Raw genomic sequence first — 55,094 nt, 5'->3', positions numbered from 1 at the left:
GGTCCTGCTCGTCAATCCGTCGAAGACCCGCTTCGACAGCCTCGCGGAGCTGATCTCCGCGGCCCGGGCGCAGCCCGGCACCCTCACCTTTGGCTCGGCGGGCAACGGCAACGTCACCCACCTGTTCGGCGAGATCTTCAAGCGCAGCGCAAAGATCGACTTGCGCCATGTCCCCTACCGCGGGGCGGCGCCGGCCATGACCGACCTGATGGGCGGCCAGATCACGATGATGTTCGGCGGCACGGCCAGCGCACGCGAGATGGTGGCGGCAGGCCAGCTCAAGGCCCTGGCCGTCACCGGTGCCGAGCCCCCGGCGGGACTGGCCGGCGTGCCGACCTTCGCCCAGGCCGGTCTGCCCATGCCCGAAACCGAGCTGGGCGCATGGACCGGGCTGTTTGGCCCCGCCGGCATGCCCGAGGGCGTCGTGACGCGACTCAACCAGGCCGTGAACACGGTCCTGCAGATGCCCGAGCTGCGCAGGCAGCTGGCGCAGAACGGCTTGGTCGCGGACCCGGGCTCGGCCGCGATGCTGCAGGCGCGCCTCGCATCGCAGACGCGGACCTGGGCCCAGGTCATCCGTTCCGCCGGCATCACGCTCGAGTGACGGACATGGAACACACGATGGGCCACATCCGCTTCGAGGCCATCGGCCCGGTCGCCGTGGTCGGCCTCGACAGTCCACCCTTCCATCCGCTGAGCCGCGCAATGGTGCTGCGCCTCGGCGAACTGCTGGTGCACTGTGCGCAGGACGATGCGCTGCGCGTGCTGGTGATTCACGGCACCGGTGACAAGGCCTTCAGCGCCGGCTCCGATCTGGCCGAGCTGCACACCCTGATCGCGCACGGTCCGGAGGCACTCGCTGCGAAGTTCGCGCAGGACGAAAGCGTCTTCGGCGCTCTCGCCCGCTTTCCGAAGCCGACCATCTCCGCGGTCGAAGGTGCCGTGATGGGCGGCGGCCTCGAACTCGCCGTGTGCTGTGACTGGATCGTCGCATCGCGCGCGGCGCGCTTCGGCCTGCCGGAGGTCAAGCTCGGCGTCTTTCCCGGCAGCGGTGGCACGGTGCGCGTGACGCGGCGCATCGGCGACGGACGCGCTCGGCAGATGATGCTGCTCGGCGATCCGATCGACGCCGACACGGCAGAGCGCTGGGGCCTCGTCAACCAGCTGTCCGAGCCCGGCCAGGCGCTGGACGATGCGCGCCGCCTGGCCGTGCGGCTCGCGCGCGGACCGGCCCTCGCCATGCAGCTGTGCAAGCAGGCGCTCGATGCGGCGTCGGAACACGGTGAACAGGAAGCACTCGCCCTGGCCCGCAGGCACGCCGTGGACCTGGGTGCTTCGGCCGACCTTGCCGAAGGCTTGCGTGCCTTCGACGAGAAGCGGCATCCCCGCTTCGGCGCCAGCAAGATCCGCTGGCCGCCGGACGCGTAATGCGCTCAGGCGGCGTGCGCTTCCTCCTCGATCAATGCCTGCATGATCCGCCTGAAGCGCGACACTGCCGCATCGGCCGAGGTCAGCACCATCGGCGATGGCACCGATGCATCGATGACCCTCTGCTGCGCTTCGATCATCGTGCGGTCTTCCTGGAAGGCGTTGACGACGGCCGCGACCTGCAGGGGCACGCGTCCGTCGTAGGTGTCCTGCGCGCGATGGCCCGCCGTGAAGTAGTAAATGCTTCGCCGCGCCGTCACCGGAACCACCGCCTGCTGGGTCATGTTGACGTGGCGCGGCCGGGCCGATGGCTTGGCCATTCCCGACGCCTTCGCCGTTCCGAGAGCGTGGTACTCCGAAGTGAGCAGAAAGATGCCCGGCGCCAGATAGTCATACGCCGTCCAGCGGTCGAAACGCGCGTCGTCGGGCGCACCGATGTGCCTCGGCGGCCGGTCGTCGACCAGCCATCGTTCGACGCGCAACCCGCGCTCGATCGGGGTGACGGCAGGACGCGTCTCGCCCCACTGAAGGCTTTGCCTTCCAAGCGTTTTCTCGTGCACGTAGCTGAGGTGCGAGAGATCGAGCAGGTTGTCGTTGATCAGCTCGTAGAACGCTTCGTACGCCATCGCATCCTGGCCGTAGATCCAGTCGGTCTGAGCGGGACCGATGAGGCCGCGAGGGATCAGGTCTTCGCTCGCCCTGGCCGGGTCGCCCATCCACACCCAGATCCATGCCCCGGCCTGCGCCACCGGGTAGCTGCGCACGCAGGCCTTCGGCGGGATCCGGTCCTGCCCGGGCACCTCGATGCACTGGCCCGACGGGTTGAACTTCAACCCGTGGTACATGCAGCGCAGATCGTCGCCTTCCCTGCGACCCAGGGACAGCGGCGCGTGCCGGTGGCAGCAGCGATCCTGCAGCGCCACCAGCGCGCCGTCGGACTTGCGATAGAGCACGATGTTGTCGCCGATGATGGTGCGGGCGACGACGGCATCCGATGCGACGTCTTCCAGCCATCCGGCGACATACCAGCAATTGCGCAGGAACATGGTCGAGACTCCGTGGTCAGGGAACGAGTCGGAATGTTAGGGGCCGGCTTCAGCGCAGACGGTCCTACCGAACAACGACAGCGACTGTCATCGTTCGAGAGGACAAGGCCGGCGGCCCGATGGACCTAGCATCGGCGCATGAGCATTTCGAAGCAATTGGCTGCGCATGCCTCGGGCACGCACTTCGACGATCTGCCCGCGCAGGCGGTGGCGGCCGTGAAGCGCAGCCTGCTCGACGCACTCGGCGTCACGCTCGCCGCCGGCACGCTGGGGCAGGCCTCTCGCGCCTTCGTCGAGACGGCGCGAAGTTCCGGGCAGGGTCCGAGCCGGGTCATCGGCTTCGGCTTCGGCGCGGCGCCTTCGCTGGCCGCGCTGGCCAACGGCGCGATGTCGCATGCGCTGGACTACGAGGACACCCATGACGCCGCGCTGGTCCATCCCCACGGCATCGCCCTGCCGGCCGCGCTTGCCGTCGCGCAGGCGGTCGGCGGCATCACGGGCGCGCAGTTCATCGCAGCGCTCGCGGTGGGGGCCGACATCAGCTGCCGCCTCGGCCTCGCCATGGCCGATGACGACACCCGGCGGGGCTGGACGATGCGCCCGCTGCTGGGCACCTACGGCGCCGCGGCGGCCGTCGGCAAGCTGCTGGGCCTCGACGAAGCACGGATGGTGCAGGCCTTCGCCCTCGCCTTCAACCAGGCCACCTGCAGCAGTGGCTTCCTCTCGTCGCCGAACTCGCACATGCGCGAGATCCGCGACGCGTTCGGCGCGCAGGCGGCGGTGATCGCCGCGCAGCTCGCAGCACGCGGTGTCAACGCCTACGACCAGCCGATCGAGGGCGCCCATGGGCTCTACGCGATGTATGCCGGCGGGCGCTACGACGCTGCGCAATTGACCAGCGGCCTGGGCCGCGTCTTCGAAGGTGCGAACGTGAGCTTCAAGGCGTGGCCTTCGTGCCGCGGAACACACTCGTTCATCGAGGCGGCACTCAGCCTGCGGGAAGAAGCGCCGGTGGCACCGGCCTCGATTGCGCGGATCGACGCCGTCGTGAGCCCGACCTTTCGCATCCTCTGCGAACCGCTGGCGCAGAAACGATCGCCGCAAACAGCCAACGATGCGAAGTTCAGCGTCCCGTTCTCCACCGCCATCGCGCTGGTGCACGGGCGGTTGAGCCTGGCGGACTACCTGCCGCCCGCCCTGGGCGACCCCGAGGTGCTGGCGATGGCGCAACGCGTGCACTGCGAAGTCTGCAACGACTGGAACTTCGACGATTCGCTGCGCGGCATTCTGAAGCTCACGCTGCATGACGGCCGGGTGTGGGTGCGTGAGATTTCGAGACCCCTGGGCGATGTGCGTCATCCGATGTCCGAGGCCGCGCTGCTCTCCAAGTTCATGGATTGCGTACGCTATGCGGCCACGCCGATCGCACCGGAGCGCGCCCGTCGGATCGCCGCGGGCATCGCGACCCTGGAGCGCGCGCCCGACCTCTCGGCACTGGACGTCTGACCCTTCGACGGCCGGTCAGGCCAGCGCGGCGATGATGAAGTCGCCGACTTCGCGCGCGAAATCCTCGGGCAGCTCGACGGGCGACAGATGCCCGCAATCCAGGGCAAGAAAGCGCGCCCCGGGAACCGCATCGGCAATGGCGCGCACGCCCTCCATCGGCAGCATCGGGTCACGCTGGCCGGCCACCACCAGGGCCGGCACGGCGATGGACGGCAACAGCGGGCGCAGGTCGGCATCACGCAGCACGGCCGAGGCCGACACGTAGCCGCGCGGGTCCATCAAGGCGCAGGCCGCGTGCACCGTAGCGATGAAGGGGTCGCGTGTCGCGCGAAACGCCGGCGCGAACTGGCGCTCCACCATGCGCGCGGCAACGGGCGCCATGCCGTCGCGCAGCACCACGGCTGTCCGGGCGTCCCAGCCATCGGGCGGCGCCGGCAGCCTGGCCAGCGCATGCGAGACCACCAGGGCCTGCAGCCGCGCGCCATGCGTGGCTGCGGCATGCATCGCCACCATCGCGCCGATCGAAATGCCCGCCACCGAGAAACATCGCGCACCGACGGCATCGGCCATGGCGAACAGGTCGCGCGACAGCATCTCGATGCCACAGTCGCCGGCCGTCGTGTCGGTGCCGCCATGGCCGCGCAGGTCGTAGCGCAGGATGCGCAAGCGCTTCGTCAGCAAAGGGGTGACGCGATCCCAGATGCCCTGATCGGCGCCCAGCGGATGAACCAGCACGAGCCATGGAAGATCCGCCGGACCTTCGAGCCGGAAGTAGTGCCGCACACCCCTCACCAGCGCGATCGGCATGGCCTTCTCATTCGCCCTTCAGGCCGGTGCTCTCGACGACCTTGCGCAGCACGCTCCCGTCATGTTCCACGGTCTGACGAAACTCGGCCACGGACTTCGACGGTGCGGGTTCGTACCCGAGCTTGGCCAGGTTGGCGCGCACGGCGGGATCGGCCAGCGCCGCGCTGCTGGCGTCGAAGAGCTTCTGGACGATGTCCGCGCTCATGCCCGCGGGGCCCGCCAGGCCGAACCAGTAGCCGACGTTGAAGCCCGGCAAGCCCTGCTCGGCCAGGGTCGGGATGTCGGGCGCCAGGCCGGAGCGCTTGTCTGCGGTGATGCCGATCGCGCGCAGCTTGCCCTCCTGCACCATCGGCATCACCGAGCTGGGTACCGCGAAAGTCACCGGCACCTCGCCGCCGAGGACCGCCATCACCGCCGGCGCGCCACCCTTGTAGGGCACTTGATTGAGACGGACGCCGGTCAACCGGTTGAAGTCGGCCATGATCAGCGCGGGATAGATGCCCTGTGTCGAAGCGACGAACAGTTCGTTGTTGTTCTGCTTCACCTTGGCGATCAGTTCCGGAAGGCTGGTCACGCCGAAGTCCTTGTTGACGGCCATCACGAAGAACGTGCTGGCCCAGCGGCTGACCGGCGTGAAGTTCGTCTCGTCGTACTTGACGTTGGGACGGTAGAGCGCCTTGTCGCCGCCGAACACCGAGTCGGGCGCCAGCACCAGGGTGTAGCCATCCGGCGCCGCGGCGGCGACATAGGCAGGCGCGATCGTCGTTCCGGCGCCCGGACGGTTCTCGACCAGTACCGGCTGCTTCAGCGTCCTGGACATGTGTTCCGCCATCAGGCGCGCGACGCCATCGCCGCCGCCGCCCGGCGCGAAACCGACCACGATCTTGATCGGACGGGTCGGGTAGGCAGACTGGGCGAGCGCGAGCGAAGCCGCAGCGGCGAGAAGCAGGCTCAATGCGGCCTTCATCGTCAGTTTCATTCGTGTCTCCATCAGTTGGCGATTGGCAGGGTTGTCCAGGCCATGCCGTCGATGTTGCGCGGCGCTGCGCGCCGCGTCTGTCGTGCGTAAGCAGGACAGCGCTGCGGCGCCGCGAGCGCGGCGCTGTCCTAGTTCGAGACGACAGCCGCGCCGCCCGACGGCGCCTATCGTGGACGCATGCAAAGAGACTTCCCATCCCGACCGAGGTCGCAAGCCGATGCCTGACGCATTCATCTTCGACGCCGTGCGCACGCCGCGCGGCTCCGGGCGCGCGAGCGGCTCGCTTCATACGCTGTCGCCGATCGACCTCGGGGCCAGCGTGCTGCGCGCCTTGCGAGAGCGCACCGGGTTCGACCGCGTCGCGGTCGAGGACGTGATCTTCGGCGTCGGCGACGCGGTGGAGGACCAGGGAGCGAACCTCGCGCGCTCGGCAGCGCTGCACGCGGGACTCGGCAACGACATCACCGGCAGCGTGATCAGCCGCTTCTGCGCTTCGGGTCTGGACGCGGTCAACCTCGCGGCAGCGAAAGTCGCAGCCGGCCAGGGAGAGGTCGTCATCGCGGGCGGCGTCGAGATGATGTCGCTCATTCCGATCGGCGGCACCGGCGGCCCCTGGGGCAGCGACGCCGACTTCAACACGCTGACCAACTTCACGCCGCTGGGCGTCGCGGCCGACCTGCTGGGCACGCTCGAGGGCCATACCCGCGAGCAGGTCGACGCCTTCGCGGTCGAGTCGCAGCTGCGCGCCGCCCGGGCCTGGCGCGAAGGGCGTTTCGCGCGCTCCATCGTTCCGGTGCGCGATTTCAACGGCGTGAGCTGCCTGGAACACGACGAACACATGCGGCCGACGAGCACGCTCGAAACCCTCGGCAAGCTCAAGCCGGCCTTCGCCGACATGGCCGTGAAGGGCGGCTTCGGTGAAACGGTCAAGCGGCGCTATCCCCAGGTCGATCGGCTCAACCACCTCCACACGGGCGGCAACTCCTCCGGCGTCGTCGACGGCGCCAGCGCCCTGTTGATCGGCTCCGCGAAGGCCGGCGAGATGCTGGGCCTGAAGCCGCGCGCGCGGATCACGGCCGCCGCCAACGCCGGCTGCGATCCCTGCCTGATGCTGGTCGCGCCGGCCGAAGCCGCGCGCCGTGCGGCGTCGCGGCGCGGCATGACACTCGGCGACATCGACCTGTTCGAAGTCAACGAAGCCTTCTCATCCGTCGTGCTGCGCTTCCTGAGCGACACCGGTGTGTCGCACGACAAGGTCAACGTCAACGGCGGCGCGATCGCGATGGGCCATCCGATCGGCGCGACGGGCGGCATGCTGGTCGGCACGCTGCTGGACGAGATGGAACGCGTCGGCGCGGCCACCGGGCTCGTGACGCTCTGCGTCGGACTCGGCATGGGCGTCGCCACACTGATCGAACGCGTCTGACGCCCCTGCGACACCCCTCATCATGATCCGACAACAAGACCTGGGCGATGGCGTCGCCGCCCTCCTTTATGCCTGCGACGGCGCGCTCAACACGCTCGGCGCGAGCCTCAACCGCGAACTCGGCGAGCGCATCGACGCGCTGCTGGCCGATGACGGCGTCAAGGGCATCGTGATCGGCTCCGACAAGCCCGACTTCATCGCCGGCGGCGACCTGAAGGAGCTGCGGGCCGCGCCCGACCCCGCGAGTGTCGTGGCCATCGTCGCGCCCTTCCTGGATGCCTTGCGCAAGATCGAGAAAGGCGGCAAGCCGGTGGTCGCGGCCCTTCCGGGCACGGCGCTCGGCGGCGGCCTCGAGCTCGCGCTGGCCTGCCACCAGCGGATCGCCGCGGACAACGCGTCCGCCCGCTTCGGCTTCCCGGAAGCCACGCTCGGGCTGATGCCCGGTGCCGGCGGCACGCAGCGGCTGCCGCGGTTGATCGGCATCGCGGCCGCCGCACCGATGCTGCTCGACGGCACGCGCCTGTCGCTCGCCGATGCGGTGGCGAGGAAGCTGATCGACCAGGTCGTGGCGCCGGCCGATCTGCTCGAGAGCGCCAAGCAATGGGCACTCGCCAATCCGGGCGCGACGCAGCCCTGGGACCGCAAGGGATTCGCCGCGCCGGGCTTCGCTGTCCAGTCGGCGACGGGCCGACAGTTCTTCGCCGGCGCCTGGGCGCGGGCGAGCCGCGGCGCGGGCGCCAGCAACCTGGCCGCGCGTGCCATTCTCGAATGCCTGCAGCAGGGCATGGGGCGCTCGCTGGACGCGGGTATCGTCATCGAGACGCGGCAGTTCGCGCGCCTTGCCGCGAGCAACGATGCCAAGAACAAGATCCGCACGCTGTTCAACGGCGTCAACCACGCGAAGTCGATGAAGATGCGCCCTTCCGGGCTGCCGCCTTCCACGCTGCGCCACCTCGCGGTGATCGGCGGCGGCGTGATGGGTCGCGGCATCGCGCACGTGGCCGCGCTCGCCGGCCTGCAGGTGACGCTGCTCGACATGAGCGACGAGGCGGCACGCAAGAGCCACGACGAGATCGCGCGCAATGCCACGCGGGAACACGAGAAGGGCCGGCTGCGCATGACCCCGCAGGCGCTGCTGTCGCGCATCGAGCCGACGGCCGACTACGCGCGCATCGCCCAGGCCGATTTTGTGGTCGAGGCGGTGTTCGAACGCGCGGAGGTGAAACAGGCCGTGCTCGAAAGGACGGCTGCCGTGGTCGGGCAGGACGTCCCGATCGCCAGCAACACCTCGACGATGCCGATCACCGGCCTCGCCGCTTACGCGACGATGCCCGCGCGTGTCATCGGCCTGCATTTCTTTTCTCCCGTGGATCGCATGCCGCTGGTCGAGGTGATTCGCGCGCGGCAGACCAGCGACGCGACGCTGGCGCGCGCACTGGATTTCATGAAGCAGCTCGGCAAGACGCCGGTCGTCGTCAACGACGGACTGGGCTTCTTCACCAGCCGCATCGTCACGACCTATTCCAGCGAGACGCTGAACCTGATCGGCGAAGGCGTGCCGCCGCAACTGATCGACAACGCCGCCGTCAACGCGGGCTTCGCCATCGGCGGCGCCGCGCTGGCGGAGCTGACGACGATGCCGCTGCTCGCGGACATCCTCAAATCGATGCGTGGCGACGGCCAGCGCATCGCCAACGCCGGCAACCGCGCCGAGCCCACGGTGGCGGCGCTGCTCACGCTGGGCCGCATCGGCAAGGCGGCTGGCAAGGGCCTCTACGACTACGGCCCCGAGGGCCGCGCCGTGTGGCCCGGGCTGGCGCTCGCGTTCCCGCCGGCGGGCGATCCGCTCGACGAGGAAACCGTGCGCCAGCGCCTGTTCGCGGTCCAGTCGCTGGAGGCCGTGCGCGCGCTCGACGACGGCATCCTGGACCAGGCGCTCGACGGCGACGTGGCGGCGGTCCTCGGCTGGGGCTATCCCGCGCATCTCGGTGGGGTCTTCGGCTACATCGACCGCGTCGGCCTGCCCGCGTTCATCGCGCAATGCGAGTCGCTGGCCGCGCGCTTCGGTGCGCGCTTCGATCCGCCCCGGCGCCTGCGCGACATGGCCGCGGCCGGACAGACTTTTTATCCAGACGAGGCAACACGATGAAGGCAATGGTGATGGAGTCGCTTGGGAGCGCGAACCTCCGGCTGAAGGAAGTTCCAGATCCCAAACCCGGGCCCGGCCAGGTGCTGGTGCGCCTGCGCGCGGCATCGCTGAATTTCCGCGATCTGCTGGCGCTCGAGGGCGGCTACGGCTCGCGCCAGAAAAGCGCCCATCTCATTCCCCTGTCGGATGGCGCGGGCGAGGTCGTCGAGGTCGGCGCCGGCGTCAGGGCATGGAAGGCCGGCGACCGCGTCGTCGGCTGCTTCTTTCCGGACTGGCTCAGCGGCCCGCCCAACGAAGCCATGATGGCGCGCGATCTGGGCGGGATGGAGGACGGGGTCGCGTGCGAGCTGCGCGTTTTCAGGGCCGAGGGCCTGGTGGCGATGCCGAAGTCGCTCAGCTTCGTCGAGGCGGCGGCCTTCCCCTGCGCCGGCGTCACCGCCTGGAATGCGGTGCGCGCCGATGCCGGCATCGGGCCTGGGCAGGTGGTGCTGACCCAGGGCTGCGGCGGCGTGGCCTTGTTCGCGCTGCAGATCGCCAGGGCGGCCGGCGCTCACGTCATCGCGCTGTCCTCCAGCGAGCAGAAGATGGCGCGCCTGCGCCAGCTGGGCGCGCAGGACACGCTCAACTACAAGGAAGATCCCGACTGGGGCAAGACGGCGCGCAAGCTCGCCGGTCAGCGCGGCGTCGATCTGGTGGTCGAGACCGGCGGCGCGCAGACGCTGAAACAGTCGATCCGCGCCACCCGCATGGGCGGCACGATCGCCATGATCGGCATGGTGAGCGGCCCCACGGCCGAGCTGAACCTGCCGCTGGTCGCCATGAGCAGCCTGAGGATTCACGGCGTGGCGGTCGGCCATCGCGACCATCTCGCGCAATCGCTCGCCGCCTTCGAAACCAACGGCATCAAGCCCGTCATCGATTCGACCTATCCGCTCGAAGCGCTGGCCGAGGCCGTCGCACAAGTGAAGAGCGGCAAGCAGTTCGGCAAGGTCTGTATCGAGATCGCCTGATGGAAGCTTCCCCGGTCTCCAACGGCCAGCCGTATGGCCTCGCGCTGCAGGTGGTGGATGCGATGGCGACCCTCACGCTCGATCGTCCGGCGGTGCTGAATGCGCTGGACGGCGCGCTCATCGATTCGCTGATGGTCGCGCTCGACACCGTCCGCCGCGACGACGACATCCGCGTGCTGATCCTCACCGGCAAGGGCCGTGCCTTCTGCGCCGGCGCCGACCTGCGCGACCCGATGATGGGACTCGATCTGCCCGCCGCGGAGCGCGGCCGCCGCTTCATGGCTTCGAGCGACCGCGGCATCAATGCGCTGGCGCGTGCACTCGATACGCTGGGCAAGCCCAGGGTGGCGGCGGTCAATGGCGCGGCCGTGGGTGGCGGCATGGCGCTGGCCCTGTGCGCCGACATCGTGCTGATGGCGCGCTCGGCCTATTTCCAGATGCCCTTCACCTCCCAGCTCGGGCTGGTGCCGGACATGGGCGCCAGCTGGCACTTGATGCGCCGGGCCGGGCCGACACGCGCGATCGCGGCGGCGATGCTGGGCGAACGCATCGCCGGCCCGCAGGCTGCCGAATGGGGCCTGGTCTGGCAGTGCGTCGAGGACGGTGAATTGCTTGCAGCCGCGGAGGCGGTGGCGCGCAAACTCGGCGCGGGTGCGCCACGCGCCTTGAAGGCCCTTCCCGCGATGATGTGGCGTGCCTTCGACCATGGGCTGGACGCTCAGCTCGAGGTCGAGCGCGAGCTGCAGGCCAGGCAGGTGCAGACCGACGACTTCATGGAAGGGGTCAAGGCCTTCCAGGAAAAGCGCAAGCCTCGCTTCACGGGGCAGTGAATCCGGAGCAGACAGAATGAACGAGAGACTGACGCAAACACTGCGCCGCGCCGCGCAGGTGAACCCCCGCTCGGCGGCCACGGTCTGTGCCGGGCGCACACGGACCTGGGACGAGGTCGAGGAGCGCGTCGCCCGCGCCGCCGCCGGGCTGCGCGCGCTGGGGATCGCGCAGGGCGACCGCGTGGCCTTGCTGGCGCTCAACAGCGACCGGTATCTCGAAAGCTACTACGCCGTGCCATGGATGGGTGGCGTGCTCGTTCCGCTCAACACCCGGCTCGCCGCCTCGGACCTGCACTACATGGTCAACGATGCGGACGCCAAGGTCATCTGCCTCGACGAGAGCTTCCTTCACCTGCTGCCGCAGTTGCGCGAGGCCTGTCCGGGATTGCAGCACGTGGTCTACCTGGGCGACGACGCCGCGGCCGGCCAGGGCCTGTGGCACTGGGACGAGATGGTGGCTGCGCATCCACGCCTGCCCGACGCCGGAAGCAACGGCACCGACCTCGCCGGCATCTTCTACACGGGAGGCAGCACGGGCAAGCCCAAAGGCGTGATGCTCAGCCACGGCAACCTGGTGAGCAACGCGGTGAACGGCTGCTACATGATCGGCTACGACGCCGCGAGCGTGTTCCTGCATGCAGCGCCGATGTGCCACCTCACGGACGGCATGTCGACGGTGGCCGTCACGATGGCGGCGGGCACGCACGTCTTCATCCCCAAGTTCGACGCCGCGCAGGTGCTGGACATGGTGTCGCGGCACAAGGTGACGAACGTCACGCTCGTCCCGACGATGATCGCGATGATCCTCGAGGTGCCGGGCATCGAGCGCATGGCGCTCTCGAGCCTGCGCCAGTTCATGTTCGGTTCGGCACCGATGCCGGAGGCGACCCTGAAGCGGGCCGTCGAGGTGTGGCCCGACATGCTCTTCCTTCACGGGTGGGGCATGACGGAGCTCTCGCCGATCGGCACGATGCTGCCGATGTCCATGCGCAAGCCCGCCGTCGCGGGCGACCGCCTGAAGTCCTGCGGGCAGCCGATGCCCAACATCGATCTGCGCGTGGTCGACCCGGACGGCAACACGGTGGCTGCGGGCGTCACCGGCGAAATCGTCGTGCGCGGTCCCACCGTCATGCAGGGTTACTGGAACAAGCCCCAGGAGACCGCAGCGGCCGTCGTGGACGGCTGGTTCCACACCGGCGATGCGGCGCTCATGGACCAGGACGGGTACGTCTACATCGTCGATCGCCTGAAGGACATGATCATCAGCGGCGGCGAGAACATCTATTCCACCGAAGTCGAGAACGCCATCTCGCTGATGCCCGGCGTGGCGGAGGCGGCGGTGATCGGCATCCCGGACGCCAAGTGGGGCGAGCGGGTCCATGCCGTCGTGGTGCCGCGCGAGGGCGCGCAGCTCACGCAGGAGGCGGTCACCGCCTGGACGCGCGAGCGCATCGCCGGCTACAAGTGCCCGCGCTCGGTGACGATCCGCACCGAACGCCTGCCGCTGTCCGGCGCCGGCAAGGTGCTGAAGAAGGAGTTGCGCGACCCGTACTGGGCCGGACACGGCAAGAAGCTGTGAACGCGCCGCGCTTCAACCCCGATCAGCGCTTGGTCCAGCGCTTCCTGCGCGATCCCGGCGCGCCGCTGGCCATCGACTCCAATCCGCTCGCCGCCGACCTCGGTGCCGTGCTGCGCGGTGCCGATGTGCAGCAGCGCACGCTCGTGCTCGAGTTCGCGCCGCCGGCGCGCTACCTGCAGGGCGACGGCGTGATCCAGGGCGGCATCGTGGCGACGATGCTCGACTTCGCGCTGGCCTTCGTGGTGCTCGCCGCCCTGGCGCCCGGCGACTCGGCCGCCACCGTCTCGCTCAACCTGCAGTTCGAGCGCGCGGTGCTGCAGGGCGCGGTGCGCGTGAGCGCGAAGCTCGACCGGCTCGGCGGGCGCGTTGCCTTCGCTTCCGCGACCCTGGCATCGCCCGACGGCAAGGACACGCTGGCCCGCGCGAGCGCGGTGATGGCCGTGAGCCGAACCGCGGCCGCCGCTGCGCCACGCCCGGCGTGAGCGCGCGCAACGAGCGGCTCGGCCCGGTGCAAGGCGGCGGGGCGCCTAAGCCAGGACGCGCTGCAGGAATCCCATCAGCTGCGCGCGTTCCTCCTGCGACAGCGGCTCGAGCACGCGCGCTTCATGCTCGCGCACCTTCTGGGCATAGACGGCGAGCTTGCGCTGCCCCAGTTCGGTCAGGGCGATGGCGCCGATGCGCTTGTCGCTCGGGATCGGATGGCACTCGATCAAGCCCAGCTGCACCAGCAGGTTGACCACCTTGAGCGCCGCCGGCCGCGCGATGTTCAGCGCCCGCGCGATGTCGACCTGCCGCACACCCGGGTTGGCGCCGATGATCGAGAGCGCCGTGAAGCGCGCCGGCGTGATCTCTTCATGCACCAGGGTGTCGAGGAAGCTGCGGTAGATCCGGTTGTCCAGTCGCCGCACCATGTAGCCGACGTACTCTTCCATCTGCGTCATGCACAGTTTGGAAGGGGCGATGTAGTCATCAAGGCTGATCACGCCGCCATGGCCGATCCGGGACGCGGCGGGCGCGGCGCCCTCCTTCGGATCCTGCTCTTCGGCTCGGGCGGCTTTGGACTTGGCCATCGGGTTGAAGCTCTTTCCTTGACTCAGGCCGCATGAAGGAGGGCCGTTCCTGCGCGCCCGGATTCCTGCGTCGCGGGCGCTTGCGACTGCGCGAGCGCGTGGCGGCGCAGGACCGCGGCGAACAGTTCGCGCCGCGAGGCCACGCCCAGTTTCTCATAGGCCCGCATGCGGTAGGTGGCCACCGTCGTCGGCCGCAGCTTGAGGTCTTCGGCAATGCGGTTGACCGTGACGCCGTCGAGGATGCGCATCAGGACTTCGCGTTCGCGTTCGGTGAGGCTGGGACACAGCTCGCCGATGTCGCCGGTGACGGTATCGCGAAAGCCCGTTTCGCCGTCGATGTCGCTGGCGTAGTGCCGCGCGACGCAGCCCGCGATCACCGGCGCGAGTCCGACCAGCGAGTCGACCTCCTGCGCGGAGAAGCTGGGCTGCCCGGCAATGCGGTAGATGTGGACCGACAGCCAGCTGTCGGTGGCGCAGCGCATCAACACGGTGAGCCGCTCCCGGATGCCGAGCGCAGTGAAGCATGCCTCGCGGTATTCGGGCGCTTCGATGTCCTCGCAGCGTTCCCGGCACACCACGACCTCGCCCTTTGCGATGCCGGCCGGCCGGCGCGAAGCCATCTGGTGCATCGCGTCCGCGCGATAGTGGTCGCGAAGGTAGGCCGTCGCGCTCTTGATCGCGACCCAGGGGCCGCCCTCTCCGGCACCCGACAGCAAGCGGGGGTTGCGTGACGCTTCGTGCGCAAAGATGGCGCAGTGCTGGCTCGGGAGGGCCGACTGCACCGTGTGCAGGATGGCGGACGCGAGCGCCGTGCGGTCCTGGCTGGCGATGGCGCCCACCAGCTGCGCCACGCTCGAAGCCTGCACGCAAGCGCTGCTGGCTGCTGGGTTGACGGGCCAAGTCTGCATGGAAAGGTCTCCTGAAGCGACGAAGGAATGAGCCTGGGTCAGGTTGTTAACCTGATTAACATTCTACGTATTTCGCTCGCGCGACCGCTAGGGTTTGTGCGTATGAATCGCCCCGGGCGCGTGGGTGGGCGATCCGCCGAGCGGCGGGGATCGCGTGGTTCAGGAAGGGAGGAGCGGTTTGCGGCTCAGTGCGCGCCACCGGCCCACCGCCGGGGTGGACGCAATGCCGATTTGGCCTTGGCGCTGGCGCGTGCGCTGCAGCGCCAGCGGGGGATCTACGCGAAAGTCAGGAGGCGCCCGACTACGCAACTTTCCAGAACCGGAAGATGGAGTGATCCGCCTGGCGGTTTCCGGTGCCAATGAACACGGTCCTGTTCATCCAGTCGTGCTTGCCTTCGGGCGCCTCGAAGGTCGGGCAAAGGCGCATGTAGTACTCGTGGGGCTCGACAGGATCCAGCCGCTCCATGCGGGCAGTCACCTCCGGCGATGCATAGCGAAAGCCTCGGTTCTTCACCAGGATCTGCGTTCCATCGTCGGCCTGCAGCATGTAGAACGCCGTGAATTCGACGGCCCCGTTGGGCCAGTAGGCCGGCCAGTCGCCGCCGCTGTGCGGCACCACGATCCCATTCAGTTTCGGACCGGCGACGTCGCCGCCGACGACGCCCGTGTACCCACGGGTGAAGCCGCTCGAAACGGTTCCGATCTTCACCCGGTTCGAGAACTTCACGCGGAAGGCAAAGGCAAATTCAAGACCTGGAGGGTCCTGCGGCTCAGGATCAAACTTCATCGACGCACCTTTCTAGAAGAGGATGGTGAGCATAGGGCGGCACCACCGCGCGGCGCTGTCGTTGTCTAGTACGACGTACTCGCATTCATCACGATTCCAGAATGGCGGCTGTCCATGCAAAGCAACTCTTGGAGACCCGGATGAAACGAATTCCTGCAGCCTTGCTCGCGGCGATCGCGATCGCCAGTGCGTCGATGGCGCATGCAGCGAGCGCCTTCCCAGACCGCCCCGTGCGCATCATCGTGGGCTTTCCTCCCGGCGGTGGCTCCGACGGCATCGCGCGCATCCTGGCCGAACACATGGGGCGTACGCTCAAGCAGGCCGTCATCGTCGAGAACAAGCCTGGCGCGAATTCCACGCTCGGCGCCGCCTACGTGGCCTCGGCCCGACCGGATGGCTACACACTGCTGTTCGGGGCCGAATCCGTCCTCGGCGCCGACAAGGTGGCCTATGCGCCGACGGTCTCCTACGGTGAGACCAGCTTTACGCCCATCAACCGGATCGCAAGCAGCTTCTTCGTCCTTGCAACCAAGAAGGACTCCGAGCTTCGCACCTTTGCGGACGTCGCTGCAAAAGCCAGGCAGTCGACGACGCCGATGTTCATTGCTTCCCCTGGCGGGACGTATCCCGAGATCGTCACCGCGGATCTGAAAAGACTCTCAGGCCTCAACCTGGACGAGGTCCTGTACAAGGGCGGCAGCCCGGCGGTGATGGCTGTCCTCGGCGGTGATGCACCGCTGACCTTCATGGGGCCCGGGGCTGTCCTGCCGATGGCGCGCGAAGGGAAGCTCAATGCGGTGGCGATCACGCTCGACCACCGGTCCCAACTCATGCCGGAAGTGCCCACCTTGGCCGAGTCCGGCGTGAAAGGCTTCGCGATGAGTTACTGGTATGGCCTGATGGGGCCCAAAGGCCTGCCAGATGACGTGGTACGCACTCTGTTCAACGCCACGTCGCAAGCGCTTGGGGACCCCGCAGTGCAAGGCAGGATCGCGGAGCTGGGCTACGAAACCATGCCGATGCGATCGCCCCAGGAGTTCCAGGCCCTGGCCCTGAAGGATGGCGCCGCGCTGCGCGCCCGCGTCGAAGCGCTCCCGGTTCGTGAGGCCGCCCGCTGAGCGGACAGGGCGGCGATGAATTTATTTCGATGGAATGATAGAAAGACGCCGGACTGCATCGGACTCGACGACCCGCCGGAGACAAGACCACCATGCCTGCCGAGACGCCCTCTCTCGCCGCGCCGCCCGTGCCCGTGCGCGGCCTTCATCATTTCGCCTGGCGCTGCCGCGACAGCGAGGAGACCCGCCGCTTCTACGAGGACCTGCTGGGCCTGCCGCTGACCCACGTGATCCAGGCCGATCACGTTCCGAGCACCGGTGAATACTGCCCCTACGTCCACATCTTCTTCCAGCTGGGCGATGGTTCGTCGATCGCCTTCTTCGATCTCGGCGACGACACCGCGGCACTACCCTCCCCCAACACGCCGGCCTGGGTCAACCACCTGGCACTGCGCGTCGATTCGGTGTCCGCGCTGCTGGCAGCCAAGGCCCGGCTCGAAGCGGCCGGGGTCGAGGTGCTGGGCCCGACCGACCATCACATCATCCAGTCGATCTATTTCTTCGACCCGAACGGCATCCGGCTCGAACTGACCACGCCCACCGTGCCCCAGGCCGAGATGGACGAACACGCACGCCAGGCCCGCGCGCTGCTGGATGCCTGGACCGCACGCAAGGGCGCACGGCGCAACGCGGCCCATGGCTGAGCTGCAACTCGCCGTCATCGACGTCCAGCCGGGCGCCGCCTTGGAAAGCCAGTCGGGTCTGCAGATGCTGCGGCCGCGCATCTATGGCGCCTGGCGCGCGCCGGCCGGGCCGAAGAAGGTCGCGGCCATCGTGATGCATCCGACCAGCAACTTCATGGGCCACTACCTGATCGGGCCGCTGGCCGACCGGGGCATCGCCTGCATGGGGCTCAACTCGCGCTACATGGGCAACGACACCTTGCTGCTGATGGAGCGTGCCATCCAGGACCTCGGCGCGGGCGTGCAGTTCCTGCGCGCCGCGGGCTACGAGCGGGTGCTGCTGATCGGCAACTCCGGCGGTGCCGCGCTCGCGAGCTTCTACCAGGCGCAGGCCGAGCAGCTCACGGCCCACCGCTTTCCCGACGGCGACGAGACCCACCTGCATCCGCACGACCTGCCGCCCGTGGACGGCATCGCGCTCTGCGCTGCCCACCCGGGTCGCTCGAAGCTGCTGCGCGACTGGATCGATCCCTCGGTGACGGACGAGCACGATCCGCTCTCGGTCGACCCGGCGCTCGACATGTACGACGCACGCCATGCACTGCCGTACGACGCCGAATTCCTGGCGCGCTTCAGCGCCGCCCAGGCCGCGCGGCTCGAGCGCATCGAGCGCTGGGTGATCGAGCGGCTGCGGCTGCTGCGCAGCACGACCGGCGCGCCGCGCGACCAGGCCTTCATCGTCTACCGCACCCATGCCGATCCGCGCTGCGTGGATCTCTCGATCGACAGCAACGATCGCCTGCCCGGCAGTGTCTGGGGCGATGCGCGCCAGGTGAACTATGCGGCCAATGCGATGGGCCGCACCACCTCGCTGACCGCCTTCCTCTCGCAGTGGTCCTCGCGCTCGCAGGCCGATGGGCCCTCGAACCTGGCCCGCACCCGCGTGCCGGCGCTGCTGCTGACCTACACCGGCGACGCGTCGACTTTTCCGAGCACCCGCGATGCATGGATGGCCGCCGGCGGCGCGCGCATCCGCAACGTGGACATCGACGGCGGCAATCACTATCTCGCGGGCCAGCCGCAGCTGGTGCAATTCGCTGCCGACGCGATCGCCGGATGGGCAGAGGCGCTGTGAACACCGGCACCACGCAGGCGGAAGGCTTTGTCTTCGCGCCGCCCTACGAACTGCCGAGCTGGCCCTTCGTGGCGCCGCCCGAGCTGGAGGCACGCACGTCCATCGTGCGGCATCCGATCGTCATCGTGGGCGCCGGGCCGGCCGGCCTGACCCTGGCCTGCGATCTGGCGCGACGCGGCGTGCGCGCGCTGCTGCTGGACGAGGACGACACGGTCGGCGTGCGCGGCGCTTCGTCGCGCGGCATCTGCTATGCGCAGAAGACACTGGAGATCTTCGCGCGCCTGGGCATCTGCGAGCGGGTGGCCGGCAAGGGCATCACCTGGTCCTTCGGCCGCACCTTCTCGGGCGAGCAAGAGGTCTACCAATTCAACCTGAAGACCGACAGCGTCTCGGAGCAGCCGCCCTTCATCAATCTGCAGCAGTTCTACGTCGAATGGTTCCTGGTCGACCGCATCCTCGAACTGGGCCTCACCGACCTGCGCTGGAAAAACCGCGTGACCCGAGTGACACCGCTGGCCGACGGTGCGCGCATCGAGGTGGAGACGCCGGCCGGCAACTACACGATCGAGGCCGACCACCTGGTGGACGCCACCGGCGCCCACAGCCCGATCCGCGAACAGCTCGGCCTCGATGCCCATCCCTCGCGCAGCACGGACCGCTGGTGCATCAGCGACGTGCGCTTCAAGAAGCCATTGCCGACCGAACGCTGGACCTGGGTCGACGCGCCCTTCAACGAAGGCCGCGCAGTGTGGCAGCACCTGATGGGCGACGGCGTCTGGCGCATCGACTACCAGATGCCCGAGGACTGCGACACCGCGCACATCAGCAAGCCCGAGGTGGCCGGCGCGCGGCTGCGCGAACAACTCGGGCCGGGGGTGGAGTTCGAGTTCGTCTGGATCGGCCCTTACGGCTATCGCGATCACCTGCTCGACCACTTCCGCCATGGCCGGATCCTGTTCATCGGCGACTCGGCCCACGTCGTGAGCCCCTTCGGTGCGCGCGGCGGCAACAGCGGCATCCAGGACGCGGCCAACCTGGGCTGGAAGCTGGCACTGATCGCACAGGGCCGCGCCGCGGATGCGCTGCTCGACAGCTACGACGCCGAGCGCCGGCCGGCGGCGGTGGAGAACCTGCGCGTCAGCAGCCGTTCGGCGCGCTTCCTGGCGCCGCGCTCGCCGGCCGAGCGCACCTTGCGCCGCGCGGTGCTCGCGCTGGCATCGCAGCACGCCTTCGCGCGGGCGCTGGTCAACACCGGCCGCATGTCGATGGCCAACGACTACCCGGCCACGGCGCAGTTGCCCGGCGGCGCGCGCTCGGTGCAGAACCTGCGGCTGCGCCACGCCGACGGCACGCCGACCACGCTGATGGACCTGCTCGGCAACGATTCATGCTGCCTCGGCCTGTGGTTCGCACCCGACCTGGCCCGGGCGCAGGCGGCGCTCGACGCAACGGCCGCGCTGCCGCTGCGCCTGGTGGCGATCGGCGGCACGAGCGGACTGCCCACGCTGCTGCCGGACGAGGCATTGGCACGCCAGCTGGGAGACCCGGCGCCCGGCAGCCTCTGCATGGTGCGTCCGGACGCCTATCGAGCGGCCATGATCGACGCGCCCACGGCGGCTTCCATCACGGCCGCATTGCAGACCTTGCTGGCACAGGACTGGAAGACAAACACCCGATGAACACCGAACTCCGGATCCCGGATCCCGACGGCTTCTATGCCGCGCTGGTCGAGGCCCACGAGGGTTTGACCGAGGCCGAGAGCGCCGATCTCAACGCGCGCCTGGTCCTGCTGCTGGCGAACCAGTGCGGCGACCAGGGGGTACTTCTCGAATGCATCGCGGCGGCGCAGCCCCTCAGCGAGTGCTCTCCGCCGCGCCGGAGACCTTGACGACCGCAGCCCACTTCGTGGCTTCGGATTGGAGGAATCCCGGCAGACGGGCGCGCGGCATGTCCATGGGAACCAGTCCGAGCTCCAGCAGCCGCTGACGAACGTCCGGCATCTTCATGACGTCCTCGACCGCCGCGATGAGCTTGCTGGAGATCGTCTCCGGAAGTCCCTTTGGAGCGATCAGAAGGATCCATCCTTGCAAGTCGAAGTCCTTGACACCCAGCTCTTTGAGAGTCGGCACACTCTCCATGGAAGGAATACGAGTGCCCGAGGTGACGGCCAACGCCCTGACGCGACCGCCGGCGATGGCACCTTGGACCACGGGAACGTTGTCGGAGATGAAATCGATTTGACCACCAATGAGGCTGGTCAAGGCCTGAGTTCCACCCTGGAAGGGAATGTGCTCCGCGTTGATGCGGGTCTCGTTGACCAACTGTGCAATGACGAGATGCGGCGTGGTCCCATTCCCAGGCGAGCCGTAGTTCAGCTTGACGTCCGGCCGGCGTCCGTAGGCAAGAAATTCCTGGAAACTGGCGATCGGAAGGTCCTTTCGGACGACGAGCACCTGAGGCGCCCAGGCGACGGCGCCGACGACCATGAAATCCCTCGCCGTGTCGTAAGGCAATGAGTCTGGCCTCAGCGCTCTTGCGATCGCCAGCGGTCCGGTCGAGCCCATGGCCAAGGTATATCCGTCAGGGGCAGCTTTGGCGGCCTGGCCGGTCCCGACGGTCCCCCCCGCGCCGACCCGGTTCTCCACGACGATGGGCTGGCCGAGGCGCACCGATAGCTTCTGGCCCAGCAGCCGCATCGACACGTCCGAAGAGTTGCCCGAAGGGAACGGCACCAGGATCCTGATCGGCTTGTCGGGCCACTCGGCTCTGGCCGCCACCGAGAGAGTGAGCAACACCACTGCGGCCAGGCCGATCACGATTTTCTTCATGGGAATCTTTCAGAATGGGGTTTGCGCAGGGGAAACCGCTACGCAAGAAAAAAGATCAGCTGTCTTCTGTTCATCGCGCGCCAGGAACAGCCTCAATCGATCGCATCCCGTTTTACGAACTTCGTGGCACCAGACAGATCGCCCAGGCGGGTTCCCTCGTGGATGCGGCGCACGTTCTCCATGCCGCGCTGCTGCTTGGCAAGGGCGTATTCGGCTACTTCGTCGACCTCGTCCGGCGACAGCACGAGCACCCCGTTTTCGTCGGCCAGGATGATGTCACCGGGGTTCACGACCGCTCCGCCACATGACACAGGCATGTTCAACATGCCACCCAGGTCGTAGATGCGCGTGGTGATGGGTGTGATTCCTCGGCACCAAACCGGGAATTGCAGCTCTGCAATCTCCAGCGGGTCGGTACACATCCCATCGACAATGGCAGCCGTGGCCCCGGACGCATGCGCCGCATTCGTGACGCCGCCACCCCAGCATGCGTGCTTGCGATCGCCCAGGCGATCGATGACCACGATGTGCCCCGGTCGCAACAGGCCGAGGGTGTGGTGCAACAACGTGGAATCCTGCGCCGGCAATGCCAGGGTCACCGCGACACCGACTACTCGGCGCGTGTGGCGCAGCGCTTGGATCTCCGGATCCATGAACCCCCATTGCCGAATGTGCCCGACCGTAGCGGTTTCCACTTCCGATAGCCTCTGTTTCACGGAGTCCGAAATGGGCGAAGGCATCGCCCCAATGCGAAACTTTTTCATCTCAGAGAACCTTGTGTTGCGCTAGAGGGATCTGTTTGCGTGTCTTGGCTATCAAACCTCGATCAAGTCTGGCGGATACGATTCCGACCTGATCGGATGCGCGCGCGATCACGTGCCCCCACGGGTCACAGAAGAGAGAGTGGCCGTATGTATATCGAGTCTCACCGTCTTGTTCTAGCGCGCCTATCTGCGCCGCGGCAAGGAAATAGCACTGCGTCTCGATGGCCCTTGCTCGACACAGCACCTCCCAGTGGTCTTTGCCGGTCTGCAGGGTGAAGGCGGCGGGCAGCACGATCACGTCCGCGCCATCGCGCATCAGCTTCTGGAACAGCTCCGGAAATCGGAGGTCGTAGCAGATGGCCAATCCCATGCGAAACCCGTGGATGTCGATCACGCAGGTTTCCGATCCTGCCAGGACGGAGTCGGACTCCCCGTAGCGCAATCCATCGGGCGTGTGGATGTCGAACAGATGAATCTTGCGATAGCGCCCGATCTCCTCGCCTTCGGGGTTGAAGACCACGGTCGTGTTGTAGACGCGGCCCAGCCCGGCGGCAGTCTCGTAGAAGCTGCCGCTGTGGACATGGATCTGGCAGTCGCGCGCCAGTCGCTGGCACATGTCGTAGGCCGGCCCGCCTCGTACATCTTCTCCGGCCGCGACTTTCTCGGCGACGCTACCGCCGGCCCAGTCGAAGTGTTCCGGGAACACCACCAGCTCCGCGCCGTCGATCTCGACCGCCTTGCGGGCCAGCCGATGGGCGTCTGCGACATTGCGCGCCTTGTCGGCGACGGAGTTCATCTGGATCAGGGAGACTTTCATGCTTGCTCTGGGTTGTCCGACGCATCCATGGGCCAGGCGTCGGAAGGATCGGATGCCTCGCAGAATTGCGCGGCGGCTTGGCGGGCGAGTGCCGCGATGGCGCGGGGGAGATCGTTGTCTCCATCGCGCAGGAACAGTGCGGCGTAGCCGACGTCGGGGTAGGGCTGCGTGGTCGGGACCAGCACCAGGTCCCCGCGGTTCAGGTCGCCGCGCGCCGCCACCTTGGGCACGGCCGCGATTCCGATGCAGGACTTCGCCATCTGCAGGTTGCTTGGCAGCCCGTTCCCGGCGTGGAGAACGAGCTCGCGCCCGATGCCGGAGAAGTACGCGTCTATCCGCATTTGCGATTCGGTCCCTGCCGGGTAGCCGATGATGGGATACGCAGCAAGCTGATCAGGGGTCAGTGGCCTGTGGGTGTCGATGCCGAGCTGCTCGCTCGCGACCCAACCCATGGCGACCTTGCAAAGCGGCACCACATCGAAGTGCGGGTCGTCAGGCCAACTCGACGTGAGCAGCAGGTCGAGCCGGCCGCTGCGAAAGTCCTTCAGGAGTCGCTCCGGGAGGTCCGTGCTGATGACGAGGGAAACGTGCGGGTACTCCTCGCGCAGCGTCTTGCCCAGGATGGAGAAGACCGTGGGTATGAGGGTGCTGACCGAGCCGATCCGAAGCGTGCCGCGTACCCGGCCCGGGTCGAGCATGACCCGCCGCAGCCGCTGGTAGGCATCCACGATCTTGCTTGCCTCCTCGATGAAGCGCAGTCCGTCGTCCGTCGGCTCGAAGCCCTGCGCCGAGCGGGTGAAGAGGCTGACGCCCAGGTCCTGCTCGATCGAGGCGATGCGGCTGGAGATGGCCGTGTGGGTGATGCAGAGACGATCGGCAGTGGCCTTGATCGTTCGCAGCTGCGCGAGCCACAGCACGGTCTCGAGGAAGCGGATGTTCACGCGAATTCTTCCAGCTTGAGCCGCACCGGCGTGCGCGCCATCAACGGCGTTTCGCCTTCCAGCGTGGTTCTGTACATCGTGCGCACATACCGTTCATCGTCGAAGCCGGTCGCGCAATGCTGCGTACAGCGGTTGTCCCAGAGGATCGCATCGCCCTTCTGCCACTTCTGGGTGTAGATGAACTTCGGCTGCTTGGCAAAGTCCTGCAGATATCGGATCAACGCGCGGCCTTCTTCGACAGGCAGACCTTCGATATCGCAGGCCCAGCGACCGATGTACAGGGCCGTCCGACCGGAATACGGATGCGCCCGGGCGAGAGGGTGAAACACGTCCGGCCGCTCCAACTTCTGCTCAGGCGTGAGCGGATCCATGTGGGGGTAGTGCACTGGATGCAGATCGATGCGGCTGTAGCGTGCGCGCCGGCCCGCGATCAGGCTTTTCACTTGCGAAGGCAGCGCCTCGTACGCCGCGTACATGTCGACGAAGAGCGTGTCGCCCTTCTCGGGCGGGACCTGGGCGGCGTAGAGCATGGAGCCCGCGTTGGGGATGGCCTTGTCCTCGCCATCGGTGTGGAAGCCCTCCCCGGCGCGTCGCAGGCCGACTTCCCCGGCAGACTTGCCCACCGGCTCGTCAGGGTTGCGCTTGCTGGCGTTGGACACCACGAAGACCTCGGGGTACCCCTCGAGGTTGAACTTGAGCGGGGTCATGATGTGCAGCTTGCCGAGCCGGCGGCTGAACCGCGTGTGTTCATCGGGGGTGACTTCGAGCCGCCGGAAGCGAAGGATCGAGTGCAGGTGCCAGGCCCTCCGGACCTGGGCGATCTCGTCGTCGTCGAGCTGGAGATGCGGGTCGACGCCCAGGACATCGGCGCCGAAGCCGTTCGAGAATGGTGCGATCTTCAAGTGAACTCCTGGCGATGTGATGGAGTTCATTGTGTGCAGCTGCGTCGCGCATCGCCAGCGCATTTTTCTTTCGCACGCAGAAGCTTTTACTTGCACCGCCTCGCGCGGCGTTCGCTCTGGCCAGGACTGCAGCCTGAGCCTCGGCGAGGCCGCACGCCGTTCCATCTGGTGCTCGCCGGGCGCGCTGCCGTACAGTTGCCGGATGGTCGCACCACCAGCCTCGGCGCAGGCGATTTCCTGATGCTGCCGCGCGGCAGCGCGCACCTCGTGCGCAGCGTTGGCACGAACGCTCCTGCCAGGCCAATGCGAATGAAGATGGACGGCATGCTGCCGGTAAGGCACAACACGGAAGGGGACGTCGAGCTGGTGCGCTCCGAGGCGTTCCATGGGCAGCCCGGTGCACTGGCCATCGTCACCGCGCTCAGCCAAGCCCTGTTCATCCTAGTCCTGCGTGCGCACGCGCAGCGTGAAGGCATGCCGGCGTCGCTGCTCGTGCTGCTCGTGCTGCTCGGCGATCCGCGTCTCAGTCGCGTGGTGCTGGCCATGCTGCAGCATCCTGAACGGCCGTGGCCCGTCGCCAACCTGGCTGATCAGGCCATGATGTCGCGCGCCACCTTCGCGCGTCACTTTGCGTCGCGTGGTGCGACATCGCCGCTGGAACTGCTGACGCTGTTGCGCATGCAGGTAGCACGCGATCTGCTGGCACGGGGCCAGATGTCGACGGCGGACGTGGCTGAGCGGGTCGGCTATGCGTCCGAGTCCGCCTTCGGCAAGGCATTCGCGCAGCGTATGGGCGTCACTCCCGCTGCCTTCCGTCGGCAGTCACGACGGCCCGGCTGATCCGTGATCATCTTGGGGTCCAGCATCAGCGCTCTGGGCCGCCCCGCTGACGCTGGCCACCCGAAAATTCATGGGGATACTTGTCCAGCACCGCGACGGTGAGGCCGACTTCCAGGATCGTGCTCCGCACCTTGGCCTCGATCTCGGCCGGCGAACCCAGGCGATGCACATGCAACGGCTCCGACAGCGCCTGCCGAATGCCTCTGCGTGGGTTCAACGACGCATACGGGTCCTGAAAGACGCTCTGAATGCGTCTGCGAAATTCGCGCATCTGCCGAGCATTGGCCTGCACTCGACCGACTCCTGCATCAACCCACCTGCCGGTCGCACCCTGCCCAGAAAGGTTCGCGCACCGCCTTGCGCGAGAGCTTGCCGTTGGGATTGCGCGGGAGTTCCGCAACGAAGTCGATCGAGCGCGGCTTCTTGAAGTCGGCCAGCAACTGCCGGCAATGGCCGACGATCTCGAGCTCCGTGGCACTCTGTCCCTCGCGCAGGACCACGACCGCCTTCACGGCCTCGCCCCAGGTGTCGTCGGGCACGCCGACCACGCAGGCTTCGTACACGGCCGGATGGCTGTAGAGCGCCTGCTCGACCTCGGTCGGGTAGATGTTGAAGCCGCCCGAGATGATCATGTCCTTGCTGCGATCGACGATGTAGATGTAGCCCTCGTCGTCGACCCGCGCGAGGTCGCCGGTGCGCAGCCAGCCGTCGGCACTGAAGGCCTGCAGGGTGAGTTCGGGCTCGCGCCAGTAGCCTGCGAATACGTCCGGTCCGCGGACCACGATTTCTCCAGTCTCATCGTCCTGCACGGCACGGCCGCTCTCGTGCATGACCATGACTTCGGATTCGCCGATGGGGCGGCCGCACGAAGCCAGGCGCTCCGGCGCCTCGCGAATCGCTGCTTCGTGGTCCTGCGTCGACAGCAGGATCAGCCCGCCGGTCGTTTCGCCGCCGCCGTAGCCTTGCGACAGCACCGGACCCAGCGCCTCCCACGCCTCGCGAATGCGCGACGGTGCCATGGGCGCTCCGCCATAGGCGATCTGCTTGAGGCTTCTTCGATCGTGGCAGTGCAGGTTCGGATGCGTCGCGAGGCGATTCAGCATCGTCGGAACCATGAAGGTGTAGGTGACCTTCCAGCGTGCCACGGCGGCCAGCAGCTGGTCGGGATCGAAGCGGTCCTGGATCAGGATCGCACCGCCCTGGTACAGGAAGGGCTGCAGGAACATCCCGCTGGCATGCGTCAGGGGCCCGCTCACGAGCAGCACGTCGCCCGGAGCGACCCGCATGCGGTGCATGCCCACCTTGCGCAGATGCGACATGCGATTGCCCACCGTCTGCATCGCAGCCTTCAGCTTGCCGGTGGAACCGGAGGTGTAGTGCAGCACGGCAAGATCGTCCGGCGCCATCTCGATGTCGGGGTTGCGATCGGCCGCACGGGCCAGCAGCGCTTCGTAGTCCTTCCAGCCCGGCACGGGACGGCCGACGGACACGAAGTGCTCGACCGAGGACAGCGCGCTGAGCAGTTCCTGCACCGTGCCGGCGTGCGAGTCGCCCACCAGGAAGACGCGGGGGTCGCCGTTGCGGATCACGTCGATCACCTCGGCCGGCGCCAGCCTGGCATTCAAGGGCACCTTGACCAGCCCAGCCTTGTAGAGGGCGCACTCGATCTCGACGATGGCGGGCCGGTTGGACATCTGGAACGCGACCCGGTCTCCCTTGCAAAGGCCCAGGCCCAGCAGCGCATTGGCGAGCCGGTTCGAACGCTCGTCGAGCTCGCGAAAGCTCATGACGCGATCCTCGAAGATGACGGCCGGGTGGTGAGGAAGGTACCTGGCATTGCGGCTGATGAAGCGACCCTGGTTCATGCGTGATCCTGAGGAATTGGGAATGCGCGCATGCTAGGAGCGGCGCGCGTCGCCGCCGATAAGGCATCTCGCGGCCCCGATGCCGCGGCGTTATCGCGCAACGCCATTCCGTACGGTTATGGATCCGCCCGCATCCGCTATCGCCGCGGCCTCGCCCCTGGCCGAAACTTGCGGCACGAACCCGTCCAGGAGACACGATGCATCTCGACATGAGCCGCCGCCAATGGCTTTCCACTCTGCTTGCGAGCGCCGCATGGCCGATGACATCGCATGCGGCCGCCTATCCCTCGGGACCGGTCACGCTGGTGGTGCCCTTCTCTGCCGGCGGCCAGTTCGACACCATCGCACGGCAGGTCGCGAGGCCGATGTCCGCCGACCTCAGGCAGCCGGTGATCGTCGAGAACATCGGCGGCGCGGGCGGCAACATCGCGGCCTCGCGGGTGGCGCGCGCCCGGCCCGACGGTCAGACGATGCTGATGTACGGCGGCAACTATTCCGTCGCTCGTGAGTTGTACAAGAAGCTCGACTACGACCCGGTCAACGACTTCGCGCCCGTGTCGCGGCTGAGCATTTCTCCGCACGTGATCATGGCCTCGCCGAAGCTCGGCATCACCAGCTTCGCGCAGCTGCGCCAGCGCGTGAAGGATGGTGCCAGGCTCTCCTACGGCTCGCCCGGCGTCGGCACCTCGATGCACCTGACCTTCGAGATCATCAAGGACCACTTCGGGCTGGACGTGCTGCACGTGCCCTACAAGGGCGGCGCCAATGTCATGACCGACCTGATCGGTGGCCAGATCGATCTTGGCATCATCGCCGTCGGGCCGGCGCTGGAGTTCATCCGCGGCGGCAAGGTGGTCGGGCTCGCGGTCACGAGCAAGGCGCGCTCGCCGGCGCTGCCGCAAGTGCCGGCGATCGCAGAACTCGGCATGCCGGATCTGGATGCCGGCAGCTGGGCCGGCCTGGCGGTTCCGCGCAACACGCCGGAGGCTGTCGTGTCGCGTCTCAACACCTCGGCCGCAGCGGCCCTGAAGTCGCCCGAGATTCTCAAGCTGTTCGAGCGCGAGTCCTTCATCGCGACGCCCGGCACGCCAGCCGAGATGCGCGAGTTCAACGAGCGCGAGGTGCGGCGCTACAAGCCGATCATCCAGAAGCTGAACCTGCAGAATCAGTGAGCGTCGTTCACGCGGAAATCCTGCGAGCGCTCACGCAACAGCTCGATGAAGCGATGCACCAGCGGCGACATGTAGGCTCCGGCGCGCGTGACGACACCGACGCGGCGCGGCCACGCGGCATCGGTGAGCGGCAGCGGCACCAGTCCACGGCCGGCCGGCAGCCGCAGGGAAAAGCGGCTCATCACCGAGAGCAGGTCGCTGTGTCTCACGACGGACGAGGCGAGCGTGATCGAGGTGTCGAGCTGCAGCACGACGTCGGGCGGCGGCAGACCCTGCTCGGCAAAGCGCGCCTCGACGCGCCGGCGCGCCAGCACTTCCACGCCCGGCAGCGCCCAGGAGCAATGCGCGAGATCGGCCAGCCGCAGATGGCTGCGCGACAACAGCGGATGATCCTCTCGCAGCACCACGCACAGTTCGTCATCGAACAAAGGCTCCTGCAGCAGCCCCTCGGGTTGCGCATCTTCGAGCGCGTTGATCGACAGGTCGAGATCGCCGAGCCGCAGCGATGCCAGCAGGGTGTCATTCAGGCTGATGGCCATCCTCGCCTTGGCACCAGGCCGCTGCTGCCGAAGCAAGGCGAAGGTCTGCGCGGCCAGCGCATCGGCAAAGATCGGCGAGACGCCGATCCGTATCGTCCCAATGCTGCCCAGGTGCAGGTCGCTCGCTTCCTGCACCGCTTCGTCGAGGCCCGTGCACAGGTGCCGCGCACGCTCGAAGAAGAGCGTCCCCACGCCGGTCAGCGCCATGCCTCGAGGCCCGCGGTCGAAGAGCGTCAGGCCCAGGGCCTGCTCCAGGCGCTGGACGCCCTTCGTCAACGCCGGCTGGCTGACGCCCAGGCGTTGCGCCGCACGTCCCACATGGGCTTGTTCGGCCACCGCGATGAAGTAGCGAAGGTCGTCCAGTCTCATCGTTTTTCCTTAACCTGGCGCACAGGGTCCTGCCTTGCGCTCCCGAGGAGCTTCTCATGCTTCAGACGACCCGTTCCAAGTCCATCGCCGAAATCCGCGCCGAACTCGCAGAGTATCTCAACGGCGAACTGATCCCGCTCGAGCGCAAGCTCGGCCTCGGCTACGAAGACCGGTTCTCGCGCGAGCTGGTCGGCTCGGTCTGGCGGCGCTGCCGCGAGCTGGGCTTCTACGGCATCCATCTTCCGGTGGAACTCGGGGGCCGTGGGCTGCCGCTCGCGCAGCTCTGCCTGCTGAAGGACGACGTGGCCGCTTCGGGCGCCATCCTCTTTCCGCACGTCCTCGGCGACTGGGGCGGCCCGTCGCGCATCGGCTCGCTCGCCAGGTATGCCACGCCCGACCAGGTGGCGCGCTTCGTGGACCCGGTGGTCCAGGGCGAGATGGGCATCTGCTTCGCCATGACGGAGCCGCACTCCGGGTCGGACGCGGCGAGCATCCGCACGCGTGCCGTGCGCGATGGCGACGACTTCATCATCAACGGCCACAAGCACTACATCAGCGCCTCCACGTTCGCCGATGTGGCCATCACCATCTGCGTCACCAACCCCGACGACGGCGCGCGCGGCATCTCCGCCTTGTTCATCGATCTGCGGGCACCGGGCGTGCGGCTCGACTTCGACTGCGTGCCCATGACAGGCCAGTTCGTCGATGCCGACATCCATTTCGACAACGTGCGCGTACCCGTGGCCAACCTGATCGGCACCGAGGGAGAAGGCCTGCGCATTGCGATGGACCGCATCAACGTGAACCGCCTGCTCCACTGCCCCACCATGATCGGGCTCGCCCGCCAGGCGTTGCGGCACTCGATCGACTATGCGCAGCACCGGGAGCAGTTCGGCGGCCCTATCAGCCGCTTTCAGGCGATCCAGCATATGTTGGCCGACATGGCGACCGCGCTCTATGCCTGCGAGCAGATGGTGCTGGCGACGGCGGCGAAGGCCGATGGCGGCGAGGACATCCGCACCGAGGCGTCGATGTGCAAGCTGTTCGTCTCCGAGCGCTGCTTCGAGATCGCCGACAAGGCGGTGCAGATTCACGGCAATGTCGGGGTCACGCGCAACCATCCGGTCGAGTTCATCTTCCGCCGCCTGCGCATGTACCGCATCGTCACGGGCACGAGCGAGATCCAGCGCAACACGGTGGCCAAGGGGATTCTCCTATAGACCCCTGACTCGCATGGAGTTGTCATCCATATCCGCCGACCCACCTTCGGGTACTGAATGAAGTCATGACCACGGGGCGGCGTACGGTGACTTAGTCTTCGAGCGGCATTGGCGAGATCGCGCCGATGTTATGGCCCGCGAAGGTCACGGCCAGCGCCTCGCGCTTGAGCCGCTTGTCGTGGCAGGTGAGGCAAATGCTGCCGACCATGGAGCGTGCCACGCGCTTCTTCATCAGCGCACTCTGCGTGGTGGCGAAGGTGTGCAGCACGTATTTGCGCGCGCCCATGAAGATGCCCTGGTAGCTCGACTCCATCTTGCTGCGCAATGCGGCGCGGGTCTCGGCCGGCGTGAAGCCGGCTCAGTACGCCCGCCATTCGACGCGTCGCAGGACGTCGATTCCGCTTAGGCTTGCGGGGCAAATCGAGTCTGCCGCGGGTTTTCAAGTAGGTCTCGTCGACGCGCCATGAGCGACCAACCTGACGAGCGAATCGATTCCAGCGCTTCTCGAACTCAGGCACGTAGCGCTGCACCCAGCGCATGATGGGCGATGCACGCAGGTTCACCTTGGGCCATATCGGGCGAAGGCGTGCCGCAGCCGGACCGCAGGCGTATCGCGCAGCATCAAGCCGTGCGAAAGCTCAGCCCGCGCCGCCCTGGCGCCCCAGCGCCACGGCCATGACGGGCTTGGCCCACTGCGGCACCTGGTCGAGCGCGATGTGCGAGACGATGCGCCCGTCTTCCATGTGCAGCAGCAACAGCGGCTGTGGCCGCTGCCCGGCCTTCGGATCGCCTTCCGCGCTGTTGTCGTAGACGCGCAGGCTCGCCAGATGCGGCAGCAGCCGGATCAGGTTGGCGCGGCTAGTCTCGTAGCGCTCGCGGATCTTCGCTTCGGGAATGTCGTGACCGCCGGCGGCCACCCGCGCTTGGACGCGCTGCAGGTGCAGCTCCGGCGACGACAGCCCGGCATACCAGAGATGGACCTGCGCCCCCTCGCGTGCGCCGTCGAGCAGCATCTGGGAAATCGTCCTGGCGCCCAGCGTCGTCTCGAAAGCGAAGTTCAGACCCTGCGCCAGAGCCCGCTCGAGCCCCTTGCGGCCGAACTCCCAGGCCCGGGCATTGGCCGCTTCGGCCGCCAGTCCCGGGTTGGCCTCCAGCAGCGCGCGGGCGGCCAGGTCGGGGTTGAAGTAATCCACCTTCTTCTGCAGCAGCGCGGCGCCGCCCACGCTGCTCTTGCCGGCGCCGTTGACGCCGGCCAGCAGGAAGATCTGCGCCGGCATCAGCGGCGTGCCGCCGGCACCACCTGGGCAACAGCCGCCTCACCGAGTTCGGCAGGATTCAAGGCGAAGGCGGCCACCATAGCCCGTGCAGCCGCCTCGCCCTGCATGTGCGCGAACATGTCGTCAAAGCGATGCGTGAGGGCTTCCAGGTTCGGCGCCGACGCCTGTTCCAGCTTCAGGTAGCGCTCCACCGACATCAGCACCATCGACGGCTGCTCATGCCGCGTGATCACTACTGCGCCTCGTGCCATCACCGTACTGGTCACCTTCTGCATGCCCGAGGCCAGCTTAGTGGCGGAAAACGACGGCAGGTCGCGCGTCAAGCGCTCGATCTCGGCGGGTAGAACAGAGGAAGTGGAGGCGGCCATCGCAGATCCTTAAATTAAGGGTTTTGGCCATTTTACCCATTTTCCCCTCCTGCCGCTGTACCCTCCCCCGACCGATCAGGTCGAACGCTCCGCGCCCGCCAGTCCGCAGCACGACGGCGGGCCCTGGTGGACGACAACCAGGACGCGGCCTAGACCCTGGCTACGTTGATGGATGCATTGGGCTCGCTTCGACGATGCGCCACGACGGTCCTTCCGCAAGCGATCAAGCAGCTGGCGTCGTCGATGCGGCCGAATATGACTTCAACGTCTGGACCATCAACGGAAAAGCTCCTTGATGTAGACGAACTCGAACCGGGGCTGCTCACTGTAGCGAGGTTTCAGCCCTGCGCTCAGGAAAACACTATGGGCTGCTGCCGGTTTCAAAGACATCTTGTTAAGGTGTGAAATGAAACCGGAGGCGGTTCATGGGAACGAGAAGGCAGTTCAGCCGAGAGTTTGAAGCAATCAAGCTGGTAAAGGAACGGGGTGCGGCGGTGGCGCAAGCTGCCCGTGATCTTGATGCACGAGAACGTGCTGCGCAAATGGGTACGTGAGGCAACTGCGGACCCGCAGCAGGCGTTCCCTGGTTAGGGCGTGATGAAGCCCGAACAGGCTGAGCTAGAGCGTTTGAGGAAGGAGAACGCCAAGCTGCGCATGGAGCATGACCTTGAAGTTGAAGTTGACCCGATTTCGCGGACACCCGATCCCTATGGAAGAAGGAGTCCGATATGCCTACACCGAAGCCTCCGTACCCGGCGGAGTTCCGCCAACAGATGGTCGAGCTGGTCCAGGCGGGCCGCACGCCGACGCAGCTCGCGCGTGAGTTCGGCTGCACTGCCCAGAGCATCTCGACTTGGGTGGCGCAAGCCGCCGCTGACAGCGGCAAGCCCGCACGCGGCAAGGATGTCCTGAGCAGCGCCGAGCGCGAGGAACTCGTGCGGCTGCGCCGTGAAAACCGTCAGCTCAAGCTGGAGCGGGACATCTTGGCAAAGGCTACGGCCTGGTTCGCCGGCAAAGGCGAGAAGACATCCATCAGGTCTACGAACTCGTGAGTGCGAACCAGGCCAAGATTCCAGTGCATACGATGTGCCGCGTGCTCAAGGTCTCTGCGAGTGGCTACTACGCGTGGCTCGAACGACCGCCGTCGAGGCGTTCGATCGACGACGCGGTGTTGGTGGAACGAATCCGAGCAATCCACACCGAATCCGACGCCACCTACGGCATGCCACGCGTGCGCGCCGAACACCAGCATCGCCTTCGGCGAACGGTGCAAGAAGATGGGCGTGCGCCCGTCGATGGGCACCGTCGGCGTCTGCGTGGCATGCGCCACGCCGCCGGTGGAAAAGTCTGCGTCGCAGCCTATCCATCCGACTTGAGATCAAGTCCCAACCCGTCCGCGCAACAGGGTCAAGTCCAGTCCAGGGACGGGGAAGTCCCTTTCATTCAGTAAGACTAGATGTCGTTCGTGAAATAGAGGCCCGTGAAGGTCGGGAACGACCGATCAGGGTGGCTCGGCAGGTAAAGCGAACGCTCATGGACGGCCCACTCGTCGCCCAGCGTATAGCCCAACGCCGTAATATCCCCAATAAATGCCGCTCGGTTATAGACGTGGAAAGGAGAAAAGGAACCCTCGCCGAGGTTCTGCGTGGTAATGAAGTCCTGACCGGCGTACAGCGGAAGCTTGTTGAGGAGGATGTGTTTCGGCCTTGTTGCGCATCGCTTCAGCAGATCACTCGGGCGGCCGTCTTCGAAATACTGAATGGCGCCTGCGGAAATCCAGATGTCGGCGCCGGAAAGCGCGGACTCCAGGTCCTCCACGAAGCTGAGCGCCTGGGCGTCGGTTCGCAGCGCCATCTCTCGCCCTATCGAAGCGATGGCGGGCACCTCGACAATTCGCCAGGTCAGCTCTGGAGGCATCTCGAAGTAGCGTCGATAGGCATAGTAGTGAACGCCGACCGATCCGCCGATGTCTAGGACTCGAGTGGCGCCGCGGCGGATCGCACGCTCAAGCCACCACAGCACCGGGTAGTCGTAGGCGAAAATGCGCTTCGTGCGGACCTCAACATATTCGGTGGCCAGTGCAGCGTGATCGAACGCGAGGCTGGGCGGCAACGAGGCACGTGCTTCCGCGAAGCTTTCGAACAAGCCGTAGCAGGAGGCAAGACCTTCTTTGGACACGAAGTGCTTGCGCCGCCAATGCTCCAATACCGGTCGCATGACCGGTCCTTCGAAGATCTCTCGGAGTTGTTGGACTGGGTTGTGGGTAGTCATATGTGTCTCCTTCCTTCTGTTGGCCGCCAAACCTCATGCGGCGGATCAGCTCCTTGAAGTCATTGCGTCACCGAGTCATTCGTGCAATTACGGCATAGCAGCATCACCCTTGCAAGCACACCTTGCTTCGCTCCTGTTTGTGGTTGGTACGCTCCTCAGCTAAGGCTTTACAGGGGTTGAGGTGTCAAATTGACCGGGCAGATGAACGAACCTGCCGTCCCCAAATGCAGCCCGACCTCGGCGCGTGCACGTGCGGGGCGAACGGGGGCTCAGCGCGCAGCTTCGATCTTCATGACGGTGATCTTTCCCTCGACTTTTTCAGCCAGAAAGCGGACCTTTTCGCCGGCCTGGACCTTGTCCAGCATGGCATCGTCCTTCACTTGGAAAACCATCGTCATGCCCCGGACTGTGGCGTCATAGCGGTTGCCGATGTCACATCGGCCTCGAGCAGCAGATGCTGCGAGTTGTCCAGCCCAGGGAACGCGCTCGACAGGTGCGCCATACTGTGGTCCACCAACGCAAGCCGGGCGCCCTGTTCCAGAAAATCGGCAATGACTGCACGGCTCAGCGCGCCGGCTGCGCCCATGATGACGACGTGTGGAGGGATATGGGTCTCGGTCATGGCAAGCGGTCGTGGATCGGAGTTCGGATGGTATCGATGGCCGCCGCTATCCGCTTGGCGGCAGCAAGTCGCGATGCCGACCAGCCGCTCGCGCCGCCTGCATGCGGGCGGTGTTCCACGCAATCACGATGTGGGTCAGCAGGGCGTGGGCGCCGCGGCTTTCGCGAGCAGCAGCGACCGGCATGCCGCCAGGTCCACCTTGCCGCTGCCAAGCTTCGGCAGAGCATCGATAAAGCCCACGACGCGCGGCGTCTTGTAGCCCGCCAGCGCGAGGCGGCAGCCAGCGATCAAGTCCTCCGTGTGAAGCGCGGGACCCGCAGGCACTACCAGGGCCGCCACGCGCTGGCCCATGCGCTCGTCCGGCAGGCCCACCACTACGGCATCGACGACGCCATTGAGCCCGAGCAGCACCGACGCCACTTCATCCGGGAACACGTTCTCGCCACCCGTCTTGATCATGTGGTCGCCCCGGCCCAGGAAATACAGCCGGCCCTCCGCATCGACGCAGCCCAGGTCGCCGGTCGGTTGCCAGCCGCCGTCGTAGGGCGGCACCGTGCGCAGGAAGTGCCCGTCCCAGTAGCCGGGGGAAACGCCGTCGCCGCGGAAACAGATCTCGCCGGTGACATCCGTGTTGCAAGGTCGCTGCGTCGCCGGGTCGATGATCGCGAGCTCGGAGCTGTTGCGGTTCGGAAAGCCATGGTCGCTGAAATTGCGCCGAGCCGCGTCGAGCGGGTTGTAGCTCAACCCGCCTTCGGTGCGGCTGTAGCCCAGCAGGAAGAGCCCGCCGATGCGGCGCTCATAGCTCAGAAACTTGTCGGGGCTGATCGAATGCCCGCCGCCCCAAGTGAAGCGCACACGGCTGCTCGCCTTCAGCGGATCGAAAATCTGCTCGTCGGCGTTGGCGATGTCTACCAGCAAGGTGCCGATCAGGTGCATGAAGCTCACGCCCTCCTCTGCCACGATGCGGACGAAGTCCTCGAGATTCCACTTTTCCAGCAGGATCAGTGGACAGCCCGCGAACAAGGCGTTGGCGAAAACGCTGAGCCCGGCGGTGTGGAAGAGCGGCGACACCGCAAGTGCCACGTCGCGAGACGACAGCGCGAAGGCGTCGGTCATCGCGGCCGCTACGGCGACCCGCATGCCATGGGTGTGAATCGCAGCCTTGGGCGTCGAGGTGGTGCCCGAGGTGTAGAGCAGGTTGGCGATGTCCCCTGCCTGCCGACCGATGGTCGCGAAGCGGTCGGGCTGGCCTTCCAAAGCGGCCCAGAAGCTGCCGCCACCAGGCGCCTCGTCCACGCCAAGCACGCCAGCGGCAGATGCGCCTGGGCCGAGCAGAGCGATCCGGTCGGAGCTGGTGAGCGTGAGCGCGGGCGCGCAGTGCGACACCACGCGATGCAGCTCGGCACCCGACAGGCGCCAGTTGAGTGGCGTCGCGATGACGCCGGACTTGAGACAGGCCAGCAGCGCGACGACGACCTCGACCCGATTGGGAAGGTAAATGGCGAGCCGATCGCCCGGTGCGAGGCCACGCGCACGCATCAGGTACGCGAGCCGCGACGCCTGCCGGTCCAGTTCGCTCCAGCAAAGTCGCAGGCGGTGGTCGGCGACTGCGAGGCGGTCCGGATCGCTCCGGACTTTCATGTCGAGGAAGAGAGCGAAGTTCACGTGACTTGGGGCAGTTCGCGCGGCGTAGCTCAGGCAGGCTTCTTTTCTTTTTCGAGTCCGGCAATGAAGTCGACCACCTTGTAGCCGGTCGTGCCCCAAGTGGTCACGCCGCACACGTGCATCACCTGCATGCAGGCCTCGGCCAGTTCGCCAGAATTCATGCCGGCAACGAACGCGGCGCGGCCGTGGTTCTTGGCGCCGTCCAGATTACCGGTCACCACGTCGAGCACCGTGTAGAGCAGTTCCTTGGTCTTCAGGTCGAGACAGGCGCCTTGCTCGGGGCTGCGGTAGACGGCTTCGCGGAACTGGAGGTAGCCCGCGAAGTGCTCGGGCAGGTGGTCCATCATGGCGCGGATCGGCTCGGGCAGGTTGCCGAGCGTATGCATGAAATGCGCCTTGCCTTGTTCGACGGCTTGCTGCGCTTCGCGGGAGATGGTCTTTGTGGTCATGTTGATGTTCGTCCGTGGTTGATGCTCAGGAGTGGTTCTTGGCCTCGCGGCGCGGCAGTTCAACGGTGGCCGTGCCCGTGAGCGTCACCTGCCCGAGCTGGTTCTCGGCCCACAATTCGAGGTCGACGAGCCCGCGGCTGTCCTCGATGCGCTTGCCGGTGACGCGGCCCTTGGTGTAGTTGGTATCGCCAAAAATCACGGGCAACTTCAGCCGTGTGCTGTACTTGCGCACGAAGCCGTCGTCGCCGATCCAGTTGGTGACGCAGGTGGCGAGCATCCCGCAACGCTGCGGGCCGTTGTCGTAGGGGCCGGGCATGCCCAGGTCGTTCACCGCGACGGCTTGGTCCTGATGGCCGATGCTCGGCAGCACGCGGGCGCCGTAGTAGCACTTGTCGTAGTTGTTGGGCAAATGCTCGGGCGTGGTTCGGGCCCAGTTCGTGTACTTCCACTTCAGCTTGGTCGACTTGTAGCCGGAGGTGCCTACGGCGCCGGCATAGTAGGCGGTCATGTCGAGCTGGTTGATCGGTCCCCGCACCGTGCCGGGCAGGGAAGCGCCGACCTCCACCGACTCCCAGTACAAGGTTTCGGCGCCGCGCACGTACTCGTTGATGTGCGCGCTCATGATCTCGTCGAGCTCCGCCTGCGTGTATTCGTGCTTGGCGCGCGGCTCGTACTTGAGGCCGTCCTTGGCACCCAGGCGCGCCACGCGGAAGGTGTGCGAGAGCACCTTGGTCACAAGCTCGCCATTCTGGTTGGTGTAGCGCACGTCGCCGGTCTGGATCAGCATGTTCTTGACCTGCTTGCCGCTGACCGGCCGCGCGTCGACGTAGTCGGCGCTGGCGGTGATTTCGTCGTTGCGTCGCATTGGCAGGTGGAACTCCGCATCAATGCCCGAGTAGTACCACTGGATGTCCTCCAGCCCAGGCGCCACCACCGCGTCGAAGATGCCGAAGAAGAAGGTCGGTGGCGCGATGATGCCGTGCCAGCGCGTGCCGGCGGCATAGGCTGGGTCGGAGAACAACGGGTTGTCGTCGCCGATGCCCCAGGCGTAATGGCGGATCGCGTCGCGCGTGGCTTCGTAATTCCATTGCTCGACGCGGATCGGCATGCCCAGCAGGGCGCGTGCCTCGTCGAGCGCATCGCGGCCCAGGTTCGGGGCAAGAAGGTTTCGGTCTGTCAGTTCGGCGGTGGACATATCTTTGTGGGGAAGTGAAAGGACGGTAGAAGTTCAGTTCGACATCGTGATGCCGGCCGCCTTGATCAGGCCGGTCCAGCGGACGAGGTCGCGTGCCAGGAAGTCCTGGAATTCCTTGGGCGTGCCGGCGGTCGGCACCGCGCCGACGGACTTCAACCGCTCGAGCGCGGCGGGCTTGCGCAGCGCGTCTTGAATGGCGGCATTCAGGCGCGCGACGACGGCCGGCGGCGTCTTGACGGGCGCCACGACGCCGAACCAGATGCCGACATCCTCGAAACCCGGGAAGCCGGCCTCGGCCATGGTCGGTACGTCAGGGAACTCGGGTAGGCGATGGTTCACGCCCGTGATGGCGATCGGCTTGAGCTTCTTCGCCTGCACGAATTCCTTCAGACCGGTGGTCGGATTGAACATGTAGCTCACGCGGCCGGCCATCACTTCGGTGACCGCCGGTGCGTTGCCCTTGAAGGGCACATGGATGGTCTGGATGCCTGTCTGCGTCTGCAACAGTTCGCCTGACAGATGCGCGGGTCCGCCCACGCCGGTTGATGCGTAACTCATCTTCCCCGGATCGGCCTTGGCCAGCGCCACAAGGTCGCGTACCGAGTTGATCTTGGAGTCCTGCGCCGTGACCAGCACTTCGGCCATCGTGGCAAGGTTGGATACCGGCGTGAAATCCTTGGCCGGGTCGTAGGGCGCCTTGACCATCATGATCGGGTTGACCACAAAGGTTGAAGGCACGAATAGCACGGTGTAGCCGTCGGGCGGCGCCTGCTTCACGAACTCGGTCGCGATCAGGCCGCTGGCGCCCGGCTTGTTGTCCACCACCACCGGCTGGCCCAGCGATTCGGCCATGCCCTGCGCGACGATGCGCGTGACCGTGTCCAGTGCGCCACCGGCCGCGTAGCCGATGATGACTTTGATCGGTTGGCTGGGGAAGGCCGATTGCGCAAACGCGCCGCTAGCCGAAAAGAGCAGGGCCGCGGCAGCTGTGCCGACTCTACGACGTTGAATCCACATGACGTTGTCTCCTTTGAGATTCCAGGAATGGGCCCGCGTTACTGCGGCTTGATGCCAGCGTCCACGGCGACCTTCTGCCAGCGCGCGTATTCGGAGCGCACCAGCTCGTCGACGGCTTCCGGCGTCGACGAGAACACGCTCAGGCCTTGCGCCGCCGCCAACTCGGTCATCTCGGGAGACTTCACGATCCTGGCCACCGCCGCGTTGAGCTTGTCGACAATCGGCCTGGGCAGGTTGGCGGGGCCGGTGAGGCTGGTCCAGGTGCTGATCTCGACGCCGGGATAGCCGACTTCGGCCAGCGTTGGCACGTCTGGAGCGATCGCCATGCGCTTGTTGCTTGCGACCGCGAGGATGCGGATCTTGCCGGCCTTGTGCTGCGGCGCCAGCAGCGAAATCACGTCGACCACCAGGTCGATCTCGCCCGACAGCAGCGCGACCAGCGTGCCCGACTTGTAATTGACGTTGAGTAGCTTGGTCTTGGTGAAGTTCGAGAAGTACTGCGTGGAAAGCACGTGGAACGCACCCACCGTCCCGGCGCTGATGCTCTCGGGCTTGGCCCGCGCCAGGCTGACCAGTTCGGGAATCGTCTTGGCCGGCACCTTGAGGCTGATGGCGATCGCGAGCGGTTGCGAATACACCATTGAGATCGACGTAAATCCCTTGAACGGATCGTAGGGCAGCTTGGCGAAGAGCAACGGGTTCAGCGCATACACCGAGCCGGCCGAGAACAGCAGCGTGTACCCGTCGGCCGGCGCCTTGGCGACGAGTTCGGCGCCGATGATGCCGGTGGCGCCGGCCTTGTTGTCCACCACCACCGGCTGGCCGAGCTCGGCGCCGAGCTTCTTCGCGAAGACGCGGCCAATGGCATCGATGCCCGTATCGGGACCGAAGGGGATGACCATGCGCAGCGGGCGAGTCGGATAGTCCTGCGCCGCCACTGGCAGGCCGGCCCACAGCGAAGCAACGGCAATGAGGCCGAAGGCGGTCAGGGCACGGCAAGTAATGCTTCGAGGAGAAAGGCTCATGAGTGTCTCGATGGATCCATAAGTTCCCATTGGGAAATATTGTTTCCTGTAAGGATATCATCATATGCGAAAATGCTATGCTTATGCCAGCGTCAATCAATCGGTCGAGCACCCACCCCCTCAAGACCATGGCGACACCCTCTCCAACCACCGAAAGCACCGCGCCGACGGCGATGAAATCGCTGCGTTCGGCCCTTCGCCTCCTTACCGAATTCACCGGCGGCCAGCCGCGCTACACGGTCACCGAATTGGCGACCAAGACGGGGCTCACCATGAGCCACACCTCGAAGATCGTTGCGGCGCTCTGCGATGCCGGGCTCGTGACGCGGGATCCGGGCAGCCAGACCTTCTCGATCGCGGTGAAATCCTTCGTGCTTGGCTCGCAGTTCTTTAACCATGACCAGCTGTCGCGCGAGGCGCTCGGCGTGCTGCGCCGGCTCACCGAGGAAACTCGACACAGCACGCGGCTGTCGGTGCTGGACGGTGACAAGGTGGTTTACCTGATCGGTGTGAGCGGGCCGCTCTTCCTCGATTCACCGTGGCGCATGGGCACCTACCTGCGCATGCATTCGACCTCTGCCGGCCGCGTGTTCCTGGCCTTCATGGACGAAGCGATCTCGACCCCCTTGATGCGCGAGTTGCCGCTCGAAGCCATGACCGAGAGCACGGTGACCGACCGCAACGAATTCCAACAGCTGATCGTCCAAGTCCGCCAGCAAGGCTTCGCCGTCTCGCGCGGCGAGAACACGCCCAACCTCGCGGCGATCGGCGTGCCGGTATTCGACGCCGCGCGCCGTGCCGTGGGCGTGCTGAGCGTGACCTTTCCCAGCCACATGGTGGCCAAGGAGGAAGAGCCGACGCTGCTGGTGCCGCTGATGCGGGCCGCCAGCACCTTGTCGCAACGGCTGGGCTGCCCCGTCTATCCGTTCGGCCCTCTTGCCTGAGGCCGGGGCGGCCATCCACCTCCGGGCGCCTTTCGGCCCGTGATGGGGTTGGTCGCTGCCAGCCAAGACCCGCTACGCGCACGCAGGCCGGAGGAGCGAAGTTCAACATGCGAACCGGCGTATCGCGGCGACCCTATCCCGCTGCTGGCCCTGCGGCTACGCTGCCGAGGCATCGAAATTCAAAGATGTCGGGAGACGAACGTGAGCCATTTTCCAAGCCTGGACTGGTTCAAAGAGGCTGCCCGTTCCATTGAGAACGACGAGGAGTTTCACCGGCATGGCCGCTGGTTAAAGGCTCGCATCGCCATCCGAGTCGATCAGGCCTGCTGGGTCATGCATTTTGATCGGGCTCGGTCCTCGAAGTGCAGGAGGCGTTCCTGCAGCAGTTCGCGAATGCGTGCCAGCCTGGCCTTGCGATTGCCGTTGGCCAGGAGCCCATAGTGGCGGACGCGATGGAAGCCTCGGCGCTTCACGACGCACAAGGCAACCGTCCACCAAGGACAGCCACTGAACCAACGTCTGCTTGCCGCTGAAGCAGGCATCGACGCTTGCGGCGCGAATGACTGCAGGCCGAGTTCGGAAGTCTAGCCTCGGCCAACGACAGCCCGCTCCCGCTGCGAAGCCGCCGCCCGCCCTGCTCGCCTTGACTTGCCGCTAGTGCCCGGCCTTGGGGACTGCCACAACGTGGCCGGCGTTGCTGCCCGCCCGCGGACCGCCCATCGCCATGACCAGGCCCGCCGACAAGACCGCGGGCACTGCCAACACCAGGAAGATGGTGCTGCTCGGCAGTCCCGCGCGAATAAACTCCGCCCCGACGATCGGTCCGATCATGGACCCCAAGCGACCGATACCGAGGCCCCAGCCGATGCCGGTCGATCGCAGCGCGGTCGGGTAGTAGCTGGCAGCCAGCGCATTGATGGCCGACTGGCCACCGACGATGCAGAAGCCCGTGACGACCACGGCCGCGAAGAGCTGCAGGAGCTCGATCCCCGGACGGCCGATCAGCAGGATGGCGATTCCCGCGACGACAAAGCACGGAATCAGCACCCGCCGGAAGCCGGCCCGGTCGATGACGAGCCCGAGCAGCACGGCACCGACCGCGCCGCCCGCTTGCAGGGCGGTTCCCGCGAGCACGGCATCCGACAGCGACAGTCCGGCGTCGCGCACGATGGTCGGCAGCCAGTTGGACAGGAAATACAGGTTCAGCAGGTTGAGCAGGTTCACGCCCCACAGCAGCAGCGTCATCTTCGCACGGCCATCGGTGAAAAGCTGCCTGACCGGCGCGCCCTTGCCGGCCCGTTCGTTGACCCGGTAGCCGGCCTCGCCCGAGCGATGGAACGCGGGATCGATGCGACGCAGCCAGCGATCGACAACGACATCCCTGCCACGCAGGACCAGGAACTGCAGCGACTCCGGCAGGTGGAACACCATGGCGACCGCGACCGCCAGCGGCAGCGAGCCACCGACGAGGAAGACGGCCTGCCAGCCCCAGCGCGGCATCACGGCGGCGGCGACGAATCCGGCCAGCACCGCACCGACGGTGAACCCCACCGAGACGACCATCAGCACGGTCACGCGGCGCCGCAGGGGCGTGTATTCACCCGCCAGCGCCATGGCGTTGGGCAGCACCGAGCCGAGCCCGAGGCCGGTGGCGAAACGCAGCAGCATCAGCTCCGGCAATGTCCGCACCTGCGCCGTCGCGAGCATGCAGAGTGCGAAGAAGAAAGTCGATCCGATGAGCACCGGGCGCCGACCGATGCGGTCGGCCAGCATGCTCAGCAGCAGCGAGCCCACCAGCAGGCCGGCCAGCCCGGCGACGAACACCGGTCCCAGACTGGCCTTGTCGATCTTCCAGTCCTGCACGATGGCGGGCGCGACGAAGCCGATGACCTGGACATCGAAGCCGTCCATCAGCACGCTCAGCCCGCACAGCAGGAGCGCGATCCTCTGGAAGCGACTGAACCCGCCATCGTCGATCAGCTGGCAAACGTCGGTTTTTTCGCTGACTTCCATTTTTGTCTTATATGGACGCCTCCCGTGTGGCAAGCGAGTTCTTGAAGTTCCGGCTGGCGGTAATGACTGCGGTCTTATATCCAGCCTGTTTGTGCAGATCGGACCGAAGCCCGCCCACTGGCCTTGATGGTCATGCGCAAGGTCGGTGCTCATCTCCGGTACGGGCTTCGCACAAGGCTTGCCCGGACAAAAATTCAGCTTTACCCGACCCGCGGTCCGACCGCTCCACCATCACTTCATCGACTCGACTCACGCACTCTTTGCGGCTTCCACTCCTATCGGTTGTTGTCTCAGGTTGTTGATCTAAGCTGCCTGCGCTTGCGCGCCGCAGCCACTTGGCGGAGTGCTCTTCCACTCCGATCGGTACACCCGACCGTGCGCTACCAGCGCCCAGGCCGTGCGGGCCATCTTGTTGGCCAACGCCACCACCGCCACGTTCGGCGGCCGGCGTCGCAGCAATTGCTCAAGCCACACGGGCATGACCTTGGCGTGCGCAATCACCGAACGCGCACCGTGGATGAGCAATGTCCTCAGGTAGGGGTCGCCTCGCTTGCTCAGATGGCCGATGCGAGTCTTGCCACCTGTACCGCTGTGCGCAGGAACCAGCCCCAGGCTGGCTGCGAACTCGCGCCCCGAGCGCCAGCCGCTCGCATCGCCCAGCGTGGCGGCCAGCGCTGTCGCACCGAGCACGCCGATGCCGGGCACTTCGCGCAGCACGCGCGCCTGGTCGATCCGGCGTTGCTGCCCGGCGATCTCGGCTTCGAGCCGATCGATGCTGCGCTCGACCTCCTTGAGCGTTTCGAGCTGCAGGTCAGCCAGCCGGCGCATCAGCGGCGACAGTTGATCGTCGATCTCGGCGCGCTTGACCCCCATCGTCTTCAGTGCGGCCTTCTTGCCGCCCGGGAGCACGACACCGAACTCATACAACAAGCTGCGCAGCATGTTGATCGTGGCGGTGCGCACGCTCACCCAGTGCGACCGTGCCCGGTGCAGCGACATCACCGCTTGCTGCTCGATTGTCTTGACCGGTGCCCGACGAATGTCCGAATGCTGTGCCGCCAGCCAGATCGCGCGTGCATCGGCCGCGTCATCCTTGTTGCTGCGCACAAACGCGCGCACCTGGCGCGCCGGCTGCCGCTGTGCGAAGAACTCGCCCAGCCTGGCTCGAGCGAGCTTCTTGCGCCCGATCTCACCCGTCTCGCCATCAACCCAGTGCAGTTGCATCACGTTCTTTGCAATGTCCAAGCCATACGTCGTACGATCCATTTCGGGGCCTCCGTCTGTAAGTGGTTGCTGCATAGAACTTCCACTTTGGCACTCGATGCCGTTGACTGCGAGGCCCCCTTCATCACCTGTGTCTCCACAGTTCGCGGTCGATCAGCGAGGGGGAGGCGTCCATACCATCTCCAGTTGTTGTTGGGGCGCGCGCCGCCGCTGCCAGTCAACGCGCGCGCAAGGGCGGCACCTTGAGTCCGGCCACCCGGTGCTGCTCGATCAGGGCGGCGACGCGACCCGTGGCCTTGGCATCGCGGACGAACTGCTGCACGAAGAGGGCGCCCTCAGGGTGCTGCGCGTCCGAGCCCACCGACTGCTGCACCGTCATGAATGCCCCCGGCAGAATCCGGCTGCCGGGCCACGCCTGCTGGTCGGAAAGCAGCTTGGGGACCAGGCTGGCCAGCGCGTCGATGCCGCCATGCCTGAAGTGCTCGAAGGCCTCGTCGAAGGTGGCGCCGTGCATCAGGCTGGCATGTTGCAGGTGGCTGGCCAGCCAGAGCGCGTAGGCGCTGCCGCGAAAGGCGGCGATCCGATGCGGCTTCCGGTCCACCTCGTCGGCATGCCGCAGCGTGGATCCCGGCGGCACCAGGTAGCCTGCCTCGATCTCCACATAGGGCTCGGCGAAGCGGATGCGGTCGGCGCGCGCCGGGTCGGCGCCGATGAACGCGACCGTCCAGGCACCGCTGCCGGCGGCGCGGACCACTTCGGCCGGCGTGTCGCAGGCCATGAACTCGACGCCAACGCCGAGCGCGCTCGCCATCGCACGCGCCATGTCCGGCGCCACGCCGCGCCATTCGCCGGCTTCCGACCGGCCGGACACCAGCAGGAAGTTGCTGAGATTGAGCGCGGCGCGCAGGACACCGTCCGGCGCCAGTTGTCGCCCGGCCACCTCAGGCAGGCCGCGCGTCGGCGAGGAGGAATTGCTTGACAAGTCTTGTGTAGACATCGGGTTGGTCCACTTCGATGTTGTGAGCCGCGTCGTCCACCCAAACGAGCCGGGCGTGCGGAATCGCCTCCTGCACCCGCCGCGCGCTCTCCATCGGCACGACGCCGTCCTGGCGCCCGTGCAACAGCAGCACCGGCAGTTCGAGCTGGGCCAGGCGCGCGACCAGCGCGTCATCGCACGCCAAGCAGGCACCGTACTCGACAGCCAGCCGGCGATTGGCGGCGATGACCTCGTCCGACTTGGTCTCGGCGCGGCGGCGCTCGGGATGGGCGTAGGTCCGGGCCAGTTGGGTGGCCGGGTCGGCTGCAGGCCGGGGCATGTCCGGCGGCCAGAAGCCCGCGGGACACTGCAGCACGAGCGATCCGACGAGTGCCGGACGCTGGACCGCGAGCCAGCTCGCGACCCAGCCGCCGAAGGAATGTCCGGCCACCCGGACCGGCCCGCCGATCACCGTGTCGATGAACTCGCCGATCCAGCGGCCGAGCAGCGGGACCGTGGCCGCGACCCGCGGCGGCGCCGTGCCGTCGAACCCGGGCAGCGTCGGCAAGTAGATGGTGAAGCTCTGCATCAGCTCTTCCAATGCCGGCGTGATGCGCACGCCACTCGCAGGATGCAGGCAGAGCAGCGACGGCCCCTGGCCGCCGACGAGATAGCGGACCTCGCAATCGGCCAGCGGGGCAAGCAGGTTCTGCATGGCAACCACGTTCCCGCCGCCTAGCGAAGCACGGTGTCGAGCACGCGCAGCAGGTTGCCGCCGAGGATCTTCTGCGCGTCGGCCTCGACATAGCGGCTGCGCAGTTCGGCGCCGAGGAAATCGGCCGCGAGTGCCTGCGGTCCCAACTGGTCTTCCATGCGATAGATGCGGTAGTCGGCGCCGAATTCGCGCGCGCCCTTGCCCGCCACCGAGTCGTAGCCTGGCAGGTAGGGCTGGATGCGTCGCGCATCCTTGGCCGATCGGTGCCAGTCGTCCTGGGCGCAGACACCCACGTGGTCGACGCCCACCAGTTTGACCAGGTAGTCGATGTGCTTCATCAGATGGGGCATGCTGCCGGCGATGCGGGCATCCGGGCAGATGACGCCGCCCTTGGCTGCCGCGGCGATGATCACCTCATCGGGGGCGGCGCGCCGGATGGCACTGTTCTTCACGCCGGCCCATTCGACCTTGGGGCCCTGGACCATCAGCTCGCGCGCCATCGAGTGCGAGAAGATGGCCGGATGCTCCGACAGCGCGACCGCGTCCATGGCCGTCTTGTCGCCGACATGGGACAGGTCGAGCACGACACCGCGCCGGTTCAGCACCCGCACCGCCTGGTGGCCGATCTGGCTCAAGCCGGAATCCTGGGGCGACGAGAAGCCGCAGCCGTAGTAGCTGTTCTCGCGGAAGGCCAGGGTGCTGCAGCGCAGGCCCATGTCGATGAAGGCCTCGAGGAAGTTGATGCTGTCGCTGAAGGGCTTGGGATTCTGCAGGCCAAGCAGCACGCCGACCTTGCCAGATCCCAGGCGGGCCAGGTCCTCCCGGCCCTGCACGATGAACGCACCGGCGTGCGACTCGACGACGCGCTTCACGGTCTGGAGATTTTCCATCGCCTCCAACGTGTCGTCCCATGTGTCGTTGGCGGTGCAGCCGGCCAGGGTCACACCGAGGCCGATGCACTCGTCCAGGAAGGCGCTGCTCAAGTCCTCGAACCACGAGGCGCCGACGGCGTTGACGATCGGGACGATGTTCTGGTTGGTGTTCACGGTGTCTCCTTGGGGTGCAGGTGTGCGGGAACGCGATGGGCCAGAGACTAGCCGGCAGCTCCGTACAGCGATAGACAAGTATTTGCGATTACGATCAGGAAAATCTTTCACCAAAAGCGATTCGAATGGCGATGCGGATGAAGTTTCAGCAACTGAGCACGCTCATCGCGCTGGTCGAGGCAGGCAGCATTCGCGGCGCTGCACGGGCGCTGAACCTCACCCAACCGGCGCTGACGGCCCGGGTGGCGGAGCTGGAACGGGAGGTCGGCGCGAGCCTGGTCAATCGCTCGGCGCATGGCACGACATTGACCCCCATCGGGCGTGCACTGCTGGTGCACGCCAAGATCATCGACAACCAGATTCGGCGTGCCGAGGACGAGATCGCGCAGCTGAGCGGTCGCGGCGTGGCGTCGGTCTCGATCGGCGCGTCGCCCCTGGCAGCGGTCGAGATCCTGGCGCCGCTGCTGCTGCCGCTGGCGCGCTATGACGCCAACGCGCACCTGCGCGTCATCGAAGGGCAGTTCCAGGAAATGTCGATGGCGCTGCGCGAAGGCGCGCTGGACCTGGTCATCGCCCCGATACCGCTGGGCAAGCCTGCCAACAAGACCTTCCACTTTGAGGAGCTCGTGGCCTACCCGATGCATGTGGTCGGCAGGGCCGGCCATCCGCTGGAACGTTGCAAGCGGCTCGCAGGATTGCAAAGCGCCAGGTGGGTGGTCGGCGCGGCAACCCACAACAAGCGCTCGACGCTCGAGGAACTCTATATCCAGCACGGAATGCCGGCGCCGACGATCGCGGTGCACGCGGACGCGATCACGCTGGTACTGGCCAGCGTCACCTCGAGCGACCTGCTGGCGCTCCTGCCGCCGCCGCTGTACACCGGCTGGCCGGACAGGATCCGGCCGCTGCCGATCGAAGACGCGATCCGTCCTTTGCGCCTCGGGCTGATCACGCTCGCGGGCACGCCCCTGACGCCGATTGCCGAGCGCTTCGTCGCACTCGTGCGGCAGCGGTCCGCCCTGTTGGCGAAATCATTGGCGGCGCGTCGACGACGTTAACCTTTGATTGGGATGGCAGAGCCGGCGGCTGCTTGCGCCGGAAACCTGAGGTGCCGCAATTGATCGCGGCCGGCAGGATTCAGCCTGGCCATGATCCGTCAAATTTTGGGACGTAGAAGGAGCGTTTCCTTCAGACTGATCGCGGTTGTCCGACCGAACCGTCCAGAAATGGAAGATCACTCTTTTAGCCAGGTCTTCTTGATGCCCGCGAAATCCAGCTTCTTCCATTCCTCTTTCCACAGTTGGTAGTACGGAATGTCGGTGGACGACGGAGCTGGGCTTCGCCGCCGGCCAGATAGCGACCGAGCCACTTCCTGGCCGTTGGCGCAGTGACGCCGTGCGCGGCTGCCGCTTGCACGGCATCAAGGCCTTCCAAGGTCATCTGTTTGACCATCTCGATTCGGCGGGCAAAAGTAAGTCGGGCATGCTTATGGGTGTTCATCCGGTTGGGCGTCCTGAATGGATTGGGTGTTTGGCGACTTCCAGTCTCTCAAACCCAATCCGGATGAACACCGGATACAACCTATTGAAGCTTCACATCTAGAGTTGCCAGGACTATGTCCGGTGAACTTGGGCGACTTCCGTGTGCGGTGGCGTCGTCGGCCGAAAACTGGAGATAGTCGGGCGCGGGATACAGTGGCGCAGCCAGTGCGTGCTGGCCTTTCGAAGCTGCTGCGCATCGACCCCCTCGAGGCCGTCCGCGGCCCGCGCCAGGAACGCCTTGATCGCCTGATAGAGACCCGAAGCCGACCACGGCACCGGCCGCTCGCGCTCTGAGTCAAAGCGCGCCAGCACATGGATGCCCTGGTTGCCCACGGCGCCGACTTGGCGCTCGAAGCCATGCCGCGCCAGCTCATCGCCAAGCTCGTCGACCAGTTCGGTCGGCACCGGCACCTGCCGGCTGCGGCCGCCCTTGCCGACCACCGATAGCAGCCAGCCGGTCGCCATCAATCCATCGGCGGTCTTGTAGTCGACTTGCTCCAGGTCCTGGCACCTCGCGCGCGTGATCTCGGCCAGGCGCAGCCCTGTCGCGTAGAGCCAGCGCATGCCGCGCCGAAGCCGCCGCTCGGCTTCCGTGTCGACATGGTTTTTCAACAACGCGTCGACGTGGTCCCACTGGGCGAAGGTCAGGGTCCGGCTCGAGCCCAGCGGCCTCTGCTGGTTTGACGGCAACGTCACGCCCGCAAACGGATTCCCCGTCACGTAGCCCTGACCCATGAGGAAAGCAAACAGGCTCCTCAGGATGGTCAGCGAATGCCGCAGCGCGGCCGGGGCCAAGGGCCCCTCGAGCGGCCGCCACAGGGGCGACCAGCGCTGGCAATGGCGCGGCCCGCACCAGGTCGCCGGCGGATCTGCGAGAAAAGATTTGTAGTCAGCCACATCCCCCACCGTCAACGATGACAACGCCTTCTGCCGTTCAAGGATCGCCCACAGCAGCAGCCGCTCCGCCTCCTTGCGATACGCCCGCTGCGTCGGCGAAAGTTCGCCATTGATACGTCCCGGCTGCTTCGAAGCCAGCCAGACGCCGATCGCCTCGTGGTCATTGCGGGCCAAGATGAGACATTTCTCGATTGGCGCACGAAAGCGCCCCGCACGGCCATCCAGATCGGCCGGCAGCAGGAATTTCTCGAAAGGGCGGATGGCGGTGGCTGCTGGCACGACGTCGGCCAGGGTAGCCGGCGACAGTTGCGCACGCGGCTGGTCCACGTGCTTCCCGACCCGCAGCCCCAGCACGGCCTCGTTCGCATGAAGCCACTCGAGGATTCGTGAGCCCTTGAGCGCCCCCACGCCCGGCACCTGCACCCACCAGCGTGCGCCGATGCCGTTGATGCGTTCGACGAGCATCGCGAGTGTCGGGACGTCGGCGCGCTCGAGGCGGCGGGCCAGCGAAGGATTCAGCCACGCCCCCACGCGGTCGCCCGGTCGCGGATCCTGCGCCATGAGGCCTTGCAACCAGCGCAGCGCTTCGAGCTGGCGCTCGATGACGCGGGCGCGGCGCGCGGGCTGGGCCGAAGCGCCCTGCCCGCCCCTGCCCTGCCCTCCACTACCTCCTCTCGCACTGGGCGGATAGGCCTCTTCGTAGGCTTCAAGCTGCTCGGTTTCCGAAAAATCCTCCATGCCCTGCGCTTGGGCGAACTCGGCCAGCGTCGGTTGCTTGGGCGCCGACTTGATCCGATCCGGGTCCAGCAGGATCAGCCGGGCGGTGCCCGGCTTGTTCTCACGCCTGGCCGCGGCCGCGAATTCGTCGCGGATCCAGGCGATCGTTTTTCGGACCGTCCGCAGATCCGTGTGCTCACCTTCGAGCCGCAGGTACCGGTCCCAGCTCGCGCGCTCGTTGAGGCCTTGGGCCAGGGCCCTCATGAAGGCGAAGTGCCCGCTGTGCAACTTGCGTGGAAGCGCTTTTTTCCTCATGTCGGCCACGGCGGGTCGCGGTCCTTGTCGGCCGGGGATCCCCAGAATTTCCACCAAGGCCGCGGTGTTGCCAGCGGCTGCGGCGGCAGTTGCGCCAGCTGGCTCGCCCGCATCCGTCGGCGCCGCTCGACTTCGAGGGCATGGGCGACCCCGTTGGCCTCGCGGTCGCCGCGAAGCGCCAGAGTGCGCCAGGACACAGCCAGGCGCTCGAGCTCCTCATCATCGAGGTGGCCGAGTTGCTGTGGGGTCGGCACGGCGGCCATGGCTGTGACGGTAAACCGATTAGAAGCTGGACGTTTGGGCGGATGCATCAAAAAGGGTGCGGCAGTGGAGATGGCACTGCCCTCCTCCTCTTCGAGGAGCGGAATCGCAGGTGACCGGATTAGACGGAAGATAGGCATTATTATCATCAATGCCATTTTTCGATGCCGCTGGCGGCATTTCTCGAGAAGGCCTTTTCAAGCCTTTGATTTCATTAGAGATTTTTTAAGCTCTGGTTACTGGCGATTGAGCCCTCCTGCACACGAATGGAGCGCGAGTTTGACGAATCAGCGAATATCCATGGCCCCTCTTGCGTCTCAGAACAGAAGTTTGCATTCACTATCAATTGACTTGGCTTGCATAACTGCACCGAATGAAATCGAAGCTCTTGGTCTGGCAGCGGCCTTCCAGCATCGTCTCGATCAAGTCCGAGAAAAGGGACCAGAACTGCGGCTTCAGACGCGCACTGGCCGTGGCACTGGGGTTTTCAGGCCGTCCACGGGTTGATCACCTTCAGGCCCATCGCCTTGAAGGGAGCGTCGTCGCCGGTTGCCACCACGAAGCCGTGGATTGAGGCCACGGCGGCAATCATGCAATCGGCGACTCTGACACTCAACCCGTTGCGGCGCGTCGAGTTCATGAGGTCGGCGTAGGCTTCGGCGGCTGCGACATCAAAAGGGAGAATGCGCCCTTCCAACTCGTTGAGCACCTTGCCGTTGGCCGACTCGAGGGAGCGCTTGCGCGCACCTTCAGGCAGGCGCCCTATCCCTTCGAGCAGCTCCATTGCGTTGACTGACGTCGTATAGAGGCCGTCAATTTGTTGTCGCTCCAGCCACTCCATGACCACGGGGTTGACCACGCTCTTGCTTGGTTCCGAGAGCACGTTGGTATCGAGAACGATCATTCAAAGTTCGCTGGTTGACTGACCTCGTCCGAGCGCTTGAACAGCGCGTCGACTTCCGCGTCGGTATAGGCCTCCTCGCCAGCCGCGGCGAGATCTGCAGCGAGCTCGGCGTTGATACGTGCGAACCGGGTGCCGAGTCCTGGTCCCTTCGGCTGGGTCGCTTCTACCAGAAGACGGCGAGCCACACCTTCGACACTCCCGCGCGCCGCTCTGCCCGCCTGATTCGCCGCCATGACTTTGAGCGCGAGATGCGCCTCCTCGGGAAGGTTTCGGATGATCAAGGTGGGCATTGCTATCACTCCTTTAAGAACGATATCGTTATGATAGCTATTTTCTGACTCGATAGCAAACTTCCGAGGGCGCAGCTGCTAGTGGTGGACCGTCTAGTGGCGGTTAAATCCCAATGGCTCTCACATTTGCTCCTCTCTCCCCGCTTCGGCTTCACATCGTCTGGACTCTGCGCAGCGCATTGCCAATCGCAGCCTCCAAAACTTGCTGGTTGGAGTTCGAGAGTACATCGGGTAGGAGCGCGATCGTGATCCCGCCGTTCTTTGCTCGCACCAGACTACCGAGCGTCCGACCTTCGGCCTCGACGTCGAGCTTTTCCGCGCGTTCAAAGCCCGGTTTCTCGTCGAGCAGCCTGGCCACCACCATCGCCGGGGCCAAGCTGTGGCCGCGAAGCTTTTCGACGCGCTTCAGCACCCCGCGACGATCCTTCTCCATGGCCGTGTTGATCTGCTCCGCATGCCGAAAGCTGATCTCCAAAGGGCTGCGAAAACACGCCACAACGGCAGGCGGCAGCTGTGCGACCAGCAACGCCTTGCGCACCCATGTGTGACTCACGCCTAAGGCCTCGGCGAGCTGGCGCTGTGTTGGGAAAAGCTGCTCCTCCAGCGCTCGCTGGTACATCAATCCTTGCTCGTAATTCGACAGATCGGCGCGCTCGCGGTTCTCCCTATCCATGGCCGCGAAGAGCGCCGCATCCCCCATTTCTTCGACCCATATGGATGTCAAAACAGGGATTCCGAGCTCGAGAGCGGCTCGATGCCGGCGATGGCCAAAAACGATCTCGAACTGACCGGCCTCGTCTTTCAGCGGCCGCACCAGGATCGGCTGGACATTTCCACCGGCGTGCTCGATATCCGCCTTTAGGCCTGCGAATTCACTGGTTGCGAACGAGGCGCCATGCCGATTCGCCCAGCGGCTCGGTCGAATCGACTTCGGATCCATCTTCCGCGTCGGCAACGAGCCCTCGTACTGATTCAGCCTTTCTCGCAGTGCCGCCATCTCGCTCTCGGCGTGCTGGATTTGGCCTCGGAAGGCCATCATTTGACCGGGACCGGTACGCGGTCCCGTCGATCCTCCGACTGCCGGTGGAAACCTGGTTTCCACGGCTGCACTTGCCAGAGGTGGCAAGTGGGAAATTGTTGGGGTAGAGCGCTCCGAAGTCGAGGCCACGGTCGCCTCGGGCAAGGTCAGACCGGCAGTCAGTGTCTCGAGCCGCTTGCGAGTACTAGCCATGATGGATACTCCTTTGGGCAATGCTTGCCCCTTTTGGCGTAGGACGGATGAGGCTCGTGCGGGGCTTCGGAGCCACCCGGTCCAAGCGTTGCCGCGCGGCGATCGGGCGAACGCAGGAGATCAGAGGCGGTGGAAACCAGGTTTCCAGCATCGCGCTATTCTTACAGCCATGAGCGCCGGCTGCGCTGGAAACCAGGTTTCCACGTTCCTCGATCAGGCATTGAGCAAAGACGCCTTTCACTGTGGAGTCCTGCCCTGCACTGCCCACGCGCCGACCACGGACTGCTCAACGAGTTCCACAAAGGAATCGTAGGCGTCGACGGCGCGCTTATAGGTTTTGGCAGCGCCCTCGTATTTCTGCACGTCGTAGACGGTCGCAAATTCCGCCGCCTTGTTGCTGGTCACGCTGGTCTTCGGGATCTCCACGGGCAGCGTGTACTCACCGTACGTGGCCTGGATCCACTGCCGAACTGCCGGCATCGCTGGGTCTGCGGCGTCCACGCGGCTGAGCAGGACATGCAGGAAATCGAAAGCCTTGCCCTCGCGATCCTTGCTTTGGCCATCCAAATTGCCGCCCAAATCGGCTAAGAGCGACCAGAACTGCGCGGACGAAGCGAAGTCCAGTCCGGATGGCGGAACCGGCACCACGATGCCGTTGGCGGCCCATAAGGCATTGATCGTCACGTAGGACAAGGAAGGGGGCGTGTCAATGACGATCACGTCGTACAAGTCGCGCACAGACTCCAGCCCTTCGTTTAGGACATCCCAGAATTTTGCTCCGGGTTGCTGCATCTGGCGGGCGGGGAGGGCGAACTCAGCGGAGAACAGGAAGGGCGCCGCCGCCACCAGGTCAATCCCGTCCCAGTAGGTCGATCGGATCGCATACCGGATGTCGTTTTCCGTGCCATCGCAGAGCGGCCCAATCGTCATGTCTTCCGTCACCTCGGCCTCGGGCAGCAAGCCGTGAAGTGTGGTCAACGAGCCCTGCGGATCGGTGTCGATCGCCAACACCCGGTGACCGCGCAGACTGAGGCCCTGGGCGAGCACCATCGCGGTGGTGGTCTTGGCCACACCACCCTTGAAGTTACCGACTGCAATGGTGATCGCCTTCCTCCCGGCCGGTCGCATCTTCTCGCCCCGGTATGTCTTCGTCCACCGGCGCAATTCGTTCAGTCCAAAAGTTCGCTTGCCGCCCGAGGGGGTCAGGCGCCCGGGGGGAAGATCGTCCTTGGTGATGCGATACGCCACATGTGCCTTGTCGACTCCGCACAGCGCGGCCAGCTGCGCCGTCGAATAGACGGGTGGAATCTTGCGTGCCTCAGGGGCGAGCAGCATGCCACGGATCTGCTCGACCATCGATCCTGCGCGTGTCGCCAACGCCGCGATCTTCTGCATGTTGATCGTCTGGCGCGGTCGGATCTGAGTGCTCGTGGAAACCAGGTTTCCACCGACCTGCGGGATGGGAACTGACAT

54 protein-coding genes and 5 pseudogenes (1 of these 59 running past the window's edge) are annotated in these 55,094 nt (G+C 66.2%); 21 read left to right on the top strand and 38 right to left on the bottom strand.

Annotated features, from left to right (window positions below):
- Positions 1-604: the 3' portion of a Bug family tripartite tricarboxylate transporter substrate binding protein gene (locus WDLP6_RS32135; RefSeq protein ID WP_162595345.1), read on the top strand. 380 nt of this gene lie to the left of the window's left edge; only the last 604 of its 984 coding nucleotides appear in the window; its start codon lies beyond the left edge, outside the window; it ends in the stop codon at positions 602-604.
- 5 nt (positions 605-609) lie between these two features.
- Positions 610-1,428: an enoyl-CoA hydratase/isomerase family protein gene (locus tag WDLP6_RS32130; RefSeq protein WP_162595344.1), complete on the top strand. Its 819-nt coding sequence runs from the start codon at positions 610-612 to the stop codon at positions 1,426-1,428.
- Between the two features lie 5 nt (positions 1,429-1,433).
- Here WDLP6_RS32130 and WDLP6_RS32125 read toward each other — a convergent pair whose 3' ends face one another.
- Complete coding sequence (locus WDLP6_RS32125; RefSeq protein WP_162595343.1) at positions 1,434-2,474, bottom strand: aromatic ring-hydroxylating dioxygenase subunit alpha; 1,041 nt, start codon at positions 2,472-2,474, stop codon at positions 1,434-1,436.
- Positions 2,475-2,612: 138 nt separating this feature from the next.
- Between WDLP6_RS32125 and WDLP6_RS32120 the strand changes: the two genes are divergently transcribed.
- Positions 2,613-3,980, top strand: a complete 1,368-nt coding sequence (locus WDLP6_RS32120) for an MmgE/PrpD family protein (RefSeq protein ID WP_162595342.1) — start codon at positions 2,613-2,615, stop codon at positions 3,978-3,980.
- A 15-nt stretch (positions 3,981-3,995) separates the two neighbouring features.
- Here the strand turns inward: WDLP6_RS32120 and WDLP6_RS32115 are convergent, their stop codons facing one another.
- Positions 3,996-4,787 (bottom strand): alpha/beta fold hydrolase, encoded by a 792-nt coding sequence (locus WDLP6_RS32115; protein WP_162595341.1) that lies wholly within the window; start codon positions 4,785-4,787, stop codon positions 3,996-3,998.
- Positions 4,788-4,794: 7 nt separating this feature from the next.
- Positions 4,795-5,766 (bottom strand): Bug family tripartite tricarboxylate transporter substrate binding protein, encoded by a 972-nt coding sequence (locus tag WDLP6_RS32110; RefSeq protein ID WP_162595340.1) that lies wholly within the window; start codon positions 5,764-5,766, stop codon positions 4,795-4,797.
- Positions 5,767-5,983: 217 nt separating this feature from the next.
- Here WDLP6_RS32110 and WDLP6_RS32105 point away from each other — a divergent pair, with 217 nt between their 5' ends.
- From WDLP6_RS32105 to WDLP6_RS32080, 6 genes are read left to right on the top strand one after another with little or no spacing between them, the layout of a single operon-like run.
- Positions 5,984-7,192 (top strand): acetyl-CoA C-acetyltransferase, encoded by a 1,209-nt coding sequence (locus WDLP6_RS32105; RefSeq protein ID WP_162595339.1) that lies wholly within the window; start codon positions 5,984-5,986, stop codon positions 7,190-7,192.
- A gap of 22 nt (positions 7,193-7,214) precedes the next feature.
- Complete coding sequence (locus WDLP6_RS35420) at positions 7,215-9,341, top strand: 3-hydroxyacyl-CoA dehydrogenase NAD-binding domain-containing protein (protein ID WP_162595338.1); 2,127 nt, start codon at positions 7,215-7,217, stop codon at positions 9,339-9,341.
- A complete protein-coding gene (locus WDLP6_RS32095) occupies positions 9,338-10,351 on the top strand; it encodes a zinc-dependent alcohol dehydrogenase family protein (protein WP_162595337.1) in 1,014 nt (337 codons plus the stop codon). Before WDLP6_RS35420 ends, WDLP6_RS32095 begins: the two co-directional genes overlap by 4 nt.
- Positions 10,351-11,181: an enoyl-CoA hydratase/isomerase family protein gene (locus WDLP6_RS32090; RefSeq protein WP_162595336.1), complete on the top strand. Its 831-nt coding sequence runs from the start codon at positions 10,351-10,353 to the stop codon at positions 11,179-11,181. Before WDLP6_RS32095 ends, WDLP6_RS32090 begins: the two co-directional genes overlap by 1 nt.
- A gap of 16 nt (positions 11,182-11,197) precedes the next feature.
- The gene (locus WDLP6_RS32085) at positions 11,198-12,760 is read left to right on the top strand and encodes a long-chain-fatty-acid--CoA ligase (RefSeq protein ID WP_162595335.1); all 1,563 of its coding nucleotides are present in this window, start codon (positions 11,198-11,200) and stop codon (positions 12,758-12,760) included.
- Positions 12,757-13,242, top strand: coding sequence for a PaaI family thioesterase (locus WDLP6_RS32080; RefSeq protein ID WP_162595334.1), 486 nt, complete (start codon positions 12,757-12,759; stop codon positions 13,240-13,242). The genes WDLP6_RS32085 and WDLP6_RS32080 overlap by 4 nt, the downstream gene beginning before the upstream one ends.
- A 45-nt stretch (positions 13,243-13,287) precedes the next feature.
- Here the strand turns inward: WDLP6_RS32080 and WDLP6_RS32075 are convergent, their stop codons facing one another.
- The 3 genes from WDLP6_RS32075 to WDLP6_RS32065 form a co-directional block, all read right to left on the bottom strand.
- Complete coding sequence (locus WDLP6_RS32075; RefSeq protein WP_162595333.1) at positions 13,288-13,830, bottom strand: MarR family winged helix-turn-helix transcriptional regulator; 543 nt, start codon at positions 13,828-13,830, stop codon at positions 13,288-13,290.
- A 23-nt stretch (positions 13,831-13,853) separates the two neighbouring features.
- A complete protein-coding gene (locus tag WDLP6_RS32070; RefSeq protein ID WP_162595332.1) occupies positions 13,854-14,738 on the bottom strand; it encodes a helix-turn-helix transcriptional regulator in 885 nt (294 codons plus the stop codon).
- Between the two features lie 301 nt (positions 14,739-15,039).
- Entirely contained in the window at positions 15,040-15,525 is a 486-nt protein-coding gene (locus WDLP6_RS32065; RefSeq protein WP_162595331.1) for a DUF3237 family protein, read from the bottom strand.
- Between the two features lie 140 nt (positions 15,526-15,665).
- Between WDLP6_RS32065 and WDLP6_RS32060 the strand changes: the two genes are divergently transcribed.
- The 5 genes from WDLP6_RS32060 to WDLP6_RS32040 all read left to right on the top strand — a co-directional run bounded on the left by WDLP6_RS32060 (position 15,666) and on the right by WDLP6_RS32040 (position 20,289).
- Positions 15,666-16,643 carry a tripartite tricarboxylate transporter substrate binding protein gene (locus WDLP6_RS32060; protein WP_162595330.1) on the top strand — a complete coding sequence of 326 codons (978 nt, stop codon included), beginning with the start codon at positions 15,666-15,668 and terminating at the stop codon, positions 16,641-16,643.
- A 92-nt stretch (positions 16,644-16,735) separates the two neighbouring features.
- Complete coding sequence (locus WDLP6_RS32055) at positions 16,736-17,287, top strand: VOC family protein (protein WP_162595329.1); 552 nt, start codon at positions 16,736-16,738, stop codon at positions 17,285-17,287.
- Positions 17,280-18,401: an alpha/beta hydrolase family protein gene (locus WDLP6_RS32050; protein ID WP_162595328.1), complete on the top strand. Its 1,122-nt coding sequence runs from the start codon at positions 17,280-17,282 to the stop codon at positions 18,399-18,401. The genes WDLP6_RS32055 and WDLP6_RS32050 overlap by 8 nt, the downstream gene beginning before the upstream one ends.
- Positions 18,383-20,080 carry an FAD-dependent oxidoreductase gene (locus tag WDLP6_RS32045; RefSeq protein ID WP_162595327.1) on the top strand — a complete coding sequence of 566 codons (1,698 nt, stop codon included), beginning with the start codon at positions 18,383-18,385 and terminating at the stop codon, positions 20,078-20,080. The genes WDLP6_RS32050 and WDLP6_RS32045 overlap by 19 nt, the downstream gene beginning before the upstream one ends.
- Positions 20,077-20,289, top strand: coding sequence for a DUF2783 domain-containing protein (locus WDLP6_RS32040; RefSeq protein ID WP_162572110.1), 213 nt, complete (start codon positions 20,077-20,079; stop codon positions 20,287-20,289). Before WDLP6_RS32045 ends, WDLP6_RS32040 begins: the two co-directional genes overlap by 4 nt.
- On the opposite strand, the gene WDLP6_RS32035 is transcribed toward WDLP6_RS32040, so the two are convergent.
- The 5 genes from WDLP6_RS32035 to WDLP6_RS32015 all read right to left on the bottom strand — a co-directional run bounded on the left by WDLP6_RS32035 (position 20,255) and on the right by WDLP6_RS32015 (position 24,917).
- Positions 20,255-21,229, bottom strand: coding sequence for a Bug family tripartite tricarboxylate transporter substrate binding protein (locus WDLP6_RS32035; RefSeq protein ID WP_162595326.1), 975 nt, complete (start codon positions 21,227-21,229; stop codon positions 20,255-20,257). The genes WDLP6_RS32040 and WDLP6_RS32035 overlap by 35 nt on opposite strands.
- Positions 21,230-21,321: 92 nt before the next feature.
- Entirely contained in the window at positions 21,322-21,993 is a 672-nt protein-coding gene (locus WDLP6_RS32030; protein WP_162595325.1) for an RraA family protein, read from the bottom strand.
- A gap of 1 nt (position 21,994) precedes the next feature.
- Complete coding sequence (locus tag WDLP6_RS32025; protein WP_162595324.1) at positions 21,995-22,810, bottom strand: carbon-nitrogen hydrolase family protein; 816 nt, start codon at positions 22,808-22,810, stop codon at positions 21,995-21,997.
- Positions 22,807-23,751 carry a LysR family transcriptional regulator gene (locus tag WDLP6_RS32020; RefSeq protein ID WP_162595323.1) on the bottom strand — a complete coding sequence of 315 codons (945 nt, stop codon included), beginning with the start codon at positions 23,749-23,751 and terminating at the stop codon, positions 22,807-22,809. The genes WDLP6_RS32025 and WDLP6_RS32020 overlap by 4 nt, the downstream gene beginning before the upstream one ends.
- On the bottom strand, positions 23,748-24,917 hold the full coding sequence (locus WDLP6_RS32015) for a TauD/TfdA dioxygenase family protein (RefSeq protein WP_232077634.1): 1,170 nt from the start codon (positions 24,915-24,917) through the stop codon (positions 23,748-23,750). The genes WDLP6_RS32020 and WDLP6_RS32015 overlap by 4 nt, the downstream gene beginning before the upstream one ends.
- On the opposite strand from WDLP6_RS32015, the gene WDLP6_RS32010 reads away from it, so the two are divergent.
- Positions 24,822-25,493 (top strand): helix-turn-helix domain-containing protein, encoded by a 672-nt coding sequence (locus tag WDLP6_RS32010; protein WP_443083480.1) that lies wholly within the window; start codon positions 24,822-24,824, stop codon positions 25,491-25,493. The genes WDLP6_RS32015 and WDLP6_RS32010 overlap by 96 nt on opposite strands.
- A 25-nt stretch (positions 25,494-25,518) precedes the next feature.
- Here the strand turns inward: WDLP6_RS32010 and WDLP6_RS32005 are convergent, their stop codons facing one another.
- Complete coding sequence (locus WDLP6_RS32005) at positions 25,519-25,785, bottom strand: hypothetical protein (protein ID WP_162595320.1); 267 nt, start codon at positions 25,783-25,785, stop codon at positions 25,519-25,521.
- Positions 25,786-25,801: 16 nt separating this feature from the next.
- On the bottom strand, positions 25,802-27,358 hold the full coding sequence (locus WDLP6_RS32000) for an AMP-binding protein (protein ID WP_162595319.1): 1,557 nt from the start codon (positions 27,356-27,358) through the stop codon (positions 25,802-25,804).
- Positions 27,359-27,555: 197 nt separating this feature from the next.
- Between WDLP6_RS32000 and WDLP6_RS31995 the strand changes: the two genes are divergently transcribed.
- Entirely contained in the window at positions 27,556-28,530 is a 975-nt protein-coding gene (locus tag WDLP6_RS31995; RefSeq protein WP_162595318.1) for a Bug family tripartite tricarboxylate transporter substrate binding protein, read from the top strand.
- Here the strand turns inward: WDLP6_RS31995 and WDLP6_RS31990 are convergent.
- Positions 28,524-29,438: a LysR family transcriptional regulator gene (locus tag WDLP6_RS31990; RefSeq protein WP_162595317.1), complete on the bottom strand. Its 915-nt coding sequence runs from the start codon at positions 29,436-29,438 to the stop codon at positions 28,524-28,526. The genes WDLP6_RS31995 and WDLP6_RS31990 overlap by 7 nt on opposite strands.
- A 56-nt stretch (positions 29,439-29,494) precedes the next feature.
- Between WDLP6_RS31990 and WDLP6_RS31985 the strand changes: the two genes are divergently transcribed.
- Complete coding sequence (locus tag WDLP6_RS31985; protein WP_162595316.1) at positions 29,495-30,658, top strand: acyl-CoA dehydrogenase family protein; 1,164 nt, start codon at positions 29,495-29,497, stop codon at positions 30,656-30,658.
- Between the two features lie 97 nt (positions 30,659-30,755).
- Here the strand turns inward: WDLP6_RS31985 and WDLP6_RS31980 are convergent.
- From WDLP6_RS31980 to WDLP6_RS31970, 4 genes and pseudogenes are all read right to left on the bottom strand, one after another.
- Positions 30,756-31,016, bottom strand: a pseudogene (locus tag WDLP6_RS31980) (hypothetical protein); the annotation flags it as partial.
- A 67-nt stretch (positions 31,017-31,083) separates the two neighbouring features.
- A pseudogene (locus WDLP6_RS35275) lies at positions 31,084-31,200 on the bottom strand (IS6 family transposase); the annotation flags it as partial.
- Positions 31,201-31,296: 96 nt separating this feature from the next.
- Positions 31,297-31,935, bottom strand: coding sequence for a zeta toxin family protein (locus WDLP6_RS31975; protein WP_162595315.1), 639 nt, complete (start codon positions 31,933-31,935; stop codon positions 31,297-31,299).
- Positions 31,935-32,303 carry a prevent-host-death family protein gene (locus WDLP6_RS31970; RefSeq protein ID WP_162595314.1) on the bottom strand — a complete coding sequence of 123 codons (369 nt, stop codon included), beginning with the start codon at positions 32,301-32,303 and terminating at the stop codon, positions 31,935-31,937. Before WDLP6_RS31970 ends, WDLP6_RS31975 begins: the two co-directional genes overlap by 1 nt.
- Positions 32,304-32,728: 425 nt before the next feature.
- On the opposite strand from WDLP6_RS31970, the pseudogene WDLP6_RS31965 reads away from it, so the two are divergent.
- Positions 32,729-32,972 (top strand): annotated as a pseudogene (locus WDLP6_RS31965) (transposase); the annotation flags it as partial.
- A 59-nt stretch (positions 32,973-33,031) separates the two neighbouring features.
- Positions 33,032-33,546 (top strand): annotated as a pseudogene (locus WDLP6_RS35270) (transposase); the annotation flags it as partial.
- Positions 33,547-33,755: 209 nt separating this feature from the next.
- On the opposite strand, the gene WDLP6_RS31955 reads toward WDLP6_RS35270, so the two are convergent.
- From WDLP6_RS31955 to WDLP6_RS31920, 8 genes are all read right to left on the bottom strand, one after another.
- On the bottom strand, positions 33,756-34,574 hold the full coding sequence (locus WDLP6_RS31955) for a methyltransferase, TIGR04325 family (RefSeq protein ID WP_162595312.1): 819 nt from the start codon (positions 34,572-34,574) through the stop codon (positions 33,756-33,758).
- Between the two features lie 269 nt (positions 34,575-34,843).
- Positions 34,844-34,939: a copper-binding protein gene (locus tag WDLP6_RS31950; RefSeq protein WP_232077631.1), complete on the bottom strand. Its 96-nt coding sequence runs from the start codon at positions 34,937-34,939 to the stop codon at positions 34,844-34,846.
- Between the two features lie 29 nt (positions 34,940-34,968).
- The gene (locus tag WDLP6_RS31945; protein WP_197910270.1) at positions 34,969-35,196 is read right to left on the bottom strand and encodes a hypothetical protein; all 228 of its coding nucleotides are present in this window, start codon (positions 35,194-35,196) and stop codon (positions 34,969-34,971) included.
- Between the two features lie 135 nt (positions 35,197-35,331).
- Complete coding sequence (locus tag WDLP6_RS31940) at positions 35,332-36,861, bottom strand: class I adenylate-forming enzyme family protein (protein ID WP_162595310.1); 1,530 nt, start codon at positions 36,859-36,861, stop codon at positions 35,332-35,334.
- Positions 36,862-36,890: 29 nt separating this feature from the next.
- Complete coding sequence (locus WDLP6_RS31935; protein ID WP_162595309.1) at positions 36,891-37,310, bottom strand: carboxymuconolactone decarboxylase family protein; 420 nt, start codon at positions 37,308-37,310, stop codon at positions 36,891-36,893.
- 25 nt (positions 37,311-37,335) lie between these two features.
- On the bottom strand, positions 37,336-38,505 hold the full coding sequence (locus tag WDLP6_RS31930; RefSeq protein WP_162595308.1) for an FAS1-like dehydratase domain-containing protein: 1,170 nt from the start codon (positions 38,503-38,505) through the stop codon (positions 37,336-37,338).
- A gap of 33 nt (positions 38,506-38,538) precedes the next feature.
- Positions 38,539-39,522 carry a Bug family tripartite tricarboxylate transporter substrate binding protein gene (locus tag WDLP6_RS31925; protein ID WP_162595307.1) on the bottom strand — a complete coding sequence of 328 codons (984 nt, stop codon included), beginning with the start codon at positions 39,520-39,522 and terminating at the stop codon, positions 38,539-38,541.
- Between the two features lie 38 nt (positions 39,523-39,560).
- Positions 39,561-40,547: a Bug family tripartite tricarboxylate transporter substrate binding protein gene (locus tag WDLP6_RS31920; RefSeq protein ID WP_162595306.1), complete on the bottom strand. Its 987-nt coding sequence runs from the start codon at positions 40,545-40,547 to the stop codon at positions 39,561-39,563.
- A gap of 128 nt (positions 40,548-40,675) precedes the next feature.
- Here WDLP6_RS31920 and WDLP6_RS31915 point away from each other — a divergent pair, with 128 nt between their 5' ends.
- Positions 40,676-41,491: an IclR family transcriptional regulator gene (locus tag WDLP6_RS31915; protein ID WP_162595305.1), complete on the top strand. Its 816-nt coding sequence runs from the start codon at positions 40,676-40,678 to the stop codon at positions 41,489-41,491.
- Between the two features lie 654 nt (positions 41,492-42,145).
- Here WDLP6_RS31915 and WDLP6_RS31910 read toward each other — a convergent pair.
- From WDLP6_RS31910 to WDLP6_RS31890, 5 genes are all read right to left on the bottom strand, one after another.
- The gene (locus WDLP6_RS31910; protein ID WP_162595304.1) at positions 42,146-43,504 is read right to left on the bottom strand and encodes an MFS transporter; all 1,359 of its coding nucleotides are present in this window, start codon (positions 43,502-43,504) and stop codon (positions 42,146-42,148) included.
- A 303-nt stretch (positions 43,505-43,807) separates the two neighbouring features.
- Complete coding sequence (locus WDLP6_RS31905) at positions 43,808-44,770, bottom strand: IS110 family transposase (protein WP_162595303.1); 963 nt, start codon at positions 44,768-44,770, stop codon at positions 43,808-43,810.
- A gap of 175 nt (positions 44,771-44,945) precedes the next feature.
- Positions 44,946-45,725, bottom strand: coding sequence for a transporter substrate-binding domain-containing protein (locus WDLP6_RS31900; protein WP_162595302.1), 780 nt, complete (start codon positions 45,723-45,725; stop codon positions 44,946-44,948).
- Complete coding sequence (locus tag WDLP6_RS31895; protein ID WP_162595301.1) at positions 45,670-46,419, bottom strand: alpha/beta fold hydrolase; 750 nt, start codon at positions 46,417-46,419, stop codon at positions 45,670-45,672. Before WDLP6_RS31895 ends, WDLP6_RS31900 begins: the two co-directional genes overlap by 56 nt.
- Positions 46,420-46,439: 20 nt before the next feature.
- Entirely contained in the window at positions 46,440-47,465 is a 1,026-nt protein-coding gene (locus WDLP6_RS31890; RefSeq protein ID WP_162595300.1) for a dipeptidase, read from the bottom strand.
- Between the two features lie 125 nt (positions 47,466-47,590).
- Between WDLP6_RS31890 and WDLP6_RS31885 the strand changes: the two genes are divergently transcribed.
- Positions 47,591-48,523, top strand: a complete 933-nt coding sequence (locus tag WDLP6_RS31885; protein WP_162595299.1) for a LysR substrate-binding domain-containing protein — start codon at positions 47,591-47,593, stop codon at positions 48,521-48,523.
- Between the two features lie 271 nt (positions 48,524-48,794).
- On the opposite strand, the pseudogene WDLP6_RS31880 reads toward WDLP6_RS31885, so the two are convergent.
- The 7 genes and pseudogenes from WDLP6_RS31880 to WDLP6_RS31850 all read right to left on the bottom strand — a co-directional run.
- Positions 48,795-48,965: pseudogene (locus tag WDLP6_RS31880) on the bottom strand (leucine zipper domain-containing protein); the annotation flags it as partial.
- A gap of 113 nt (positions 48,966-49,078) precedes the next feature.
- Positions 49,079-50,935, bottom strand: a complete 1,857-nt coding sequence (locus WDLP6_RS31875; RefSeq protein ID WP_162595787.1) for a phage integrase family protein — start codon at positions 50,933-50,935, stop codon at positions 49,079-49,081.
- Complete coding sequence (locus WDLP6_RS35265) at positions 50,932-51,354, bottom strand: hypothetical protein (RefSeq protein WP_232077629.1); 423 nt, start codon at positions 51,352-51,354, stop codon at positions 50,932-50,934. Before WDLP6_RS35265 ends, WDLP6_RS31875 begins: the two co-directional genes overlap by 4 nt.
- Positions 51,355-51,683: 329 nt before the next feature.
- On the bottom strand, positions 51,684-52,100 hold the full coding sequence (locus tag WDLP6_RS31865; RefSeq protein WP_162595298.1) for a type II toxin-antitoxin system VapC family toxin: 417 nt from the start codon (positions 52,098-52,100) through the stop codon (positions 51,684-51,686).
- A complete protein-coding gene (locus WDLP6_RS31860) occupies positions 52,097-52,390 on the bottom strand; it encodes a FitA-like ribbon-helix-helix domain-containing protein (protein ID WP_162571159.1) in 294 nt (97 codons plus the stop codon). Before WDLP6_RS31860 ends, WDLP6_RS31865 begins: the two co-directional genes overlap by 4 nt.
- A gap of 151 nt (positions 52,391-52,541) precedes the next feature.
- Positions 52,542-53,426 carry a ParB/RepB/Spo0J family partition protein gene (locus tag WDLP6_RS31855; protein WP_232077627.1) on the bottom strand — a complete coding sequence of 295 codons (885 nt, stop codon included), beginning with the start codon at positions 53,424-53,426 and terminating at the stop codon, positions 52,542-52,544.
- A gap of 432 nt (positions 53,427-53,858) precedes the next feature.
- A partial coding sequence (locus WDLP6_RS31850) for an AAA family ATPase (RefSeq protein WP_162595296.1) occupies positions 53,859-55,094 on the bottom strand: 1,236 nt, incomplete at its 5' end.

Origin of the sequence: Variovorax sp. PBL-E5 (genome assembly GCF_901827185.1) — a bacterium.
Taxonomy (GTDB): Bacteria; Pseudomonadota; Gammaproteobacteria; order Burkholderiales; family Burkholderiaceae_C; genus Variovorax.
The sequence above is the reverse complement of the archived record's forward strand: the minus strand, read 5'-3'. Positions and strand labels throughout refer to the sequence as shown.

Bases quoted from the DNA above. Each gene is read 5' to 3' on its own strand.
- WDLP6_RS32130 (WP_162595344.1), top strand. From the start codon at position 610: ATGGAACACACGATGGGCCACATCCGCTTCGAGGCCATCGGCCCGGTC.
- WDLP6_RS32125 (WP_162595343.1), bottom strand. From the start codon at position 2,474: ATGTTCCTGCGCAATTGCTGGTATGTCGCCGGATGGCTGGAAGACGTC.
- WDLP6_RS32120 (WP_162595342.1), top strand. From the start codon at position 2,613: ATGAGCATTTCGAAGCAATTGGCTGCGCATGCCTCGGGCACGCACTTC.
- WDLP6_RS32115 (WP_162595341.1), bottom strand. From the start codon at position 4,787: ATGCCGATCGCGCTGGTGAGGGGTGTGCGGCACTACTTCCGGCTCGAA.
- WDLP6_RS32110 (WP_162595340.1), bottom strand. From the start codon at position 5,766: ATGAAACTGACGATGAAGGCCGCATTGAGCCTGCTTCTCGCCGCTGCG.
- WDLP6_RS32105 (WP_162595339.1), top strand. From the start codon at position 5,984: ATGCCTGACGCATTCATCTTCGACGCCGTGCGCACGCCGCGCGGCTCC.
- WDLP6_RS35420 (WP_162595338.1), top strand. From the start codon at position 7,215: ATGATCCGACAACAAGACCTGGGCGATGGCGTCGCCGCCCTCCTTTAT.
- WDLP6_RS32095 (WP_162595337.1), top strand. From the start codon at position 9,338: ATGAAGGCAATGGTGATGGAGTCGCTTGGGAGCGCGAACCTCCGGCTG.
- WDLP6_RS32090 (WP_162595336.1), top strand. From the start codon at position 10,351: ATGGAAGCTTCCCCGGTCTCCAACGGCCAGCCGTATGGCCTCGCGCTG.
- WDLP6_RS32085 (WP_162595335.1), top strand. From the start codon at position 11,198: ATGAACGAGAGACTGACGCAAACACTGCGCCGCGCCGCGCAGGTGAAC.
- WDLP6_RS32075 (WP_162595333.1), bottom strand. From the start codon at position 13,830: ATGGCCAAGTCCAAAGCCGCCCGAGCCGAAGAGCAGGATCCGAAGGAG.
- WDLP6_RS32070 (WP_162595332.1), bottom strand. From the start codon at position 14,738: ATGCAGACTTGGCCCGTCAACCCAGCAGCCAGCAGCGCTTGCGTGCAG.
- WDLP6_RS32065 (WP_162595331.1), bottom strand. From the start codon at position 15,525: ATGAAGTTTGATCCTGAGCCGCAGGACCCTCCAGGTCTTGAATTTGCC.
- WDLP6_RS32060 (WP_162595330.1), top strand. From the start codon at position 15,666: ATGAAACGAATTCCTGCAGCCTTGCTCGCGGCGATCGCGATCGCCAGT.
- WDLP6_RS32055 (WP_162595329.1), top strand. From the start codon at position 16,736: ATGCCTGCCGAGACGCCCTCTCTCGCCGCGCCGCCCGTGCCCGTGCGC.
- WDLP6_RS32050 (WP_162595328.1), top strand. From the start codon at position 17,280: ATGGCTGAGCTGCAACTCGCCGTCATCGACGTCCAGCCGGGCGCCGCC.
- WDLP6_RS32045 (WP_162595327.1), top strand. From the start codon at position 18,383: ATGGGCAGAGGCGCTGTGAACACCGGCACCACGCAGGCGGAAGGCTTT.
- WDLP6_RS32040 (WP_162572110.1), top strand. From the start codon at position 20,077: ATGAACACCGAACTCCGGATCCCGGATCCCGACGGCTTCTATGCCGCG.
- WDLP6_RS32035 (WP_162595326.1), bottom strand. From the start codon at position 21,229: ATGAAGAAAATCGTGATCGGCCTGGCCGCAGTGGTGTTGCTCACTCTC.
- WDLP6_RS32030 (WP_162595325.1), bottom strand. From the start codon at position 21,993: ATGAAAAAGTTTCGCATTGGGGCGATGCCTTCGCCCATTTCGGACTCC.
- WDLP6_RS32025 (WP_162595324.1), bottom strand. From the start codon at position 22,810: ATGAAAGTCTCCCTGATCCAGATGAACTCCGTCGCCGACAAGGCGCGC.
- WDLP6_RS32000 (WP_162595319.1), bottom strand. From the start codon at position 27,358: ATGAACCAGGGTCGCTTCATCAGCCGCAATGCCAGGTACCTTCCTCAC.
- WDLP6_RS31995 (WP_162595318.1), top strand. From the start codon at position 27,556: ATGCATCTCGACATGAGCCGCCGCCAATGGCTTTCCACTCTGCTTGCG.
- WDLP6_RS31990 (WP_162595317.1), bottom strand. From the start codon at position 29,438: ATGAGACTGGACGACCTTCGCTACTTCATCGCGGTGGCCGAACAAGCC.
- WDLP6_RS31985 (WP_162595316.1), top strand. From the start codon at position 29,495: ATGCTTCAGACGACCCGTTCCAAGTCCATCGCCGAAATCCGCGCCGAA.
- WDLP6_RS31975 (WP_162595315.1), bottom strand. From the start codon at position 31,935: ATGCCGGCGCAGATCTTCCTGCTGGCCGGCGTCAACGGCGCCGGCAAG.
- WDLP6_RS31970 (WP_162595314.1), bottom strand. From the start codon at position 32,303: ATGGCCGCCTCCACTTCCTCTGTTCTACCCGCCGAGATCGAGCGCTTG.
- WDLP6_RS31955 (WP_162595312.1), bottom strand. From the start codon at position 34,574: ATGACTACCCACAACCCAGTCCAACAACTCCGAGAGATCTTCGAAGGA.
- WDLP6_RS31950 (WP_232077631.1), bottom strand. From the start codon at position 34,939: ATGCTGGACAAGGTCCAGGCCGGCGAAAAGGTCCGCTTTCTGGCTGAA.
- WDLP6_RS31945 (WP_197910270.1), bottom strand. From the start codon at position 35,196: ATGACCGAGACCCATATCCCTCCACACGTCGTCATCATGGGCGCAGCC.
- WDLP6_RS31935 (WP_162595309.1), bottom strand. From the start codon at position 37,310: ATGACCACAAAGACCATCTCCCGCGAAGCGCAGCAAGCCGTCGAACAA.
- WDLP6_RS31930 (WP_162595308.1), bottom strand. From the start codon at position 38,505: ATGTCCACCGCCGAACTGACAGACCGAAACCTTCTTGCCCCGAACCTG.
- WDLP6_RS31925 (WP_162595307.1), bottom strand. From the start codon at position 39,522: ATGTGGATTCAACGTCGTAGAGTCGGCACAGCTGCCGCGGCCCTGCTC.
- WDLP6_RS31920 (WP_162595306.1), bottom strand. From the start codon at position 40,547: ATGAGCCTTTCTCCTCGAAGCATTACTTGCCGTGCCCTGACCGCCTTC.
- WDLP6_RS31915 (WP_162595305.1), top strand. From the start codon at position 40,676: ATGGCGACACCCTCTCCAACCACCGAAAGCACCGCGCCGACGGCGATG.
- WDLP6_RS31910 (WP_162595304.1), bottom strand. From the start codon at position 43,504: ATGGAAGTCAGCGAAAAAACCGACGTTTGCCAGCTGATCGACGATGGC.
- WDLP6_RS31905 (WP_162595303.1), bottom strand. From the start codon at position 44,770: ATGGATCGTACGACGTATGGCTTGGACATTGCAAAGAACGTGATGCAA.
- WDLP6_RS31900 (WP_162595302.1), bottom strand. From the start codon at position 45,725: ATGTCTACACAAGACTTGTCAAGCAATTCCTCCTCGCCGACGCGCGGC.
- WDLP6_RS31895 (WP_162595301.1), bottom strand. From the start codon at position 46,419: ATGCAGAACCTGCTTGCCCCGCTGGCCGATTGCGAGGTCCGCTATCTC.
- WDLP6_RS31885 (WP_162595299.1), top strand. From the start codon at position 47,591: ATGGCGATGCGGATGAAGTTTCAGCAACTGAGCACGCTCATCGCGCTG.
- WDLP6_RS31875 (WP_162595787.1), bottom strand. From the start codon at position 50,935: ATGAGGAAAAAAGCGCTTCCACGCAAGTTGCACAGCGGGCACTTCGCC.
- WDLP6_RS35265 (WP_232077629.1), bottom strand. From the start codon at position 51,354: ATGGCATTGATGATAATAATGCCTATCTTCCGTCTAATCCGGTCACCT.
- WDLP6_RS31865 (WP_162595298.1), bottom strand. From the start codon at position 52,100: ATGATCGTTCTCGATACCAACGTGCTCTCGGAACCAAGCAAGAGCGTG.
- WDLP6_RS31860 (WP_162571159.1), bottom strand. From the start codon at position 52,390: ATGCCCACCTTGATCATCCGAAACCTTCCCGAGGAGGCGCATCTCGCG.
- WDLP6_RS31855 (WP_232077627.1), bottom strand. From the start codon at position 53,426: ATGGCCTTCCGAGGCCAAATCCAGCACGCCGAGAGCGAGATGGCGGCA.